Origin of the sequence: Rhizobium quercicola (genome assembly GCF_021168455.1) — a bacterium.
In the GTDB taxonomy this organism is placed as follows: Bacteria; Pseudomonadota; Alphaproteobacteria; order Rhizobiales; family Rhizobiaceae; genus Ferranicluibacter; species Ferranicluibacter quercicola.
Map to the genome: position 1 here is coordinate 1 of NZ_JAJOZR010000003.1, position 55,551 is coordinate 55,551.

Sequence of the window (55,551 nt, forward strand, 5' to 3'; positions counted from 1 at the left end):
GACCGCCGAACGATCGAGGAGGCTTGGCGCGAGGTCGGAAGCCTCCTCACTCACTTCAGCCCAACAGAATGCGCCGCGTACCTGCGACACGCAGGGTATGGTGCAATAACAGCCTGACAGACTCTAGTGTCTGGGATGCAATCGAGGATAACCCGGCGGAAGCTGAGAACCTGAAGCTCCGGTCAAAACTGATGGGGGCCCTTGAGCAGCATATCCGCACGGAAGGCTGGACAGAGGCCGAGGCTGCGGACCGATTGGCCATTCCCCGCCCAAGCATCTCCGATCTTATGCATGGGAGAATTACCTTGTTCTCGATCGACATGATGGTAACCCTGCTGTCAAGAGCCGGTCTACACGTCGATATTCTGGTTCGAGAGGCTGCTTAAAAGCGACATCTCGACGGAGAACTCGTTCCGTTCATGCCAAAGAGCGCGCCGACATCATCGGCGCGCTCTTTTGTCTCTTATGCCAGGAACTCGAGGAGATCCTTGTTCAGCCGGTCCGGCACCGTGGCGAACAGGCCGTGGGGCTCGCCGTCATATTCGATCAACCGTGCACCGGCGATGCCGTTCGCGGCCGCACGGCCGGAGGGATCGATGGGGACGGTCTTGTCGGCGGTGCCGTGGATGACGAGTGTGGGGATGGTGAAGGACGCGAGATCCGGGCGGAAGTCGGTCGTTCCGAAGGCGGTCACGCAGTCGATCGTCGCCTTGGGGCTGGCCATGACGCCGAGCACGAAGGACCAGTCGAGCACCCCCTGGCTCACCGGACGGCTGACCAGCCCGACACCGTAGAAGGTCTTTGCAAAGCTCTGGAGAAATGCGAAACGATCCTCGCGGATCTGCGTCTTCATATCCTCGAACACGCTCGCATCCACGCCGTCCGGGTTGCTCTCATCCTTGAGGAGATACGGCGCGACGGACGCCACGAGGACGGCCTTGGCGATGCGCGATGCGCCGTGCCGGGAGAGATAGCGCGCGATCTCGCCGCCGCCCATGGAGAAACCGACCAGCGAGACATCCTGCAGGTCGAGCCCTTCAATGACGCTTGCGAGGTCGTCGGCGAAGGTGTCGTACGTGTAGCCGGTCGCGGGATGGCCCGACTGGCCGAAGCCGCGGCGGTCATAGGTGATGACGCGGTAGCCTGCCTCAAGCAGGGCGACGGTCTGATATTCGAACATGTCGCCGGTCAGAGGCCAGCCGTGGATGAGGACGACGGGACGGCCTTGCCCCATATCCTTGACGTGAAGTTTCGTGCCGTCCTTAGCGTCGATATATGCCATGCGAAGCTCCTTTGCTTTCTCGCCCCACCCAATTCGCAGAGAGCAGGTTTGGTTCCGGGAGAAGCTTGGGAGATCCGGTGTCGCCGGTGATCAGCGCCGATACGTCTTCCCCTCCCCGTCAAACAGGTGGAGCTTCGCCCGGTCTGCGGTGAAGCGGACGCGCTCTCCGCGCTTGATCGGCTGGATGCCGGCAAGTTTGGCGATGATGGGTTCGTCGGGAACGAGACCTTCGATGTAGAGGAGAGTGACTTCGCCCAGGGCCTCGACGATGGAGACGGTACCTTCGAAGAGGAAGCTGTCGCCGGTGGTGATCTGCAGGTCCTCGGGGCGGACGCCGAAGCTCGCCTGACGGCCGCTTTCGGTATCGGGCGTCGGGATGTCGAGGATGTCGCGCTTGCCGCCGACGAGTTCGACCGTCGTCTGGGCGCCGGTGGCGACGATCCGCGCGGGAATGATGTTCATGGCCGGCGAGCCGATGAACTGGGCGACGAAGAGATTGGCGGGGCGCTCGTAGAGTTCGAGCGGCGGGCCGACCTGCTCGATATGCCCGCCTGAGAGGACGACGATGCGGTCCGCAAGCGTCATCGCCTCCACCTGATCGTGGGTGACGTAGATCATGGTCGTGTCGGCCATCTGCTCGTTCAACCGGGCGATCTCGATGCGGGTGGCGACGCGCAGTGCCGCATCGAGGTTGGACAGCGGCTCGTCGAACAGGAAGACCTTGGGATCGCGGCAGATGGCGCGGCCGATGGCGACGCGCTGGCGCTGGCCGCCGGAGAGCGCCTTCGGCAGGCGATCGAGATATTGCGTCAGCTGCAGGATATCGGCGGCGGCGCGGACGCGGCGGTCGATCTCCTCCTTGCTTTCCTTGGCGATGCGCATGCCGAAGGCCATGTTGTCGTAGACCGTCATATGCGGGTAGAGCGCATAGGACTGGAACACCATGGCGATGCCACGCTTGGAGGGCGGGGTGTCGTTGACCTTCTCGCCCTCGATGAACATCTCGCCGCCGGTGATCTCCTCGAGCCCGGCGATCATGCGCAGCAGCGTCGATTTTCCGCAGCCGGACGGGCCGACGAAGACGATGAACTCGCCCTTTTCGATCGTGAGATCGATGCCGTGGATGACGTCCACGGCACCATAGGATTTGCGGATCTTGCGTAGTTCCAGTCCGGACATGGGTCCCTCCCCGTTCACTTCAATCGTGATCGTCAGACGATCCGCGCGAAAAATCCGCTCCAGGCGGGCAGTGTAATGCTGTTGTCGCCGAGTTCCGAGGCAAAGCCGTGGACGGTCAGAACCTCGAGCCGCTCGGCCGGCCGCTCCACCGATGCCGTTTCGCCGCTCATATTGAAGAGGCACAGCAGCGTCTCGTTGCCATGGCTCCGCTCGAAGCCGAGGATCGGCGCGGCATAGGGCTTGAAGGCGATCTCGCCCTTGGCCAGCGCCGCGTGTTGACGGCGGAAGGCGAGGAAGCGGCGGTAGTGGTGGAGAACGGAGCGCATGTCCTGCTCCTGCACCGAAACGGCGCGGGGCAGATGCTCGGGCGGCACCGGCAGCCAGGGCCTGCCATCGCCGAAGCCGCCATTCTGCGCATCCGCCTCCCAGACCATCGGCGTGCGGCAGCCGTCACGACCCTTGAAGTCGGGCCAGAACTGGATGCCGTACGGATCCTGCAGATCCTCATAGGCGAGATCGGCCTCGGTCAGCGCCAGTTCCTCGCCCTGATAGATGCAGACGGAGCCGCGCAGCGACATCAGCATGCTGGCGAGAAACTTCGCATGCGCGTCATGATCCGCGATGCCCTGTCCCCAGCGGGAGACATGACGCACGACGTCGTGGTTGGAAAACGCCCAGCAAGCCCAGCCTTCGGGTGCCGCCCGCTCGAAGGCATGCTGGACCTCGGCCACGCGCGCCGGCGTCAGCGGATCGGGCGCCAGGAACTCGAAGGCGTAGCACATATGCATCTTGTCGCCGCCCGAGGTGTACTGCCCGGCGATTTCGAGGCCGATCTGGCTGTCGCCCACCTCGCCGACCGCGGCAATCGCCGGAAACTCGTCCATGACGGCGCGGAAGCGCTGGAGGAAGGCGATGTTCTCGGGCCGGTTCTTGTCGTAGAGGTGCTCCTGGTAATTGTAGGGGTTCACGGCCGGTGCCGTATTGGCATTGCGGCGCTCGGGCGCCAGCGCCGGGTTGTCGCGCAGTTGCAGGTCGTGGAAGTAGAAGTTGATCGTGTCGAGCCGGAAGCCGTCGACGCCGCGCTCCAGCCAGAAGCGCTCGACGGCGATCAGCGCGTCCTGCACCTCGGTGTTGTGCAGGTTCAGGTCCGGCTGCGACGTCAGGAAGTTGTGCATGTAATATTGCAGGCGCGTCGGGTCCCAAGCCCAAGCCGAGCCGCCGAAGATCGACATCCAGTTGTTGGGCGGCGTGCCGTCGGGTTTGGAGTCCGACCAGACGTACCAGTCCGCCTTGGGGTTGAAGCGGCTGGAGCGGCTTTCGGCAAACCAGGGGTGCTGGTCCGATGTGTGGGAGAGGACGAGGTCGATCATGACCCGGATTCCGAGGCGATGCGCCTCCGCGATCAGGTCGTCGAAATCCGACAACAGCCCGAAGATCGGATCGACGCCGTTATAGTTCGAGACGTCGTAGCCGAAATCCTTCATCGGCGATGTGAAGAACGGCGAGATCCAGATGGCGTCGACATTCAGCGAGGCGATGTAGGGCAGTCGTCGCGTGATCCCCTTGAGATCCCCGATGCCGTCGTCGTTGCTGTCCTGATAGGATCGCGGATAGATCTGGTAGATCACGGCGCCACGCCACCAGTCGCGATCGGCGGGAAGCATCGTGGAGGTCTGTTCGGTCTGGCTCTTGGAAAGGGGCAGGCTCATGGAAGGGGGCAGGTCCTTGGACGGATGAGTTCGGGGACGGATGGGTTCGGAAAAGAGGTTCGGTTTGCGCGATGCGGATCAACCGCCCTTGACGGATCCCGCCAGCAGGCCGCGCACGAGATAGCGTTGCAGGCTGAAGAAGACGATCAGCGGAATGATGATGGTGATGAAGGCGGAGGCCGTCAGGATTTCCCAGTTGCCGCCGCGCGAGCCGAGCAGGTTGACGAGGCGGCCGGTGAGCACCAGCTCGTTGTTGCCGGTGCCGAGGAAGACCATGGCGACGAGCAGATCGTTCCAGGTCCAGAGGAACTGGAAGATGGCGAAGGAGGCAAGTGCGGGGAAGGACAGCGGCAGGATGATCTTGACGAAGATGTCGAAATCGCTGGCGCCATCGACCCGGGCGGATTCCATGATCTCGCGCGGCAGGCCGGCCATGTAGTTGCGCAACAGATAGATGGCGAGCGGCAGGCCGAAGCCCATATGCGCCAGCCAGATGCCGACATAGGTCTTGGCGGGCACGCCCAGAAACGCGCCGACGCCGTTATAGAGCTTGAGCAGCGGGATCAGCGACATTTGCAGTGGCACGACCAAGAGGCCGACGACGATGGCGATGAGGAGCGTGCGGCCGGGAAAGGGCATCCAGGCAAGCGCATAGGCGGCAAAGGCCGCGACGAGAATGGGGATGATGGTGGAGGGAATGGAGACGGTGAGCGAGTTGATGAAGGACGCGCCGATGCCTTCCGCATTCAAGACTTCGCGGTAATTGTCGAAGGTGAAGCGCGAGGGCACGGCGGCCTGAACGAAGATGCGCTGGCCACGCGAGCCTTCCATGGCGACATCGGAGACGATCTCGTAGCTGCCATCCTCCTGCACGGTCAGGCGCTCGCCGTCGTTGAGCGTCGCGGTCTGGCCGGGCGCGAAGGCGGCCGGCTCCTGCGTGCGGAAGCCGAAGGCGGAGACGCTGGCGCCGGGATTGTCGAGCGCATTGCCGGTGATGACGAACTTGCCGTCGCGCTGCTGCTGCGCCTCGGGGCCGGGTGCGCGCACCGTCAGGTTCTGGCTGGAGGTGGACAGCGCCGTCCACCAGCCGGAGACGGCCAGCTGGTCCTTGTCGCGCAGCGACGAGATGAGCAGGCCGGCCGTCGGGATCGTCCAGAGGATGACCAGCAGCAGCACCGAGAGGTGGACGAAGAGACCGAGCGGGGAGCGTTTCGATGCGATCATCTCAGTGTCCCTTCATCTCTTTGGCGGCATTGCGAATGTTCCAGATCATGATCGGCACGACGAGGAGCATGATGACCACGGCGATCGCCGCGCCGCGTCCGAAATCGCCGCCGCCGCGGAACATCCAGTCGAACATGAGATTGGCCAGAACCTGCGTCTGCCATTGCCCGTTGGTCATCGCCAGCACGATGTCGAACACCTTGAGGACGAGGATGGTGATCGTGGTCCAGACGACGGCAATGGTGCCCCAGATCTGCGGGATCATGATCTTGAAGAAGATCTGGAAGCCATTCGCGCCATCGATGACGGCGGCCTCGACCGTTTCCTCGGGAATGCCGCGCAGCGCTGCCGACAGGATGACCATGGCAAAGCCGGTCTGGATCCAGACGAGGATCGCCATCAGGAAGAAGTTGTTCCAGAGCGGAATGGTGACCCAGGCCTGAGGCTCGAAGCCGAGCGCCGTGACGATGGCGTTCAGCAGGCCGATCTGCTCGGTGCCGGCAGCGCGATAGTCGTAGATGAACTTCCAGATGACCGAGGCGCCGACGAAGGAGATCGCCATGGGCATGAAGATCAGCGTCTTGGCGATATTGCCCCACCAGATGCGGTCGGTCAGGGCCGCGATGATCAGGCCGAAGAAGGTGGCAAGCGCCGGGACGACGAGCAGCCAGAGGAAATTGTTGAAGATCGACTGGCGGAATTCGCCGTCATTGATCATCCAGACATAATTGGCGCCGCCGACGAAAGTCTGCCCGGCGCGATCGTGGAAGGAGAGCCAGACGGATTCGATGACCGGATAGACCAGGTAGATCGTCATGGCGAAAAGCGCGGGAAACAGGAAAAGCCAGGGGCGGATGGCATTGCTGATGCGCAGATTGCGCGATGCCTTGGCGCCCGATCGACCCTTCGACGGGAAGATCAGGTCGAGGATCAGGTTCGTCCCGTAGAAATAGGCAGCGCAGGCGAGAACGCCGGCCACCATCGTTACCACAGCCATCAACAATTGCTGCATGTTCCCCCCTCAGGCCGCGGCGCGGCCGACCGTCGTCCACCCACAAGATCGAACCCGCGCGCGCCACTTGCCATGGTGACAAGTGGCGCGCGATGTTTCGAAACGGTCGTTACTTGATGCTGTCCCAGGACTTCTGGATGTCGGTCGCCACATCGGCGGCCGGCTTGCCGCCGACATAGTCGATCATGCCGGTCCAGAAGGCGCCGGCGCCGATCTTGCCGGGCATCAGGTCGGAGCCGTCGAAGCGGAAGGTGGTCGCGTTGAGGAGAATGTCCCCCTGCTTCTTCATCGGCGCATTGGCATACGTGTCGAGGTTCACGCCTTTGTAGGGGGTGAGGAAGCTCGACTGGGCCATCCAGACCTCATGCGCGATCGGCGTCTTCAGGAAGTCGAGGAAGGCGCGCGAGGCCGGCGTGTCCTTCGTGATCATGGCGAGCGTACCGGCACCGAGGACCGGATTGCCGAGTTCCGGCTTGCTGGCATAAGGCGGCATGTAGAAGAAATCCGCGTCTTCACCGACCTTCGTGCCTTCCGGGAAGAAGGACGGAATGAAGGAGGCCTGGTGATGCAGGTAGCACTTCGGCGGCGAGGCGAAGAGGCCCTTCGGGCTGTCGCGGAAGTCGGTGGAGGAAACCGCCTGCGTGCCGCCATCGACATATTTCGGGTTCTTGGCAAAGAAGCCGAATTCGCCGATCGCGCCGACGACGGCGGGGTCGTTGAACGGAATGGCGTTGGAGACCCATTTGTCATAGGTATCGGCCGGCTGCGTGCGCAGCATCATGTCCTCGACCCAGTCGGTCGCCGGCCAGCCCGTCGCGCCGCCCGAACCGAGACCGATGCACCACGGCGTGCCGCCATCGGCGACGATCTTGTCGGTCAGCGCCTTCAGCTCTTCCATGGTCTTGGGCACTTCGTAGCCCGCATCCTCGAAGTTCTCGGGCACGTACCAGACGAGCGACTTGACGTCGATCTTGTAGGGGAACGCGTAGAGCGCCTTCTGGCCGTCCTTGCCGGCATAGGTCGACAGATCGACCCAGGACTGGCCGGCCGCGTAATTGTCGAGCAGCCACTTGTCCGTGCCTTCGCCAAGCGGCGTCAGGTAGCCCTTGGAGGCGAGGTCGGCGATGAGGCCCGGCTGGGGCAGGATCGCGACATCCGGCGGCGAACCTGCCTGCGTGTCGATGACGATCTGCTGCTCGTAGTTCTCGGACGACGAATATTTCACATCGGCGCCGGTGACGTCGCGGAAGTAGTCGAGCACGCTCTCGAACAGGACCTGGTCCTCGCCGCGCCAGGGGCCGAAAATGGTCAGCGACTGACCCTTGAGGTCGTGCCCGGACTTGAAGTCCTCGTAGCTCTTCCAGTTGAACTTGGCGTCGTCGCCCGGCTTGAACTTCAGCTCCGCCGCTGAGGCGGTTCCTGCGATGAGAGCAAGCGCAGCTGCGCCCAGGATCAGTTTGGTCTTCACGTGTTTCCTCCCGAAAAACCGCTGCACCTTGCCGTGCATCTTTCAGCGATGCCCGCTTTCAAAGCGCTTTGAGAAGCGTAAGAAATCATTGGTCGAGGCGGCAAGTCAAGAGGTTTTGCATCTCCGTCCATCGCACGTTGTTAAATTGCGGTGCAGCAAAGGTTTGCGCTGCGGCAAGGCGAGAACCATTTTGCGCAGCCATGGCTTTGGTGATAATGAGCCATCATACCGCTTTGAAGAGGCATCGAAGCGCTTTGGCGGGGGTTTTGGAGGATGGTCGTCAATCTCAGACAGTTGGCCGAGATGCTCGGCCTGTCACAGACGACCGTCAGCCGGGCGCTGAACGGCTATCCGGAGGTGAATGCGGAAACGCGCGAGCGCGTGCTGCAGGCGGTGCGTGACACAGGGTATCGTCCGAACCGCGCGGCGCAGCGCCTGGCGACCGGCCGCGCCGCCTCCATCGGCCTCGTGATGACGGTCGCGCCCGACATCGATGCGGACGTGCATTTCAGCGCCTTCCTGACCGGACTTGGGGAAGCCGCCGTTCGTCACGACTTTCACTTCGTGATCAATCCGAGCGCGCCGGAAGAGGAAGAGACGACCTTCCGCCGGCTCGCGGCCAGCGGCAATGTCGATGCGCTGTTCATCGCCTCCGTGCGGCGCGACGATCCGCGGATCGAGATGCTGCGCTCTTTGCCGATCCCCTATCTGGTGCATGGCCGGGCGATCGGCCAGGGCGAGGACTATCCCTTCCTCGACATCGACAACGAGGGTGCCTTTCACGCGGCGACGCAGCTGCTGATCGCGCTCGGGCATCGCCGGATCGCGCTCATCAACGGGCAGGAGCACCTGACCTTCGCCATGCGCCGCAAGGCCGGCATGCTGGCGGCCTTGAAGGAGGCCGGGCTGGAAACGCAAGATGTTTTGATCGCGCATGATTTCATGACCGACGAATACGGATTTCGGGCGACGACGGCATTTCTGGCGGATGCCCGGCCCCCGACGGCCATTCTCTGCTCCAGCACGGTCATGGCGCTGGGGGTTGTCCGGGCGCTGAACCGCGCCGGGCTGAAGGTCGGCGACGACGTGTCGCTGATCGCGCATGACGACGTGCTGCCGCTGTTGAAGCCGGAGCATTTCAACGTGCCGCTGACGACGACGCAATCCTCGCTGCGGGCAGCCGGTGCCCGCGTCGCCGAACGGCTGATCACCCATGTGCTGAGCCCGGAAGACGCGCTGGAGCAGGAGGTGTGGCAGGCGGAGCTGATCATCCGGGACTCGACCAAGCCGGCACCGCGGAGTTGACGCTCAAACGCCAAAGCCTGTCCGGCCGAAGCGGAAGCGCTTCGGCGTCGGCGAATGCGGCAGAACAATCGATGAGAGCTGTGCCGGCGAACCCGTGTTCACCGGAACGACTCTAGAAGCTCGGCGCTTCCACGCCGGCCGCGCGGTGGGCGGCGATGACGGTGTTGGCCATCAGCATGGCGATGGTCATCGGCCCGACGCCTCCGGGGACCGGCGTGATGGTCGCGGCGACCTCCTTGCATTCGGCAAAGGCGACATCGCCGACGAGGCGGGTCTTGCCCTCCCCGCGCTCGGGGGCTGCGATGCGGTTGATGCCGACATCGATGACCGTCGCGCCCGGTTTCACCCAGACCGCCTTCACCATTTCCGGCCGGCCGACGGCGGCGACGAGGATATCCGCGTTGCGGCAGACGCCGGGCAGGTCGCGGGTCCGCGAGTGTGCGACCGTCACGGTCGCGTTGGCCGCGAGCAGTAGCGCTGCCATCGGCTTGCCGAACAGGTTGGAGCGGCCGATGACGACGGCGTTCAGGCCCGAGAGATCGGCGCCGTGGGTCTGGCGAACGAAGACCATGGCCCCGGCCGGCGTGCAGGAAACGAGACCGCCCTTGAGGTCGCCGGTCGCGAGCTTTCCGGCATTGACGACATTCAGTCCGTCCACGTCCTTGTCCGGACGGATCGACTGGATGATCGGGTCGGCCTCGAAATGCGGCGGCAGGGGAAGCTGCACGAGGATGCCGTGGATGGCGGGGTCGGCATTGAGGCGATCGACGATGGCGGCGAGGTCTTCCTGCGTCGTTTCCTCCGGCAGCGTGTGCTGCACGGATACGAAACCGCACTCCTTGGCCATCCGGCTCTTGGAAGAGACATAGGTGTGGCTGGCCGGATCATTGCCGACGATAACGACGGCAAGCCCGGTCTTGACGCCGTGGCTCTCTTCCAGCGTGCGGGCCGCGGTCTTGACGCGGTCGAGAACGGCGGCGGCTACGGTCTTTCCATCGATAACGGTGCTCATCAGGCCCTCGCGGATGTGGTTCGTCCAGAGGGACATACGGGACGCGAACGCCGGAAGATCGCCTCAATGCGTCCTAAGCTATTCTTCGCGGGGATTTCAAGGCCGACAGGGTCCCGCACCGGAAGATCGCTCTCCGGTGCACCGTTTTCGCTGGAACAGACTGTCCAGCGCGCCTTACAGCGACGAGAGACGCCGGACCGGATGGGTGCGGGCGGTGCGCGGTCCGGTCAGCTTGCGCCAGAGGACGAAGCGCAGGAAAACCGGAATGCCGATGACGTATCGCTTCCAGAGACGGTGCGGCTCGATGGTCATGCGATAGAGCCATTCCAGGCGCATGCGACGGATGGATTCGGGAGCGCGTGGCACTTCGCCGGCGATGAAATCGAACAGGGCGCCGACGCCGAGCACGAGCCGGGCATGTCCGGGGCCGACATAGCGGTCGATCCATTTTTCCTGGCGCGGCGTGCCCATGGCGATCAGCAGGATATCGGCGTTGGCCCTGCGGACCTTCGCCATGACGGCATCGGATTCGGAGGGATCGAAATAGCCGTCCGAGACCGGAATGAACGTGTGCCAGGGCGTATGCTTGGCGAAATTCTCGGCCGCCCGCTGCAGGACGTCGGCGCGCGCGCCGACCATGGCGACGCGGCGGGGCGTGCGCATATAGGTCAGCATGGCCGGCACGAAATCGGTGCCGTTCAGATTGGCGGGAAACGGCTTGCCGTGAAAGATCTTGGAGGCGATATCGACGCCATGGCCATCCGGCAGCACCACATGCCGCTCGAGGATCGACCGGTAGTCCGGGTCTTCCATCATGTAGTTGGCATTGTTGGCATTCAGGAAGGAAACGATCGTCTGCCCGATCGGCAGCGAGGCGACCTCGTCCACGAAGGTGAAGGCTTCCTCCCATTCGAAATCGCAGACCGCGAGGTCGAGGATATCGCGGTGGGACGGCTGGATCGACACGGGCGGAAAATATTTCATGCGGGCACTCCTCCATCAAGGAGCATCACGCCGCACGAACATCGTCCTCATTCGCCTGTCCCTGCTCTCGCGCGCCTTTGCCGCTGCGCGGCACGGGAGCGGGCTGGAACGAGAACGGATATTCCCGAATGCCTGTGCGGTCACGATCCTCGGATCAATTGACGGCACACTAGCAAAGCGATCTGAAATCGCATTTAAACCATTCAATCAAAAGCCTTTTCGGGAATTCAGGATCCGTTTACGACGATCCGGCGAAAAGGCGAGCAAGAGCAGGCATCGGGGCGCGGGAAACGACGTATCCTGCGCGGCGGTGGTCGCGCGATCGTTTCAAGGCGATACAGGCACGCGACGATCGCGCCTGCCCGGAAGCCGACTCATGCCACGTGTCAGTGGCCGGCGGCGGCCTTCTCGGCTGCACCGGGGATGACGTCGTGTGCGGTATTACCGTTGCGATCGACGATGGCGACCGGCTCCGGCTGCTTGCGGCTTTCGCGGTTTGCGACGCGCGCGACATCGGCCTTGGAGAGATATTCGAGCTGTTCGACCAGCACCTCGAAGATCACCTCTTCCTTCATCTGCTCGTTCAGGCCCGCCTTCACGACGGACTTGAAGTTGGCGAGATCGAAGGATGTGCTGTCCTCGATGTTGATCAGCTGCTTGCCGACGAGGATGTCGAACAGCGCGTTGGTGACGGTCTCCTTCAAGGGAACCGGCAGCGTCTTCAGCTTCGTCTTGTCCACGGCGAAGGAGAGCTTCGTCAGGAAATATCCCTGTACGCCGCCATCGCGCAGAACGGGGACCGTGATCAGCTCGCCGGGAACGTATTCCTGCACGGCGAGCCGGGCCTGCTCCTCACTGGATTCCACCGGTGCGGAGGCGTGACGCATCGAGACGTAGACCGATCCGAGCGTGATGCCTGCGACCCAGACTCCGGTCAGAAGAAGCTTGATCATACCATCGCGCCGTAACGGAACTGTTCTTCGGAGTAGATGCCATCGGCATCGGCATCCTGCGCGGCGGTCTTCAGCAGCTCGACCACCGAGCGGCAGGCCTCAAGATGCGCCTCGACCTTTTCGGAATTGGTCGCCAGCTTGTTGCGAATATGCTTGGCCTGCGACAGGTAGGACGGGGACACGTCCGTCGGCGGCGCCTGCCGGCGGTTGAGCATGGTCAGTTCGTAGAGGCACCGGCTCTTGCGCAGGTTGGACGCCTTGAGGTCGAAGGTGGGATCGACGCCGATGCGGGCGTTCTCATTGTCGAGGATCATCTCGAGCCGACCCAGAATGTTGCGGACCCGCACATCGCCCGAAGCCTGAATTTCCATAGAACGTCTCCCGTCTTGGCACAGTGCCCGGGTGGATTTCGCCGCTCACCCTGCGCCTGCATTCCTGATTTCCCGCACGTCTCGCCGTCAGGGCCCGCCCGATGACGCCGCGTGCGAAACATGAACCTCTGCCGGCGGCCGGAGCATCGCGACGATGCCGGCAGCCGGTTCGTGTCGCTGCGCCGGCCCGCTCAGGGCCGGGCATCCTCTCATTCCGTGCTGTCGGTCGAGGACAGCGCGTCGCTCGCCCGGAAGCCGTCCAACGCCTTGCGCTGATATTCCTGCACCATGCTCTGGGCGATGTTGGCGCTGTTGCCATCGAGCTGCGCGCTGACGCGATTCGTCATGTTCGCGCCGCCGGCACCATCGGCCACCATGCTTGCGGCAATGCCGACGCCGTTGCCCTTGGCCATGACGTTGCCGATCTGCTCGGCCATCATGCTCTTCCAGATATCGCCGGCCGTGCCCTTGCCGTAGACGTCTTCGCTGTTGCTCGGCATCATCGACTTGACGAAGTTCTGGAGAACCATGGCCTCGAACTTGCGATAGGTTTCCGGCACCTTCTTGGGCTCGGCGCGATTTTCGATACTCCCGAGGCCGGACCCGGCCTGGTTCTGATTGAGGATCGCGACCGTGTTGGCAAAGCCGTTGCCGGTCTCCGCCAGGCTCGACGCGCGGAAGGCCGCCCGGTTGGACTGCAGACGCGCCTGGGCTTCCTTGACCTGCGTCGGATCGGCCGCCCGCAGGACATCCATCACCAGATCGGTCGGAGGAGAAATGGCCATCCGGGTGCTTCCTTCGTCATGCGGCCTGCAGCCCGCTGAGGAGAGGCTGTAAATCCGCAATGAAAATCAGATATTTGACGAAACGAGACGAGATCGCCGCATTCTGTCGACCGGGGCCACTATGAGTGGTGAAGCTTACCGGAAGCTGGCGCGCCATTCATGACGTGCTGGTCGATGAGATCGTAGATGGCATCGTCGGCCTCGGCACGCTCTTCGAGCGCGCGGGCGTCCTTCATATGCTCGGCCAGCCGGTCGCCCTTGGCACGCTCCTTGAGCACGCGCGCTTCGTGCACCTGCTGGATGCCTTCGAGCATCTGGTCCTTCTGGGCGAGACGGCCGAGCTGGGATGCATAGTGGCCGGAGAACATGGCGTGAAGGGGCTTGGCCGAGCCCATGGCGTCCGCGACGACATCGATCGTGGTCGCAAGCTCCCGGCGCTGGCGGGCGGTTTCGGAAAGCTCGTTCTCCGCCATCTGTTCGAGATGGCGCTGGACGGCGACGAGGCGCTTCAGCTTGTCGGAGCGGTTTCCGGCCATGTCTATATTCCCTGCATAACGACCGCGAAGCCATCGGCAAAGAGCCGCAGCATGGCGGCGATGCCCAGATAGAGAAGGAACAGCCCGCCCATGATGAGGTAGGGCGCGGAGATGAAGTAGAGCGGCATCTGCGGCGCCAGCTTGTTGACCATGCCGAGCGCGACGTTGAAGAGCAGGCCGTAGATGATGAACGGGCTCGACAGGCGCAGCATGATCATGAAGGTCATTTCCAGCGCATTGGTCATCGTGATCAGGATGCCCTGCGGATCGAATCCGACGCCGAGCGGCATGGCCTTGTAGCTGTCGAAGATCGACTCGAAGATCACGTGATGGAAATCGAGCATGAAGAGGACCATGAGCCCGGCAAAGGAGATCATGTTCGTCACCTGGTTTTCCGAGGAGTCTTCGAGCACGTCGCTGGCGGGCGGCGCGGTGAAGCCGATCATCATGGTGAGCACGGTGCCGACGAACTGGAGACCGAGCGTGTAGAAGCGGGCGATGAGGCCGATCACGCTGCCGATGACGATTTCGGTGGTGATGATGTAGATATAGGTGTGACCCTTGCCGGAGATCTGCGGATAGATGTCGTTCCACATCAGCGGCAGGATCGCCATCGAGATCGCGACCGCCGCGAAAAGGCGGATCTGGACCGAAACGCGCGCCGACGAGAACCCCGGCATGACCATGATGCAGGCGCCGATACGGCAGAACGCCGCAAACAGCGCCAGCACCGTGCCTTCCGGGTCCGTTATCATGAAATGGAGCCGATGATCTTGATCTCGAGCCCCTTTGCGAGCTCGACATGGCTGAGGACCGGCAGCGTGGCAAACAGGCGTTCGATGATCATGCGCACATAAGAGCGGGATTCGGGCGAAGATACCAGCACGAACGGCATGCCGCGATCCAGATGCTCGCGGATGACGCGCGTCGCCTCCTCGCTGAACTCCTCGAGGTGGCGCGGGTCGATGTCGAACTCGACGATATCGCCCTTGGCGTCGCGCTTCAGCGCCTGGTGGAACACCATGTCCCATTTGTTGCCGAGCCGCAGGACGCGCAGCGTGCCGTTGTCGGAGAGATCGCCGCAGAGCTGCTGCGACATGCGGACGCGGACGTGCTCGACGATATGCTCGGTCTTGCGGACATGCGGGGCGAGTTCGGCGACGGCTTCGAGAATGAGGTGCAGGTTGCGGATGGAGACGCGCTCGGCGAGCAGCAGCTTCAGCACGGCCTGCAGGCCCGAATAGGACATATGCGAGGTGCAGATCTCGTCCGCGAGTTTGCGGTATTCCGGATCGAGACGCTCGATGAGGATCTTGACGTCCTTGTAGGACAGCAGCTGCGGCAGGTTGTTGCGGATGACTTCCGACAGGTGCGTCAGCACGACGGAGACGTTGTCGATCGGATGGAAGCCTTCGCGCTTCAGGTCCTCGGTGAAGGTTTCGAGGATCGAGACGGCGGGCATGCCGAAGGCGGGCTCGCGGATGTCGTCGCCCGGAACCGTCGGCCGCCGGCCGCCGCCCGTGACGACGATGACTTCGCCGACGCGCACCGTGTTCGACGCGATCGTCGTGCCGTGGACGCGGATATGGTAGGCCTTGTCCGGCACGGCGATGTCGTCGGAGACCTTGATCTCGGGGACGATGAGCCCGTACTGGCTCGCGAATTTGCGGCGCATCTTGCCGACGCGGAAGGCGAGCTCCTGATGGGCGCCGAGCAGTCGGGTCGAGACCTGCTTGCCGAGCAGCAGCTCGATTTCCGCGGTCTTGAGGACGGACTTGACGCTGTCCTTCTCGCTGTCCTTGACCTGGGCCGCCGTCTGCAGATCCTGCTCGCGCTTCAGCTGGCTTGCGGCAGCGGCACGACGCGGGATGATGTAGGCCATGGCGGCCATGCCGACACCGAGCGTGGCGAAGGGTATGAAGGGCAGACCGGGGATGATGGAGAGCATGGCCAGAAGGCCGGCCGCGACCATCAGCGCGCGGGGATAGTTGCTGAGCTGGCCGACGACCGCCTGGTCGGTGGAGCCGGAGGTGCCGCCGCGCGACACGAGAAGGCCGGCGGCCAGAGAGACGATCAGTGCCGGGATCTGCGACACCAGACCGTCGCCGACAGAGAGCTTGACGAACACGTCCGCGGCTTCGCCGATCGACATTCCATGGCGGAAATAGCCGATGATGATGCCGCCGAACACATTGATGCCAGTGATGAGAAGGCCGGCGACCGCATCGCCGCGCACGAACTTCGAGGCACCGTCCATGGAGCCGAAGAAGGAGCTTTCCTCTTCCAGCTCGCGCCGGCGATGCTGCGCCTCCTTCTCGTTGATCAGGCCGGCCGACAAATCGGCGTCGATCGACATCTGCTTGCCGGGAATGGCATCGAGGGTGAAGCGGGCGCCGACTTCCGCGATACGCGTGGCACCCTTGGTGATGACGATGAAGTTCACTGTGATCAGGATGAGGAAGACGATCAGACCGATGACGAAGTCGCCGGACATGACAAGGCTGGCAAAACCCGCAATGACGCTGCCGGCTGCGTCGTGTCCCTGGTGTCCGTGCGAGAGAATGACGCGCGTCGTCGCGATGTTCAGCGCGAGGCGGATCATGGTCGAGATCAGCAGGATGACCGGGAAGGACGAGAAATCGAGCGGTCGCTGGATCCAGAGCGACACCATCAGAATGAGGATGGAGAAGGCGATGGAGAAGGCCAGCCCCATGTCGATCAGGAAAGGGGGGATCGGCAGGAAGAGGATCGACAGGATCGCGACGATGCCGAGCGCGAAGCCGACATCGCGCCCGTTCGGGGCGATCTTGGGGATTACAATTGCAGGAGGTTGTGCCATCGGAATGTCCGTCTCGTCATGAGAGGCGGGCGACATTCATACCTGTCGCCCCATATGCCGACAGTTCTAGAGGTCCAAGCTTGCGCGGGGATGGCTGGCGCGGCGAGACGGACGGCGCCCCGCGAGACCTGCGGGATCGGGAAGAATGATCAGAAGCCGGTCTGGATGCGGGAAAAGACGATGTCTGTGAAGATCGACACCTGCGAACCGATGAACGGCGCCGCGATGGCAACGGTCACGAGGACCGCCAGGATCTTCGGAACGAAGGTCAGCGTCATTTCCTGAACCTGCGTCAGCGCCTGGATCAGGGCGACGACGAGGCCGACGATCATGGCGGCGAGAACGGGCGGGCCGGAGGCCACGACCACCGTCCACATTGCCGTCTGAACCATGTCGAGTGCGTCGGCCTCGTTCATTGCAGTATCACTTCACCACGGAGGATCGGACCCATTCCCGGACCGAGACCGCTACTTTACCGAAACCCCAGGACCGATGGGGAGCTTGGTGCCGTTTTCGAGAAGCGCAACGATTCCGTCGGAGTATAGCGTGACCTCCTTGACCACGCCAGTCGTCTTGCCGTCCGCGCTCGTCACCGTCTTGCCGATCACGGCATTGGCTTCCGAAAGCGAGGTGCGCTGCAGCAGGCTTTCCAGATTGGTGTTCGTCTGGATGGTCTGCTCGACTTGGGAGAAGGTCGCGAGCTGGGCGATCTGCTGGGTCGAGTCCATCGGCTGCGTCGGATCCTGATTCTTCATCTGGGCGACGAGCAGCTTGAGGAAGCTGTCATAGTTGAGATTGGCCTTGGTGGACGCGGTTGCAGCATCCTTGGCCGTGGTGTTCGTCGTGGTGTTGGTCGCCGCCGCGGCGCCAACCGGCATAGCTACCGCCATGGTGCGATCTCCTTGCGGATGTGTTCGATCATGGCCGGGGCCATTTCCTGGGCGTTGAGGATCTTGTCCTCGATCGGGTAGAGGCCGCGGATCGCCTTCAGGGCGTCGAAGGCACGACCCTGCATGACGAGGCCGTCGACGCGCTTCAGTTCCGACAGGATCTCGTCGTTCTTGAAGCAATTCAGCAGCATGACGATCGACTTTCGGAACATGATGGTCGACTGCTCGGCCCCTTCCGGATTGATCAGGATCATCTGGGCGATGAAATAGAGCTGACGCAGCGGAGTGGTCGCGTCCTCCGGCTGGAGAACGTGGTTTTCGAGCAGGAAGGTGACATCGTTCAGGAATTCGACCGCCACCTTGCGATCGACCCGCAGAACGGCGCCATTCACAAAGATCCGTTCGCCCGACTTCAGCGAGATGCGCAGTGTGCTTTTCATTTCAGTCCATCCCTGATGATGGTTGTGATGTCGATGATGCCCTGGAAGTTCGAGGATTCGCGTTTGCGGATCTTCTCGGTTTCGCTCAGAATCCAGATGGCGATGGAGATCAGATTGGCGCGCAGCTCTTCATTCAGCTGATTGTCCGGGGCGCGCAGATCCTCGATGAAACGGATCCAGAGACGCCGCGTATAGTAGACTGCTTCGATGGCCTCGCGGGAATAGCCCTTCTGCCGGCTGGCAGATGCGAGAAGCGCGATCGAACGGTCGAGGACTTGCCGCTCACGATCCTTGGAGTCGGCAACGCCGTCCTCCATGATCTCGGCATACGAAAACTGATACATTCAGACATCCCTCATGTTTGTCTAAGGCCTCTTCGCATCAGAGGAAATTGATCAAGCTCAGCTGCTGCATCCGCGATGTGAGCGTGTAGGACGTCTCGATCTGCGTCATCAGCGACTTCATGCGCGTGCTCGCCTCGTAGGGATCGACACCTTCGAGATCGCCGACGTGGGTGGTGAGCAGTTTCGTCTGGGAGTCCAGAAGCGTGTTGGCCTTGTTGACGCGTCCTTCGGACGTGCCGAGATCGCTTCCCATGCTGATCATGCCGGAAATCGCCTGCTGGGTGTAATTCTGGGCCGTTTCGTTGACGACCGTCCGTGCCTGGCTGGAAAGATCCTCGGTCAGCAACTGGCTGGCGATCACGGAGGCGAGCACCATCTTGCGGACGCCCGCCTCGTTGGCGTTCGTCGTCGTCGAGACGACCTCGGATCCGGAAATCCGGCTCTGGACGTTCTTGTCCGACGCCTTCGACCAGTCCGTCATCCACTGCGTGGGAACCGCATTCTCGCCGGCGCTCGTATCGCCCACATAGAGCGGCACGATCTTGCGGTCGATGAAGTCCTTCATCTGCTCGGCCGACAGGTCCCGATAGGTCGCGATGGTCGCGTTGGCAGGATTGCTGTTGTTCTCCTGCTTGAAGCTCGTGAACGCATCGGCGAAGGTCTGCTTGGCGGCCGCATTCTCGGCGTAAGGCGTCAGCGGCCTGGCGTCGGAATTGAGACCGGAGAGAAGGTATTCTCCGTTGGACTGGGAGTTCGCCGCCACGAAGAACGCGTTGAACGTCGAATCGAGCGCCGTCTTCGTGTTGGCAAGCCGCGAGGCGTCGTCGACGCCCATGGACCCGACCAGCGTCGTGTTCATTTCCTCGCCCGCCTTGCGCATCGATTCGATGGCGAGCTGCGACGTCGAGAGACGCTGGGTCACGAGCGCGTTCGTGTCCTTGATGTTGGTCAGGCGCTGCAGCTCGTCCTTGAGGCTGACGAGCCGCGCGGCACTGGAACCGAGCGCCGCACCCGGATCGGCATGAACGCCGGTCGTGACTTCCTGCTGGAGCTTCACGACTTCGGACTGGCCGCGCTGGACGCTGAGCCGCATGGCGTTCTGAACCGCCAGATTGGAAATGAATGACGTCTTCATCTTATCTCACCATGTCCAGCAAGGATTTGAGCATTTCGTCCACGGTGGTCATCAGTTTTGCCGATGCCTTGTAGGACTGCTCGAGATCGAGCATCAGCGACAATTCCTCATCGAGGCTGACGCCGGTTTCGTTGCTCAGCGTCTGCTGCATCTGGGCCAGCATGGCCCCCTTGGTCTCGTCGGCCGAGGTTGCCGCCTTGCGCAGCTGCTCGATCCAGCCGATCGAGCTGGAGGCGTAGCCTATGACGTTCGCGCTTTCGCCGATATCCGCCTTGGCGTCGAATGTCTGCTGCGTGCCCATCTCCTCGATGAGGCCATCGAGGCGACCGGTATAGGCCGCGACACCATCCGTGTTGTAGGTGTAGTTCGTCGCGGTGGACGTGTTGTTGAAACCACCATCCCGCAGCAGCATGGGATTGTCATCGACGGCGGCATTGATCCGGATGCGTCCGGCAAGGCCCGAGGAGATCTTGCCCGACGCCGGCATGTCCGTGCTGTTCGCCTCGACGAACAGACCCGGCAATCCCGGCTCGCGGCTGTCCTTGGGAAGGGACTGGTCGGTCTCGCGGAAGGCGACGATCAGACCGCGGGCGATTTCGTCCAGCTGGTTCTGCATCATCGGTGCGATATCGTCGCGCAGCTGGAAGAGCGCCGCCAGCGATCCCTGTGCCGAGGTGTTGCCACCGGAACCGGGCTTCAGCTCCTCATTGTCGATTTCCACATGAAACGGCGGAGACGAGGAGCCGTCCTTGCCGGCCAGCTCGACCTTGCGCGCCGACGTTTCGAAGAGCACGCTGCCATCGCTCGTATAGATGACGGTATCCATGCTCTGGCGGATGGTGGTCGAAATTCCGACGATGCCGGCGATCGACTTCAGGAGCGAGTCCCGCTTGTCGAGCGCATCGCTTGCATCCTTGCCGTTGGCCAGCATGCCGATGACGGTGTAGTTCACCTTCTCAAAGGCCGAGAGATACTCGTTGAGCTGCACGACCTGCTCGCCGATTTCCTTGTCCGTCGTCGCCTTGACCTCGTCGAGGACGGTGGAGGCGGAGTTCAAGGCATTCGCCACATCTCGCGCTTCCGCCACGGCGGAGCGGGCGATCGTGATGCTGCTGGGCGACGCGGCAAACGTCTGGAGGCTGCTGCGGAACGAGGCCATATAGGTCGACGGCGCCGTCGGATAATCCGCGCCGCCGAAGGCCGACTGTATCTGCTGGAGACCGAACAGCAGTCTCGACTGTCCGGCATTGTCCGAGATGCTGGAAACGGTCTGCTTGAACAGCGCGTCGTTCTGGGCGCGCTGCACCTTGAGATAGGGCTGTCCGTCGTTGTCTACGCCCATCATGGCGAGACGACGCGAGTAGTCGGCATTGCCGACATTCGCGATGTTCTGCGATACGACGGCCGTCTGCTTGCCGGTATTGCTGAAGATCGTCTGAGCCGTGGTAATGGCAGAAGCGAGAGACATGACGGAGCCCGTCCTTTTCTAGATCAGCGCTTGAGGTTGACCAGGACGTCCAGAAGGTCGGCGCCTGTCTGGAAGACCTTGGAGTTGGCCGTGTAGCTGCGCTGGGATTCGATCATCGCCGTCAGTTCGTCAGCGATATCGACGTTGGAGCCTTCCAGAGCGTTGTCCTGGACCCCGCCGAACTGGCCGGTGCCGGCGTAACCGACGGAGACTTCGCCGGAGGAAGACCCTGCCAGATAGACGTTGCCGGCCTGCGGCTCGAGATTGTTGACGCTCTGGACCGTTGCAAGCGCCAGGCGGTAACGGGGATCCAGATCGTTGTTGGCGTATCGGACGTAGACAACGCCTTCCTTGTCGATCTCGAAGCCCGCGACGGCGCTCGGTGCGTTGCCGTCCTTGTCTCCGGGAACCGGCGTGAAGGCGGAACCCAGCTGGGTCGTCTTGGACAGGTCGATCGTGATCTCGTTCAGCTTGGCGCCGGCATAGGTCTTCTCGGCCGTCGTCACCGTGACCGGAGACGTCGTCAGGCTGCCGTCCTCGCCGAACGCCATCGTGGTCCTGCCGAGCTCTTCGCCGCTGGCACGATCCTTCACGGAAACGCTCCAGGCGTTGGTTTCGGTCTTGGCGTAGGAGATATCGAGAACGCGCGCATTGCCCTGCGTGTCGTAGACGCTCATCGAGGTCGTGGAGGCCGGATCACCGGCAGTCGTCCGCGAGTCGAGGTTCGCACCGAAGGCCGCGACCTTCGTGCCGGTTGCCGTGAGGCCTCCCGATGACAGATTGATGTTCGTCAGGCCATCGAAGCTGTTGGCGACCGCCGTCGGGGCCTTGCCATCGACATAGGCATAGCCCTGAAGGGCGTAGCCGCCCGAGTTGATCAGGTTGCCGGCTTCATTCTTGGTGAAGGCGCCGGCGCGGGTCATGTAGGACGCGCCCGTCGCATCGGATACCACGAAGAAGCCTTCGCCGTTGATCCGCAGGTCGGAACCGGAGGTCGTCGTGACCGTCGCGCCTTCATCGTCGACGCTGCGGCGAACCTTGGTATCGACGCCGCCCGAATTGTAGCTTCCGCCCGTCGCGGGCAGGATCAACGAAGAGAATTCCGTCGATGAGCGCTTGTAGCCGGTGGTGCTGGCATTCGCGATGTTCTCCGCGACGGTGCTCAGGCGGTTGGCCTGTGCGTTCATGCCGGATCCGCCGGTCCGCATCATTCCGTAGAGACTCATGTCCAATCCTCGTTTCGTTCGTCCTGGTGACACTAGGAAGCAAGCCTTGCGTGAACCTGTTCAGCCTGCCCGTCCCGAGGGAGGAGACGAAAGGACGATCGCAATTTCTTGAAGAAATTCAGCTGCATGAAACGGAAGAGAGCCATGGCGTCTCCCGATTGCGAACCCTCGTCGTTCGCTTTCGAAAGACCCCATGGCTCCCATAGAAACCGGGGTGGCAGAAGGAGGCTCAGCTCCAGTCGATGCAGTAGCCCAGGAAGCGCTTGCTATCGATCGGGTCGAAGCCCAACTTCTTGCGCAGCTTCTTGCGCAGCTTGCTGATGTGGCTTTCGACGACGTTCTCTTCGACGTCTTCATCGAAGATGCCGTAGATCGCGTTGAAGATCTGCGACTTGGAGACGCGACGGCCGCGGTTGGCGACCAGATATTCCAGGATGCGGCGTTCGCGCCGCGGCAGGGCGAAGGTCTGGCCTTCGATCTCGGGATCGCGGCCGTCCGAGAAGACGCGGATCGCACCGATGTCGGTGTAGTTGGACAGGGACTTGAGGCGGCGGCGGATGGCCGCTGCACGGGCGAGGATCTCGCGGGGATGAACCGGCTTGCGCACGACGTCATCGACTCCGCAGTCGAAGAAGGCGAGCGTGGCTTCCAGCGACGGCGTGTCGCTGATGGCGATGACCGGTGCCGCGGAACGATCCCGGATGGCGCGGGGAAGGGTCATGGCCCGTTCGCCCTGGCCGATCAGGAACACCTCGACAGCATCGATATCGCTGTCTGCAGCGGTCGAGACCCAGTCGCCGAATTCCTTGGGATCAAACCCGGTGGAGGGTACGCCTTCCCTTCCGAAGAGAGAGGTGTATCCATCTTTTACAAGTTCACGTTCATCAACCACTACGATCATTCGTCCGCTCCGAATCAGTATGGTGTTTTCCAATACGTCATTGGTACGAATCGTAGCGCCTCGTCACAATTAGAGGCTTTTGGTGGGTAGAAATGGTACTAGCTCAGGGTCCCCGGACCGATTTGATCAAGATGTAGTGGCTCATTTCGGCACACCGACTATTAATTCTGTGGAAAGGTTAACACGTGTTAATGATCGCCATTGCACGCGCCTCATTTCCGCAACGATGGACATATGCGTGCATTGCAACAAATCATCGATTTAAAATCGTAAAGGTTGTGATGAACGAACCGTTAACGGCAGAAGGACGCGGCGTTCGGCGTCCACTTACCGTAACCTGTCGCTACCAGATTTGCGATCACGCGGCAGACATATTGCTTCTGGGCGGGATCGTTGTTCGGACCGGCGTGATACCGGGCGACCGCCATGGTCCAGGTCTCGTGGCGGGCATGGAGATTTGCGAGAAATTGTGCGGCGTATTCGACATTCGTGCGCGGATCGAGCATTGCTTCCGGTGATGCGAAATTCTCTCCGTGGTAGCGATAATTGATCTGCATGCAACCGAGGTCGATGAGCCTGGCGCCCCCTGCCCGGGCCGCCTCGAATAGCTGCAGCACCTCCGCCGCGCTCGAAGCAAACACGGCCTTGCCATCGATGTTCATGGCATAGGGCTGCAGCGAGCCCTTGCGGCCCGTCTCCGTGAGGCCGACCGAATAGAGGATGCCTTCGGGGATATCGTATTTGGCGGCCGCAGCGACGATCTGGCGCTCGCACAGACCGGCATCCGAACCGGACGCAGCCTCTGCGATCAGGGGAGCACTAGAAATAAAGCTCGTCAGACACAGCAGGCTGAGGTGCCGCAGGCGTTTCGCGAAGGGTGTCGTGTCTGGTCCGCCCGTCATCTGCACTCCGCTGTCCCGCACCGCCGTTCCGGCCTTCTCCGCCATTGCCCGCCGCAAGGCCGCCCTGGCTGTCCCGTCCGTTCTGCGACGACGGCTGCTGCTGGTTGCTCTGGGGTTGCCCCGAGCCGTCATTTCCACCGGCGCTGTCCGATGGCGTGAAGATCACGTTGACCTGATCGACCTGGAAACCCTGCGCGCGAAGCGCCTTGATCATCGCATCCTGGTCGTTGGTCAGCTGCCGGTAGGCATCGCCCGTCTGGACGCGAAGATCGATCTGCAGCTCGTCGTCGCGCAGACGCAGCGTGGCCGTGACGAGACCGAGGTCGATCGGATGCATCTGGATCTTGAGCGTGTTGACCACCTTGCCGGTGGCGCCCTGCGGACCCGCGATGCCGGTGTTCGCCTGAAGCGCCTGCGTCGGGTCGCCATTGCCGGTGATGGCCGCGGCAACCGCCTGGGCGTTGGCCGTCATCGGCAGCTGGTTGCCGAGCGTCGGTGCGATGCCGAGGTAGCGCCGCGCATCCAGCACGGTAACCGTCTCGGCCTTGGCGCTGGCCGGATCGTTCGGCGCCTTGGACGCGGGCCGTTCGGCCTCCGCGCGCAGCGAGATCGGGCTGACCTTGCCATCCGCCCGCGCGAAGCGGAAGACCGGGTCGGCGCCATCGGTCGATGTCGGCAAGGCCGGGCCATCGGCCGCTGCCATTTCGGCCACCGGCAGGCGCGCCCTGTCGCCCGCGACCTTCGGAGTCGGGGTCTCCATCTCGGCCGCGATGCTTCCATCTCTCGCAGACACAGCCACCGCCGGCTGCGGCGGGACCGGCCCGAGAATGGCCATGAGGCTGCGAATATCCGCGGCCGCCGCTGGCGCCGGCTCTGCCGCGGACGCCTCCGCAGGTTCCGGCGTCATCTCGATTGTTTCCTGCTTTGCCTGGCGCAGAAGAGGCCGTGCCGCGACCTGCGGAGAGGGGGTGTCAGCCTCAGGCTCGACCACGTCCGATGCCGGTGCGGCGGCGATCTTTCCAGGCGCAACCGCTTGAAGCTGCGGTGGCATCTTCGGCAAAGAAGGAGACGCCGTGTCGGGCGTTGCCGAACGCGCGTCCTCGGCCATGCCACGTGTATCCGCCGATTTCGGACCGGAGGGCGTCCTTGCCACGCGCACAGCGGCAGACGCGTGCACATCCGGCTCCTGCGGCGGTTCGGATGCGATCGCTGGCATTGTGGCCTCAAGCGTCGGCGCGACTGGAGCCGCCGCCATCCGTGGCGGCGTCGCAGGGCGAGGCGGGGCGGCCACATCGCGGCTCTTGGTCGCTGGGATCTCTGTCGTATCATCCGCCGCCACTGTCGCAGGGTCGGCCTTGATGGCTTTCAATGCGAGGGTGGCGGAAAGCGTTGACGTCGCGGCTGTCTGTGTCGTCTTGGGAAGCGCCGGCCGGCTCTCGCTTGCGGCATCGTCCGACGGTGACGCAGGCACGGCGGCTTCGCCATCCGTATCTTCTGGCTGCGCTGCGGTCACGAGGGACAGGAGCGCCAGCGCGTCGGTTTTTTCGTCAGGAGCCTCGGGAGATGCAGGGAAATCGGTCTTTGTCGATGGGCTTTCGCCACGGGTGACGGAAGCCTGCGACGTCAGGTCCGGCTCTCCCTCACGCGACACGGAGCCGGCCGCCTCGCGCAAGCGCAGCGGTGCCGCCCCCACCTTGTCGATCTGTCGGGTGTGGACAGACGGACCGGTTGTCGTGATATCCGCAGGCTCGTCCGGCTGGGCGTTGGCACCGCCGGCCGGCGTCTTCGCCGTCGTGTCACGAGCCTGCCCGAGATCGGCGAAGGTCTTGCGAAAGGCTGCGCCGCCTTCGGCGTCGCCGTGCCGATTCTTGACGGCAGAAACGCTTGCGCGGGCCGTCTTGGCTGCCGGCAGCGCGTCATCGAGGGATCTCATATCTACATATCCTCCCGCAGCAGGGCATCGATCTCGCCCAGCTTGCTCTTCCCACTCGTGAGAAACGTCGCCAGCGCCGGATCGATATCCGCCGAGGCCGATGTCTCGGGCTTGGCGGGCGCAGCTTCGGACGTCGTCGGCGTCGCAGGGGCTGCAAAAGGGCTGTCGCTGCTGCCGGCGCCCGACATGGCGTCAGGGGACGGCGTTTGTGAAGCCAGTATGTCGGCGCTGGCTTGTGCTGAACTGTCGGCATCGGCCGGCACATCCGCAACCGGCGCCCGCAGCACCTCCCGTGCGACGGCCTGGGCTGCCGCCCTCAAGCTGCGGTCACGCGCAGACAGTTCGGCGTCCGGAATGGCCTCGATATCCTTGACGGCTTCGAGGATGCCGGTCGACGGCACATCCACGAGACCGGAATAGAATGTCGCCAGCGCGTTCGGCTCGGTATCCGCCGTCGCGGACAGGGCCGCCGCGCGTTCGGAGGCAAGCTTCGTCAGCGGCTTCAGCCCCGCAATGGCGGCATTCCGCGCGATCCGCAGAAAGACCTCGCGCTGGCGCGGCTTGTCCATGAAGGACAGGATCTCCTCGATTTTCTGGCGCTTGGCATCGCCATAGTTGGCGACCGCAAGCTCCACGAAGATATCCGCGAACTGGCCCGCATAGGGCGAGGTCATGAAGCGGCGGGTATAGGCGAGCGCATAAGCCAGCGCCCGGTCGACCTTGCCGGCTCGCGTGGTCAGCGTGAGGGAGCGGCGCAGGGCTGCCTCCTCGATATTGGTGCCGGGCGCGACAAGCCTTGCCCAGTCATAGGCCTTCACAGCCTTGCCGGGATCCTGCTGGGCGACCGCATTGCCGTAAACCAGATAGAGATAGGGGCCGATCGGCGCATTCTTGTACTCGTCGATCGTCTTCGACATGGTCTCCACGATCAGCCCACCCTTGCCGTTCAGGTAGTGGCCAAGGGCATCGGTGACGCGATTGTCGAAATTGCCGTCGATGTCGCGGCTTGCAAGATAGGCGAGCGTCTTGGGGTTTCCGCCGCTCATGGCGTAGATCAGGGCCGCATCCACATTGCGCGGATCGGCAAAGACGCTGCGATCGGCCGTCATCAGGCGCTTCTCGATGGCGCCGAGCATGAACTGCTGCATATCGGCCGAGGAGAGATCGCCATGCACGATGCTGTCCTGAACGTGCTGCAGCGAGCGGATCATCTTGTAAGGCGGCAGGTTGTCGTCTTCGCTGCCTGCGGCCTGAACGGCCGACAGCGAGGCGAGCGATACGCAGGCGCCGAGCAGAACGGAGCGGAAAGCCTTCTTCATGGCCTAGCCCTGGTTCGTCTGGACGAGGATCTCGATGCGCCGGTTGGCAGCCGCGTTCGGATCCGTCGGAACCTGCAGGCGCCGGTCGGCAAAACCGCTGATCTGGCTGACGCGGCTCTCGGCAAGCCCACCGTGGACGAGCATGTAATAGGCGCTCTGGGCACGGTCGGCCGACAAACGCCAGTTGTCATAGCCGCCCGACTTGAACGGCCGTCCGTCGGTATGGCCGCGAATGGCGATGGCGCCGCTGCGGGTGGAGAGCAGCTTGCCGATCTTTTCCATGGCGAGAACCGTGGCGCGTTCCGGAACGGCCGAACCCAGGCCGAACATCGGGGTATCGCTCTGCTCGCTGATCGAGACCAGCAGCCCGCCTTCGGTCGGGGTGACGATGAGGCCTTCGGCAAGCTTGCCGGCGGCGCCGCCGATCTCCTTCTCGATGGCCTGCTTCAGCTCCGTTGCAGCCTTGGTCTCGGCGACCGATGGCGCGGCCTTCGGCGTTGCGGGATCGTTCGCAGCTGCCATGGCATCGGCCTTGCCGTCGCCGATGTTCTCCGCAGCACCATTGCCCGCCTTGTCGGCTGTACCCGAACCGGCGTCGGCGATCTTCTTCAGTTCGACCTGCTTCGTCCAGAAATCCGGATCGAAGGGATCGCGATAGGCTTCGCCGCCTTCGGCACCGGTCGCAGGGCCGGAGGTCGAGGCCCCGCCCTCCCCTTTCGAACTGATATTGGCCTCGCGGCCCACCTCGTTGGCGATCTCGGAGAGGACCGAATAGGGGTTCTCGAAGAAATCGGCGTCGGAATACTTCGTTTCCTCGCCCGAGGTCGCGGCTTCATCCTCACCGGTCTTGGCGGAGCCACCGCTTTTCGGCTGGTCGCCATCGACCTTGGAGCGCGACTGCGTCTCCTCGCCCTTGGCGTCCTTTGCCGGCGCCTTGACGCCCTTCTCCGCCGGTTCCTGCTGCGTCAGCTGGACCGGGTTGAAGTAGGAGGCGATGGCGGCCTTGGTCTTCGGGTTGGAGGCGTTGATCAGCCACATGACCAGAAAGAAGGCCATCATGGCGGTCATGAAGTCGGCATAGGCGATCTTCCAGGCGCCGCCATGGCTGCCGCCATGGGCAGGGGCGTGCCGCTTGATGATGATGATCTCATTCTTGCCGTGATGGCTGTTGCTCTCGCTCATGCTATCACTTTCCGCACAGTATCAGCCCAGGCCGATAGCCGGGTCATCAAAATGGAATCGCCGAACTCGGCAGAGAGGTCGATCTCGTCCGTCTCGACGTGACGGAAGGTCACCTCCGTGTCGGCGAGCCGCGCCTCGAGCGCCCGGAACATCCGGGACGGGCCACGTACGGTGATCTTCACGGCATCGCCATCGACGGAATGCCGGATCGCGACGGCCAGCGACTCGACGGCCTTTTCGGTGAGCTGTTCCTGCAGGATCGGCGCGAGAACCTGGGCCGTCTGCTCGGAGATCATGTCGGCGAGCAGCGAGCCGATCTCGCTGAAGCGCTGATGGATCATCGCGGCGGCCTCGTTTTCCAGTCGCTCGCGAATCGCCTCGCACTCGGCTTCGTGTTCGGCACGCAGTGCGGCGATCTCGGCCTGATGGCGGGCGCGCATTTCCATTTCGGCATGCTCGCGCCCGCGCCCGTAGGCGCTCTGGCGTTCGGCCTCGATATCGATGACCGGCTCGGGCGGCAGCTTTGCGACCGGGCGCGTGTCGCGAGAGACGGGCTCTTCGATGTCGGGAAAATAGGTCTTGGGCACGCGCGTCAGGTCTACCTTGGGCGCGCTGAAATCCTTGAGATATCGGGAGAGCGGCGCCGTCATCGTTGCATCTCCGGCATCGGACGCCGCGCAGGAGCGCGCGCGGACGTGGTGCAGGCTGTGGACAACAGGCTTTCGGGGCCGAAACAACGGGTCATGGGCACGTCCGACCGTCTCCTTCTGGGCCCGTGCCGTGTCGGCAGAGCCCGGACATCTCGTTGAGCAGACAGGCGGAACGGGATCCGGAAGGCTGCAAGCGGCAGTGCAAGGACAGGATGCACCGGCGACCCCTTCCCGCGACCTGCGGGATCTTCGGTCTGGACCGCACTCCCGGAAAAGGAGCGCCTGCCAGAGACGGGGCTGCGAGAGGAGACTAGCGGGTCAAACTTGTGCGAGGGTTGAAGGGTGTTGGACCGCGCTCGGGCAATAGCGCGGTCCAACCGATCCACCGGAGCCGATGACCGCGGCTCCGGCGAATGACGACCGCGCCGAAGGGCGCGGCCTTGTCCCGGCTTACTGCTGGAAGAGACGCAGGATGTTTTCGGAATTGGTGTTGGCGATCGAGAGCGACTGGATGCCGAGCTGCTGCTGCGTCTGCAGAGCCTTCAGGCGAGTTGATTCCTCATTCATATCGGCATCCACCAGGCGACCGACACCCTTGTCGATCACGTCGATCAGGTTGGCGACGAAGCCCTCCTGCAGATCGATGCGCTTGGTGATGGCACCGAGCGTGGAGGCTGCATCCGTGAGGCCGGACAGAATCTCGTTCACGGCCGACAGCATGCCGGCAATTTCCTGGGGTGTCGTCGAGGTCTTCAGTTCGATCGCCGCTCCAGACGCGGGAGTGCCGCCCTGCGCGTTGATCAGGTGGTAGGCCGTCGGTACCGTGCCGCCGAGACCAGTGGGCTGGTCGACCGTGATGTCCTTGGTCAGCTGGCCACGGGAAGGATCCTGCAGATCGATCATGATCGACGACGCCGTATCGTAGTCGAGCGTCGTGACGGAAACGGACCCGTCCGACGAGCGGTTGAAGGAGCCGACGATCGACTTGACGCCGACAGCGGTCGTGCCTGCGTTGTAGAGCCAGTTTTCGCCGGAGAAGGAAGCGGACTGGGCGGCGGCAGCGAGCTGGTTCTTCAGCTCGGTCAGTTCCTTGTTGATCTTGGACTTGTCGACGCCCGGCTCGCTGGCTGCGACGAGCTTCGACTGGATCTCGCTGATGACGTCGATCGAGGAGCTCATGGCCGAATAGGAGGTATCGACCTTGGCGGCGCCGAGGCCCAGCGCGTCCTGCACGGTCGAAAGCGCCATGTTGTCCGAGCGCATGGTCGTTGCGATGGACCAGTAGGCGGCATTGTCGGCTGCGGTTTCGACGCGATAGCCCGAGGAGACACGCGCCTGCGTTTCTTCCATCGAGGTATTGATCGTCCGCAGTGTCTGCAGGGCCGCCATTGCGGCGCCGTTGGTCATGATGCTGGTCATTGGGGTTTGCCCTTTTGTCAAACGTCGGGAACATGCGGCTGAGAAGCCTGCAGCGACGGAGCGGCGTCATGCACACTGCCCAATTTACCCGATCGGCAGTTCGTCGTCTTAAGAATGATTTAATCCCGTTATGGTTAACAAAGGTTTAAATGGCGGGTCGGCTCGTCAATCTTCATGAACAGATTTAAACGAAGATGACGAAATCGTTAAGCCGTTGTTTAACAACGAAAAAGGCCGCTCTCTTGCGAGAGCGGCCTTTTTCTTGGTCGGACCGAACGGCGCCGGAGCGACGTTTCCCCGTCTCTTAACGGAAGAGCGAGAGGATGTTTTCCGAGTTGGAGTTGGCGATCGAGAGCGACTGGACGCCGAGCTGCTGCTGGGTCTGCAGAGCCTTGAGGCGGGTCGATTCCTCGTTCATGTCGGCGTCGACCAGACGGCCGATGCCCTTTTCGAAGGAAGAGCTGAGATCGTTGACGAAATCGGCCTGCATGTCGATACGCTTGTTGAGAGCGCCGAGGTCGGCGCCGGCATCGGTCATCGACTGAAGTACGGAGTCAACGCCGGAGAGTGCCTTTGCGAGGTCGGCAGGCGCCATCGTCTTGATATCGAGGGAGAGAACGCTGTAGTTCAGATTAACGTCCGTCGTGCCATCGACATCTTTGTAGGTGATATCCGACGACAGCTTGCCGCCTGTGGTATCCACGGCCCCCGCGGCATCGACCTTGATCAACAGGCTGTTGCTCGTGTCGAAGGCAAGTGTCGTGAGGCTCACATTGTTGTTGCCGTCACGGTTGAAGCCGCCAACAACATTCTTCGTTGCGCCCGCAGTACCCTGGACCCAGTTCTCGCCGGAGAAGGCGGCCGACTTCGCGATCGACTTGAGCTGGTTCTGGAGTTCCGTGATTTCCTTCTGAACCTTGGCCTTGTCGACGCCCGGCTCGCTGGCCGCGACCAGCTTGGCCTTGATCTCATCGACAACCTTGATGGAGGAGTCCATGGCGGTGTAGGCGACGTCCGTCTTTGCAGCGCCGAGGCCGAGTGCGTCCTGGACGGTTCCGAGGGACTTGTTGTCGGACTTCATGGTCGTTGCGATCGACCAGTATGCGGCGTTATCGGCGGCAGCGCCGACCTTGAGGCCGGAGGAAACGCGGCCCTGCGTCGTCTCCATGTCGGAGCCGATCTGGCGCAGCGTGGAGAGTGCTGCCATTGCGGAAGAATTCGTCAGAATGCTCGTCATTGTAATCTGCCCCTCTTGAACAGGAAAAAATGGAAGGGACATTCCGGCCTTTACCGGGAAACAGCAGCCAGCGTCATGCCTGCTAACGTGTTAAATCTCTTGGTTAACCCGCTGTTTCGATGAAGACAGAAAACACCATCAGGGTTAAAGAACAGCTAAAGCGGAAAAAATTTCGATTAAGGCAAAAGAAAAGGCCGCGTCTCCTGGGAGACGCGGCCTTTGGTACATTTCACGCTGTCGCGCGCTATCGGGCGCCCGATGCGATTAACGGAAGAGCGACAGGATGTTCTGCGATTCCGAGTTGGCGATCGAGAGCGACTGGATGCCGAGCTGCTGCTGCGTCTGCAGGGCCTTCAGGCGGGTCGATTCTTCGTTCATGTCAGCGTCCACGAGACGGCCGATGCCCTTGTCGAAGGACGACGTCAGGTCGCTGACGAAATCCGACTGCATGTCGATGCGCTTGTTGAGGGCACCGAGGTCAGCGCCGGTATCCGTCATCTTTTGAAGAACAGAATCGACGCCGGAAATTGCCTTTCCGAGGTCAGCAGGCGTCATCGTCTTGATGTCCATGGACAGGACGCTGAAGCCCAGAGTAATGTCCGTCGTGCCGTCAACGTCCTTGTACGTGATGTTTTCAGACAGCTTGCCACCCGAGTTATCGACTGCGCCCGAGGCATCGACCTTGACCAACAGGCTGTTGCTCGTGTCGAAGGAGAGTGTCGTAAGGCTCACATTGTTGTTGTTGTCGCGGTTGAAGCCGCCAACAACGTTCTTCGTGGAGCCGCCAGTCCCCTGGACCCAGTTCTCGCCAGAGAAAGCGGCCGACTTCGCGATCGACTTCAGCTGGTTCTGGAGTTCAGTGATGTCCTTCTGAACCTTAGCCTTGTCCACACCCGGTTCGCTAGCAGCGACCAGCTTGGCCTTGATGTCATCGACGACCTTGATGGAAGAATCGATCGCGGTGTAGGCGACGTCGGTCTTTGCAGCACCCAGGCCGAGGGCGTCCTGTACGGTTGCCAGCGCCTTGTTGTCCGACTTCATGGTCGTGGAGATCGACCAGTAAGCGGCATTGTCGGAAGCCGAGCCGACCTTGAGGCCGGAGGAAATGCGCGACTGCGTCGTTTCCATGTCGTTGTTGATCGTGCGCAGCGTGGAGAGCGCTGCCATTGCGGAAACGTTGGTGTTGATGCTTGACATTTAGACTGTCCCTCTAAGGTACAAAAAACAAAAACTTAGGGACATACCGGACTAACTTACCGGTGATAACGGTTCGGCATCATGCCACTCGGTACCTGTTATTCCTCAGGAGAACCAAACCCGTCATGTAGAGTGAATATCGCAGTCAAAGCTTGCGATTTGCTTAAATTGGTCTTTTGAGGGTTACGGTTAGACTGGCCGCAAAGCGACATGGCCTGAAAAAAATAATCAATAGAAACAGTTACTTGCGAAAGAAATTAAGACTAAATACACCGTGCCGCGCAATACTTGGTTAACCACGCCACGAAGGTCAGTTGAAGGAGCGCACCAAACTGCCCACGAGCAGGTTCCAGCCGTCGATCAGCACGAAGAAAAGAATCTTGAAGGGCAGCGAAATGGAGGTGGGCGGCAGCATCATCATGCCCATCGCCATCGTGATGGTCGCCACGATCAGATCAATGACGAGGAAGGGCAGCATGATCAGGAAGCCGATCTCGAAGCCACGCCGGATCTCGGAGATCATAAAGGCGGGGATGACGGCCCGCAGATCGACGCGGCCGTCCACGACCACGGTCTGGTTCTTCTCCTGGGCGATCTCGACGAAGAGCTGAAGATCCCGGTCGCGGGTATTGGCGAGCATGAACTCGCGGAAGGGCTCGCTGATGCGGGTGAGCGCTTCGGTTTCGGTGATCTGGTTCTGGATCAGCGGATCGACACCCTCGCGCCAGGCGCGGTCGAAGGTGGGTGCCATGACGTAGAACGTCATGAACAGCGCGAGGCTGACCATGATCATGTTCGACGGCGTGGTCGCAAGCCCCATGCCGGTACGCAGGATCGCAAAGGCGATGACGAAGCGCGGGAAGCTGGTGACCATGATGAGGATGCCGGGCGCGACCGACAAAATCGTCAGAAGCCCGAACGTGCGGATGATCCACGAGGCCGCGGAGCCGTCGATCGGCTGGTTGAAAATCTGCGAGGGAAACCCTTGAGCCCCTGCGATCCCCGTCATGGCAACCATGGCGGCTATGAATGCGACCAAACGAATCATTGGACCACGAATGTTCTGAAGATCACATTCGTTACGCGCCCTTCCGAGCGCAGGTCAACCCGTTCCTGGATATCGTCCTTCAGATACTGGAAACCACGAGGACCCTCGATCTGCTGGAGGGAGACGGTGCGCAGATAGGCGGCGATGTCCTCGTGGATCTGCTGCGCCATGGTGACGTCCGGCGCGCCCTTGAAGAGCAGAGCCAGCTCCAGCCGGATCCAGTTTTCCGTCGGATACGACAAATTGGTGGTGATCGGATCGAGCTGGAGAACGCCATTGGCCTCCGTCGAGGCCTTCGGGAGGCCTCCCTCGTCCTCCTTCTTGGCCTTGCCATGCTCGCCGCCGGCCGGGGCCGGCTCGTTGGCCGCCTCCGCCGCTTCCCTGGCCTTGATGGTGGCCTTCGCCTCCTCCAGAACCCGCGCCTCGTCCGAGGTCAGCGGTTCGGGCGCGAGCATGCCGCCGAGGAACCAGCCCCCGCCGGCGCCGAGCACCGAGACGATCGCGATCGCCGCGATGGTCATGACCATGCCGCTTTTCTTTTTCGGCGGTGCGCCGCCTTCGATCTCGTCCATCAGAGCCTCGCTTGTGCCTTCCAGATGCCCGTCCGATCCGCGTCCTGCCGACCCTTGCGGGTCCGCGAAGCGGCGATCAGAGCGGGGATATGATGTCCATGACCTGCTGCCCCCAGGGCGGCTGCTGCACTTCGGTCAGGCGGCCGCGGCCGCCATAGGAGATGCGGGCTTCGGCGATCTTGTCGTAGGAGATCATGTTCTTCGCATCGACATCCTGCGGCCGGACGATGCCGGCGACATTGAGGATGCGCAGTTCGTGATTGACGCGGACCTCCTGCGAACCGCTGATCAGCAGGTTGCCGTTCTCCAGAACCCCGGTGACGACCGCGGCCACGAGAAGGACGAGCTTTTCGGAACGCTCCGTCGTCCCCTCCCCCTTCGTCGAGGTATTGGAACCGTAATCGAGATTGCCCTTCCAGGCGAAATCGCTCGTCTGGGAATTGCCGGCGGCGCCGACATTGTAGCCGCTGTCATTCGTGCGCTTGCGGTCCGTCTTGTTGTCGAAGCTCGCCTTGTCGTCGATGCGGATATCGACGGTGATGATGTCGCCGATCTTCATGGCGCGGGCGTCCTTGAAGAGCGCCGATTGCTGGTCGCTCCACAGGGAATATCCGCTCGCCACCTGGTGCGGCTCCTTGGGATACATGGCCAGCTGCGGTGTCTGCGTATATTGCAGGCCGCTGCCGATCGGGCTCATGGCCGGGGCGCGGCCGACGTCGTGCAGCGACGACTGGCAACCGGTCAGAAGACTTGCGGCCAGGGCGGCCGAAAGGCGAATGTTCATGACGGTTCCTTCGATGTGTTCGGATCGGCGGCACTGGAAATGATGTTGGTGAGAACCGCCGCCTTCTCGTCGCCCATCTCGCTGAGGATAAGGCTCGACTGGCGGGGCGGCAGCTTCATGATGACGGCGGCCGCGATTTCGGAGCGCACGAGCGTGAGCTTCGCCGCTGCCGCATCCGGCTTCATCGTCTTGTAGATATCGACGAGATTGAGCTCGGCCTGCTTCAGGAATTCGTCGCGACGCTTGCGCCAGTCCTCGTATTCCGCACGCTTCTTCTCCAGAAGCGCGATGCGTTCGTCCACGCCGGCCTGCAACTGCTCGATCTGCTGCTTCTGCAGAAGGTAGCGCTGGTCGCGGGCGGCATCGGCGATGTTGGTGCAGAACTGCTGGATCTCGCCGCCCTGGGGCGCGCCCGCTCCGGCCGGTGCGGCGACCTCCTGGGCGAAAGCGCCCGGGATCGTCAGGACAAACGTCGCGGCGGCGCCGATGAGCAGCTGGCGCAGGCGTGGGGAAAGCGTGTGTGTCGCGGTCATTGCAGAACGAGCTCCGCCTGGAGGGCACCGGCCGATTTGATGCCCTGGAGAATGGAAATGATGCCGTCCGGCTTCACGCCGATCGAATTCAGGCCCGACACGAGCGTGCGCAGATTGGATCCGTTGAGGATGGCCACCTTGCCGCCGGCCTCTGTGGCGTCGATCCGCGTGTTCGGCTCGACGGCGGTCTCGCCGCGCGAGAAAGGTTCCGGCTGGACGACCGTCGGCGTTTCCGTGACCTGCACCGTCAGCGTGCCGAAGCTCACCGCCACGGGCGAGATCTGCACATCCTGCCCGATGACGATCGTGCCGGTGCGCTCGTTGACGACGACCCGGGCGGGAACGTCGGTTTCGATGACGAGGTTTTCGATATCGGCCATCAGGCGCGCGAGGTCGGCCATCTTCGGCTTGTCGATGACAACGGCCTGGCTGTCGCGGGCTTCGGCGATCTGGCCGCCGAACTGTTCGCGACCGTAGCGATTGATGGCCGCGGCCATGCCGACGGCGGTGGAGAAGTCGGGATTGCGGAGTTGGAGGACGAGATTGACCGCATCCTTGAACTTCGCCGGCAGCTCGCGCTCGATGATGGCACCGTTCGGTACCCGTCCGGCCGTGGTGATGCCCTGCTGCAAGGTTGCGGCATCGCCTTCGGCGCTGAAGCCGGTGACGACGATCGACCCCTGGGCCACTGCGTAGATCTGCCCGTCGGCACCCGACAGAGAGGTCATGACCAGCGTGCCGCCGCGCAGCGACGTGCTGTCGCCAAGCGATCCGACGGTCACGTCGATGCGGCTGCCGGGGCTTGCAAACGGCGGAAGGTTGGCGGTGACGAGCACGGCCGCGATGTTCTTGGAGCGTGACTCGCCGCCCTGCGTGGAGATGCCGAGGTTCTGCAGCATGGCGCGCAGCGACTGCTCGGTGAAGGGCGAGGAGCGCAGGCTGTCGCCCGTGCCCTGAAGGCCGACCACGAGACCGTAGCCGATCAGCTGGTTGTCGCGGCCCGACTGCAGCGAGGCCACATCCTTGATTCGGGCCGCAGCGGAGGCGACGTCGACGCCGAGGGTGAGGTTGAGTGGCAGGCTGAGAGCCAGCGCCGCAACGATCGCGATGACGCGCCGTGCCATGGAAACGATCATTTTGCCACCACGTGTACTGTGCCGTCTGCCATGACGGTGCCCGAGACGATCATGCCGGAATCGGTGTTGCGGATACGGATGAGGTCGCCGACCGAGGCATTGTCGAGCGGCGAGCCGCCGGCCGTGATCGTCAGCGAGCCGTTCGAATAGACGATCCGCACGGCCTTGCCGCGTTCCACGGCATAGGGCTCGCGCAGCCCGGCGACGAAGATGACGCGCCCGGCGAGAAGGGTGCGGTTGGTGACCTTGCCGACGACCTGATCGAGCCCCGAGGCGTAGTCGCCCGACAGGTCCGGATTGGTGACGGCGACCACTTCCAGATGCGTCTCCTCGATGGTCTGACCGGGATAGATGGTTTCCGTCGGAATGACGGCGGTCTTGGAGGCCGTGCGCGCACCGCTCTGGCTGCTGCTCTGGGTTCCGGCCTGACCGCTCGCGCCGGTCATCGTCATCGTGGAAAAGGCGGCAGCACACAGCATCGTGGCAAGCAGGCGCCGGGTGGCGTGCTGCGCGAAGCGCGCCGCCAACCTTTCCTTCCCCAGCCTGTTCATCGGGCGAAACATCATGTCTGCCGCTCCTTCCGCGTTTTCGCCGCTTATCTCAGGTTCTTGCTGACCGTGGAGGCCATCTCGTCGGCGGCCTGGATGATCTTCGAGTTCATCTCGTAGGCGCGCTGCGCGGAGATGAGGTCGGTGATTTCCTTGACCGGATCGACGTTCGACGCCTCGAGATATTTCTGCTTGATCTGGGCGTAGCCGGGATCGGCCGGAGAGCCGACGACGGCGGCACCCGAAGCCGGCGTTTCCTTGAAGAGATTGTCGCCCTGCGGCGCGAGGCCGGCCTCGTTGATGAAGTTGGCGATCGTCAGCTGGCCGATCTGGGTGGGGATCGAGGACCCGTTCACCCGGGCCATGATCTGGCCGGATGTCGAAACGGTGACGTCGGTCGAACCCTGCGGAAGCGTGATGCCGGGAACGACGGTGTAGCCGTCGATGGTGACGAGCTGGCCCGTATCGTTGGTGTTGAAAGCGCCGGCACGGGTATAGGCCGTCTCGCCGTCAGGCGTTTCCACCTGGAACCAGCCGCGACCGATGAGCGCCATGTCGAGATCGTTGCCCGTCTGAACAAGGCTGCCCTGGATGTGCAGGTTGCGCACGGCCGAGGTCTGGACGCCGAGGCCGACATTGGCGCCTTCCGGAACGACCGCCTGGTTCGCCCGGTTGGGCACGCCGGCGGCGCGCTCGGTCTGGTAGAGAAGATCCGAGAACTCGGCACGCGCCCGCTTGTAGCCCGTCGTATTGATGTTCGCGATGTTGTTCGCGATGACCTCGAGGTTGAGCTGCTGCGCATTCATGCCGGTGGCGGCGATGGAGAGAGCCTTCATGGTACTATTCCTTTAGATCCGCGCCTCAGATCGGTGTACGGGCGATTTCGAGATAGGCGGTGACGATCTTGTCGCGGATGGCGATGGCCGTCTGAAGCGACTGTTCGGCGCTCATAACCGCATCGATGACTTCGCGGGTATTGGCCTTGCCGCTGATCCCCGCGATGGACGAGGTTTCGGCGGAGCGCAGCGAATTGGTCATCTCCGATGCCATGCCGCTGAAGACCTCCGAGAAGCTCTGCCCGGCCGGTGCGGTGCTGCCGAGCGCCTGCGAGGCCATGGATGCGGCCGAACTCGTGGCGTTCGTGGTGCTTTCGGTGGCGGAAGAGAGCGCGGCACCGATGGTCTTGATTGCGTCGATCATTATTGCGAAGCCCTCAGGAGGTCGATTGTCTGGGAGATGAGGTCGCGTGCCTGCTTCGTCGTCTGCAGGTTGGCCTCGTAGGAACGGTTGGCTTCGCGCATGTCGGCCATTTCGATCAGCACGTTGACGTTGGGCAGCTTGACCATGCCCTTGGCGTCGGCGGCCGGGTTGCCCGGGTCGAATTCGACGCTGAAATCGGATTGATCGACGCCGAGCTTCTGCACCTCGACGCTTGCAGCACCGCTGACGCGGTCCACCTCTGCGGCAAAGCTGACCGTCTTGCGACGGTAGGGATCGGCACCGGCGGTGTCGCCGGTCGAGCGGGCGTTGGCGATGTTTTCGGACACGATGCGCAGGCGCGTGGACTCGGCTTCGAGACCGGAGGCTGCGACTTTGAGGGCGGAGACGAGTGGATCCATGGCCATTACTTCCTGACGACCATCAGCATCATGCGATGGAAGGACTTCACGAGACCGGTGTTGAGCTCGTAATCCCGCTTCACTTCGCCGGATTTCATGAGCTCCTTCTCGATCTCGACGCTGTTGCCCGACTGCTGGACTTCGCCATCGTCGATCAGCGACGTCTCGGTGATCTGGTTGCTCATGGGACCGCTGGAAAAATGCGCGGGATTGGTGGCCGCCAGCTGAAAGCCGGTTTCCTTCATGACGCTGTCGAAAGGCTTGATGTCCTTCGATGCGTAGTGCGGCGTATTGGCGTTGGCGATGTTGCCTGCGACGACATTCTGGCGGACGGCGAGCCACTGCGCTTGCCTCGATGCCAGTTCGAACAGCTGAATAGGTTGCATCATGCGACTCCATGCTTGTTGCTGGAGACACTAGGCTCGTAAACTTGCGTGGGACTGGCGCGGTTTTGCAGGCTTTCGGCGCGTGGGAGCGCAGAAAACGGCCTTCGACCAAAACTGTAAAAAGGCCGTCATGGCGGGGGCTCGCGGCGAGCGCCGGGCGTTTTTGAGAACGCAAAGGGCGCTGCAGCCATCGAGGGTGATGGCCGAGCCTGCGCAAGCATCATGCAAGCGGATGCAGGGAAGAGCGGAACGCGTCATTCCGCCTTGAAGACGTCTCCCCGGGACGTGATCATCACCCAGTTGCCATCGCGCTCCTCGAGCGTGGCAAGCCGGCTGTTGTCCGGCAGGGGTGAGCCCACCCGGACGATATACATGCCGCTGACATCCTCGATCAGGGCGCGACCGCCGGCGACGTGGACGAGCTTGAAGGTGATCGATCCGGGCAAGGGCTGGTCGAGCATCGGCTCGGCAGGCTCTCCTGCGGTCGCCGCAGGCGCGGGCACCGTCGCCGTGACGAGCCGATCGACGGCGGCCTGCGTTTCCGCGGCCAGTGTCTGCGCAGGCTCGGACGGAGACGCCTCCGGGGCGGACGCCATGCCCGGCGTGCCGATCTTTTCGGGAAGATCCTGCGTGGCGCCGTTCCAGAGGGCGGGAAGCGCGAATTTCTCCTGATTGAGGAAGGCATACCACGGGAAGAACATGGCGAGGCCCGCAAGGGCGATGCCCGTGCCGACAAGCGCCTTGTCGAAGATGGGCATGCGATCGCTCTGCTTGCGCTGCCTGACGATTTCGTCTGCGTCCATATCGTTCATGCCGGCCTCCTCCCCGTCGTCAGCGCCGCGCCTGCTGTCCGCCCGCTCCGGCCTTCAGCGCATTGGCGAGGTCGGTGAAAGCGTCGAAAGCAGGGCGTTCGCCCGGTGTCTGCTTCAAGATGTCGTAGATGACCGGCACCTGTTTGATGGCCATGTCGAGATCGGGATCCGAACCCGCGCGGTAGCCGCCGATCAGACGGAGGTCGCGGGTTTCCTCGTAGCGGTGGATCAGCGACTTCAGCCGCGAGACCAGCATTTCCTGATCGGGCGTCCAGGCCTTGCGTGCGAGACGCGAGACGGAGGACAGCGGGTTGATCGGGGGATAGCGGCCCTCTTCGGCCAGGCTGCGGTCCATGACGATATGGCCGTCGAGAATACCGCGGGTGGAGTCGGCGATCGGGTCGTTGTGGTTGTCGCCGTCGACGAGGATCGAGATGATCGCGGTGATGGTGCCCGTGCCTTCCGGGCCGGGGCCGGCCCGCTCGAGAAGGCGCGGAAGCTCCGTGAAGACGGAGGCGGGATAACCGCGCGCGATCGGCGGCTCGCCGGAGGCCGTCGCCACTTCGCGGATCGCGTGGGCGAAGCGGGTCACGCTGTCGATGATGAGGAGGACGTTATCGCCCTGGTCGCGGAAATGCTCGGCGATGGTGATGGCCGTCAGCGGCGCCATCTTGCGCAGCATCGGGCTCTCGTCGCTGGTGGCGACCACGGCGACCGACTTCTTCAGATTGTCGCCGAGCGTGTCCTCGATGAATTCGCGCACTTCGCGGCCACGTTCGCCGACCAGCGCGATGACGACGCGGTCGAAGGCATCGGCGCGGGCGAGCATGGAGAGAAGCGTCGACTTGCCGACGCCGGAGCCGGCGAAGACGCCAAGGCGCTGGCCGAGGCAGAGCGGCGAGAAGATATCGACGGCGCGAACGCCGGTGCGGAAGCCGTGCTCGACGCGCTGGCGCGTCATGGACGGCGGCGCAGAGGTGGAAATGGCGCGGCGGACGTCGCCCTGCATCATCGGCCCGCGACCGTCGATCGGCTCGCCGAGCGAATTGATGGTGCGGCCGCACCAGCTGGCGGCGGGAGCGACACGGAAGGCGCCCTTGCGGATGACCGTGTCGTGGATGCCGATCGGCTCGCCCGGCTCGATCGGGCAGACGACGACCGTTTCCGGCTCGACCTTGACGACTTCGCCGAGGTGGATGCCGGTCGCGCTCTTGTGGGCGACGAATTCGCCGAGGCGAACATGGCGGGACAGGCCGCTGACGGTGTAGTGACCGGGTGAAATGGTCTGGACATGGCCGCCGGGCGCGACGGCATGCTCGGCCCTGGAGTACCGATCGACCAGACCGGCGAGCGCCGACAAGGCGGTCGATGCCTGCCGAACCTCCAGCGGCTGGTCGCTGATGACGGTCACTTGCTGCCACCGAGCGTCTTGATCGCCTCATCCAGCGATGTTTCGCTGTCGCGCAGCAGCGAGGCGATGCTCTCGAAGGCGCGCGAGACGGTGATCAGCTGCGACATCTCCTGCACGGGATTGACGTTGGATTCCTCGACATAGCCCTGCATCACGCCGACATCCATGCGATCGACGACCGGCTCGGGAGCCATCGCCGGAATGACTGCGGAGTTGTCGTAGCGCGTGAAGCCGTTGGCGAAGTTGGCCTCGGAGAGGCCGAGGGCCGCCACCTGGGTGCCGTTCTGGCGAATGACGCCGTCATTGCCGATGACGACCTCGCCGGCATTGCCGTTCAGCTGGATGGGGGCGCCGCCCGCATCGAGCACCGGGTAGCCCCGCATGGTGACGAGATCGCCGGTTTCGGTCAGGGAAAACCGTCCGTCGCGCGTCAGCGCCGGGCCGGCGGGCGTCTCGATGGACAGCCAGGCATCGCCCTTGATGGCGACATCGAGCGTGTTGCCGGTGTGCGACAGACCGCCCGACGAGGTGTTGAGGAACTCCGCACCTTCGCCGACGAAGGCGACCTTGGTCGGACGGGTATCGCCGAGCACGGTGTTGAACTTCACCTCCGTGGCGCGAAAGCCGACGGTGGTGGCATTGGCGACGTTGTCGGCCAGGGTGTTCATGCGCTTTTCGAGCGCAATCTGCGAGGAAACGCCGACATACAGACCGGTTTGCATGCTCATCGACCTCCGAGCTTCAACGTGTTGATGGACAGGAGGAGATCGGACGAAATGCCGAAGCCGCTCTGCTTGCCGAAAAGCGCCAGGGGATCGTAACTGCTCGTGGCATGGTCGAGCTCCCAGAGCGCCGTGAAACGCTCCATCAGCTTCGACATCTTCTGCGGATCCTGCAGATCCTTGAGGTCAATCGCCTTGGAAACGGCGTCGGCCTGCTTGTCGATATCGGCCGCTGAAAAGGCCTCGGGGACCTGCATGATCGTGCGCACGACCTGCGCCAGCGCCTCGTCGGCCAGAAGGCCGAAGGCATTGGTGACGCCGGGCGCCATGCGTTCGAAATAGAGGGCTAGGCGCACGCCGGCATTGTCCTCGCCCGCATCCTGCTCCAGCGTCTGGCGGGCATATTTTTCCGTGACACCCTTGCGGGCCTTGTCGGAGGCGGTGGCGGCAGCGCCATCCGCAGCGAAGTTCAGCGACTTCACGAGATCGGTGTAGCGGCTGTCGGAGAGCTTGTTGGCGAAGGCATCGTCACTGGCGACGCCTTCGGTCAGCACCTTGCGCATGAAGGCCTTGGCATAGCCCATGTCTTCGAGGCCGTGGGCCTTCAGGGCATAATCGTAAAGGCGGCTGTCGGCGAAGAAGTCGTCGATCGATTTCACATTGCCGATATGGGCGAGATAATACTCCGTTTCCCGCGCCACGTCGGGCTTCTCCGTGACGCGCTTGAGCGACGTCGTGAGGTCGGCCGTTATCTGCCGGTAGCTGGTGAAGGTGGTGGTCACGGCATGTCCCCGAAGGCGAAGCGCAGGGCTTGGGCCCGGCTTCTGTTCGCGGCCAAGCTGAACCACGCTCCTTGCGCGAACCTGTCGACCTTTCCACAGGTTGCAATCAGCCTCACGCAAGCATCGGACCCTAGGGATGGACCCCACAATCCACCACTGCGGCAGGTAGAGACATGAACATCATCATCGGACTCGTCATGACAATGGGCTGTATTCTCGGCGGCTTCATTGCGATGGGCGGGCACATGGCCGTTCTCAACCAGCCGTTCGAGCTCGTCATCATCGGCGGTGCCGGTATCGGCGGTTTCATCATGGGCAACTCCATGAAGACGGTGAAGGACGCCGGCAAGGCGCTCGTGGAAGCCTTCAAGCACAAGGTGCCCAAGCAGCGCGAATATCTCGATACGCTCGGCGTGCTCTACAGCCTCATGCGCGACCTGCGCACCAAGTCGCGCAACGAGATCGAAAGCCACATCGACAATCCCGACGAATCCGCGATCTTCCAGTCGGCGCCGACCGTGCTGAAGAACAAGGACCTGACGGCCTTCATCTGCGACTACGTCCGCCTTATCATCATCGGCAATGCCCGCAGCCACGAGATCGAGGCGCTGATGGACGAGGAAATCAACACCATCACCCACGACAAGATGCACTCGTACAACTCGCTGGCAACGATGGGCGACGCCTTCCCCGCCATCGGCATCGTCGCGGCCGTTCTCGGCGTCATCAAGGCCATGGGCGCCATCACCGAGAGCCCGGAAGTTCTCGGCGGCAAGATCGCGGCCGCCCTCGTCGGCACCATGCTCGGCATCTTTCTGTCCTACTGCATCGTGAGCCCGCTGATCGCCAACGTGAAGCATGTGCGCGAAAAGCAGAACCGCCTCTACATCATCGTCAAGCAGACGCTGCTCGCCTACATGAACGGCTCCGTGCCGCAGGTGGCGCTCGAATACGGCCGCAAGACGATCTCCTCCTACGAGCGTCCGTCGATCGATGCCGTTGAGCAGGAGATGATGAATCCCGGTGGCGGCGGCGAGAGCAAGGCGGCCTGATCCATGAGCAGCGAGAACATCTACTCCTTCGATCGCCGACTTCTGGCCCGCATGACCGGGGCGCTCGGCGACGACAAGACCATCGGCAAGATCTGCGCCGATCTCGGCCAGGTCTTCGGCGAGTTCCTGCCGGACCTGCTGCACAGCGAAACCGGGCTCGACCTGACCATCGGCTATGCCGGGTTCGACACGGGCCTGAAGAGCGAGCTGATCCGCAAGCTCGGCGACGGTGTTGCCCTCTCGGATTGCCTGTTGCGCAACTGGTGCAGCGACTTCACGATCAGCTGCGACAGCCCGGCCATCATCGCCATGATGGAAATGCTGCTCGGCTCGCCGGCCGACTCCATCGAGGAGCCGAGGCCGCGCAATCTCTCGGGCATCGAGCTCGACGTGGCGGCGATCGTCTTCGAAAAGGTGGCGGGCGTGCTGAAGTCCGCGGTGAACGCGGCCGGCGGCTTCGAGCCGATCGTCGGCAAGGCCTACAATGCCGAAGGCCGGGCGGCGGCCGACAAGGATGCCGAGGACGTCTATGCGGCCTGCGTCAACATCACCCTCGGCGTCGGGCCGGTCCTGTCGACCTTCTCGATCCTCGTGCCGCAGCAGACGCTCCTGAAAACCACGATCGTGTTTCCCAAGGGCATCGGACAGGCGCGCCGCCAGAAGACCGCCTGGGCCGAACAGGTCGAGCAACAGGTGCGCCGCTCCATGGTCGAGCTGCAGGCGCATATCAAGCTGGAGGCGCTAACGCTCGCGGCGATCACCCAGCTCAAGCCCGGCGACGTCATTCCCTTCCACGATCCGAAGGATGTCCGCGTCGATGTGAAGGCGAACGGTCGCGACCTCTATGTCTGTGAATTCGGACGCTCGGGCGCGCGCTATACCGTGCGGGTCAAGGACACGCACGGCACGGAAGACGAGCTTCTCCAGCATCTCACGCGCTAATCCACGGGTCCCCGCGCCACGACAGGCTTGGGGCAAGTTTCAACTGGAATACTCTCGACATGGCAATCAAGAAAGCACCTCTGACAGAAGACCTGAGCGCGGTCACCGGCGATGCCGAGCTCGACCAGGCGATCGACGACCTGCGCGGCGTTCTGAAGACCGATGCCGAGGGCGGCCTGCCGGAAACCGATTTCGACATGGACTTCGGCGCGGCCCCGGCGGCGGCTCCCGACTTCATGAGCGATTTCGGCGCGATCGGCGAGGACGAGGACCCGTTTGCCGGCAGCTTCGCCGAGCCCGCACCGAGTGTCGCTTCGGCCTTCGGCGAGACGGCGTTCGACGACAGTTTCGCCACGCCCTCCGCGACGGCCGGCGCCACCATGCATGGCAATCTCGATCTGATCATGGACATCCCGATCGATGTGCAGATCGTGCTCGGATCCAGCCGGATGCAGGTTTCCGGCCTGATGGGTCTGACGGAGGGCGCGACGATCGCGCTCGACCGCAAGATCGGCGAGCCGGTCGAGATCATGGTCAACGGCCGGGTCATCGGCCGCGGCGAGATCACGGTTCTCGAGGAAGACGATACCCGGTTCGGCGTGAAGCTGATCGAGATCAACAGCGGCAAGAAGGCCTGAAGGCCTGAGGGCCGGATGAGACGGGTGGAAGGCGGTCATGATGTCCGGCTTTCACCTCCCGCAAGGGCACTGCATTCCTTCCGGCCCATCAGGACCCGGAAGACCACCGCAGCCGAGTAAGAGCGTTTCGGCGTCGTGACTGAGAGCGACGCCGTCCAGGAAGGATCCATGATGGATTACGACGATTTCGAAGCATCGGCGCTCACGCGCCCCCTGACCCAGATGGACAAGGCCGCGGCCGTGCTGTTGAGCATGGGCAAGCCGGTTGCCGGGAAATTGTTGAAATTCTTCACGCAGAGCGAGCTGCAGGGCATCATCGCCTCCGCGCAGACGCTGCGATCCATCGAGCCGCACGAACTTGAAATCCTCGTCAACGAATTCGAAGACCTGTTTACCGAAGGTGCAGGCCTGATGGACAATGCCAAGGCGATCGAGGCCATCCTCGAAGAGGGCCTGACGCCCGACGAGGTCGATGGCCTGCTCGGCCGCCGCACCGCGTTCCAGTCCTACGAGACCAGCATCTGGGACCGGCTGCAGGATGCCGATCCGATCTTCGTCTCGCAGCATCTTGCCAAGGAACATCCCCAGACGATCGCCTACATCCTCTCGATGATGCCCTCCACCTTCGGTGCCAAGGTGCTGCTGCAGCTGCCGGAATCCGGGCGCGGCGACATCATCAACCGGACCGTCAACATGAAGAACGTGGCGCCGAAGGCGGCCGCGATCATCGAGACGCGCGTCATCGAGCTCCTCCGCGAGATGGATTCGGAGCGCAACTCGGTCGGCTCGGTCAAGATCGCCGAAGTCATGAACGAGATGGAAAAGAGCGACGTCGATACCCTGCTCGCCTCGCTCGAAACGATCAGCACGGATTCGGTCAAGAAGGTTCGCCCGAAGATCTTCCTGTTCGACGACATTCTTCTCATGCCGCAGAAGAGCCGCGTGGCCCTGTTCAACGATATCGCCGGCGACATCATCACCATGGCACTGCGCGGTTCGAGCATGGAGATGCGCGAATCCGTTCTCGCCTCGATCGGCGCCCGCCAGCGCCGCATGATCGAGTCGGATCTGAGCTCGGGCGATGCGGGCATCAACCCGCGCGACATCGCGGTTGCGCGCCGCTCGGTCACGCAGGAAGCCATCCGTCTGGCGGCCAGCGGTCAGATCGAGCTGAAGCCGAAGGAAGCCGTCGCCGCCTGAACCGGTCGATAGGCAGAGATCGAAGCCCGCCTGCAACACGCGTTGCGGCGGGCTTTCGCGTTTCGCAATGCGCCTGCCTGCCGACGAGAACCGAGCCTTGCGCGACGGGCCCGCATCGACGGGGCTCTTGCCAGACGGCGCCCTTCAGCCCACAACATCGGCAACACTGCCAGCCGGCCACGACGATCGGCCCCGGCACAGATGCGAGATCGTGAAGGGCCGTTTTCATGTCGGACGATCAGGATAAAGACAGCAAAACCGAATCGCCGTCCGAGAAAAAGATCAGCGATGCCGTCGAGAAGGGGAACGTGCCGTTTTCCCGCGAGGTCACGATGTTCGCCTCGACGCTCGCCATCTACATCTATGTGGTCTTCTTTCTGCCGGACGGGTTCCGCAGCATGTCCGAAGCGCTGAAGGATGTGTTCGAGCAGCCGGACGCCTGGCGAATCACCACGTCAAACGACGCGTCCGCCCTGATTTCAAAACTTCTCTGGGCCTCCGGCGCACTGGTCGTGCCGGTCTTCGTGCTGATGATCGCCTTCGGGGTGGGATCGTCGATCCTGCAGAACCTGCCGAGCCCCGTCTTCGACCGGATCGCTCCGAAGCTCAACCGGATCTCGCCGATGGCCGGCGTAGGCCGGATCTACAGCCTGCCGGGCCTCGTGGAATTTGCGAAGTCCTTCTTCAAGATCGCCGTCATCTCCGGCATCGTCGCGCTGACGCTGTGGGACGATTTCTACGCGACGCTCGATGCGATGTTCTCGGACCCGATCACGATCTTCGAGATCATGGGTCGCGACTTCAACAAGATTATGAACGTCGTTCTCTTTTCGACGGCGGCTATCGCCATCGCCGACTTTTTCTGGACGCGGCATCACTGGCACAGCGAACTGCGCATGACGAAGCAGGAGGTGAAGGAGGAAATGAAGCAGACACAGGGCGATCCAATCGTAAAGGCTCGCTTACGTTCGATCGCACGCGACCGTGCGCGGCGTCGCATGATTTCCTCCGTTCCGCGCGCAACTCTGGTGATCGCGAACCCGACCCACTTTGCCGTGGCGCTACGCTATGTCCGGGAAGAAGGGGACGCTCCGGTCGTCGTTGCCAAGGGGCAGGACCTCGTGGCGCTGCGCATTCGCGCGCTTGCGGAGGAAAACAACATCCCCGTCTTCGAGGACCCGCCTCTCGCACGCTCAATGTTTGCGCAAGTCTCGGTGGATAGTGTCATCCCACCGGTGTTTTACAAGGCGGTCGCCGAACTCATCCACCGGGTCTACGCAACGAAATCGAACCCGACACGGATGAACTGATTGCGATGAAAAAATGCGAATATTCCGAACAGCGCGAAAAGATCGTTGCGGATGCCATCCGTCCGGTCGCGACCGAACTTCGTCTCATCGATGCCGCCGACTTCATCGCGCTGCTGCGCTATGAATCGCATGGCAGTCTCGCCGACCTCGTGTCGTCGGCAGCCGAGCTGTATTTCGTTCCGGGCACGGTCAATTTCGGTATCGGCGGCAATTACATGCTCGACTGGAATCGCAATCCGGAAATCGTGCTCGATCTCGAGCTGAAGCCCGACGGCGTCACGGTCTATGCGCAACTCGCGCTGCGCGACAACTCGGCCGCCATCGAGATCAACCACATCGCCTTCAAGAAGCCGTCCGTCGATCCGGACGAGAACACGGCGTTCCTCGCCCGCAGTCTGGATGCGGCCAAGTTCATCAAATCCTATCCCACCGCGATGGCCAGCTGAACGGGCAGCTCAGCTGATATAGCCGAGGCGGATCGCCTTGGCGATCGCCTGGATACGGTTGACGGAATCGAGCTTGGCGGTGGCCGCCCCCAGATAGGCGTTCACGGTGTGCACCGACAGGCCCATCTTTTCCGCGATCTCTTCGCTGATATAACCGTCACCGGCCATCTGCAGGCAGCCGATCTCGCGTTCGCTCAGCGCCTCGGCCGGCTGAAGGCGGCGCTCGTCGGCGGCAAACAGATCGGTCATCACGTGGCAGCTGCGGCCGTGGAGATCGAGAATGACCTCGCTCGTCAGATCGAGCGACGGCGCCATGAAGGCGACGTAGCCATTGCCCTGCGCGCCGAGGCGAACGGGAAAGGCGATGCCGGCATAGGGCAGCGTTCGCGGCTTCATGCGCAGGACGAAACGGTCGAAATCGATCGTCTCCGCCGTCTGCCGATTGTCGGCACCGTTCCACAGAAGCGGCAGAAGCGAGATGTCGAGATGCTGTTTCATCTCGTCGCCATAGGTCGAGACGACATCGTGCGTCATCTCTTCCGCCGCCGTGCCCCAGTTGTCGAGAACGCAGGTCAGCTTGCGCGAGGCCGGCAAGCCGTTTCCGTTCATTCGGAACACGGCGAAGTTGCGGGCTTCGATATCCTTCTGCATCACCTGCAGACGGGCCACCAGGGTGGCTGCGCGCGAGGCCCGGGTCTGGCGGCCGTTGCGGCTGTCATCGCCGCTTCGACCTCCTGGGATGTAGATGACCATCGGCGTTCCTATACCAGGTTGTTTCGGACCGCGCAGGCAATCGCTTCCGAGCGCGTCTTGGTCGCCGTCTTACGCATGACACTGGTGATGTAGTTGTTGATGGTATTGCGCGAGATGCCGAGAATGAGGGCGATCTCCTCGCTGGTCTTGCCTTCCGCAATCCAGGACAGGCATTCGAGCTCGCGTTCCGTCAGATCGAAATCGCGGTCCGAGCGCAGCGAGGTGTCGCGCGCGAGGCTGGCGAAATAGCCGGTGAGCAGGCCGATATCGCGCAGACCCTCCCGCGACAGGATCAGGTCCTGCGGGAAAAGCAGCATGAGCGACAGCCGCAACCGGCCGATGGAAAAGGTGATGGCGCAATATTCGCGACTGATGCCGCGACCAAGGACGGCCTCTTCGGGAAGCCGCATGAAGACGGGATGCAGCAGCGACAGGCACTTTTCCTGCTCGTTGGTCTTGGCGTGAAGCCCCTGCATCACCTGGCCAAGCCGCTTCACCACATCGAAGGGCCAGTCCGAGACCATGACGAAGTCGAGGCCGCTGTCCTGCGACAGGTCGTACCGCGCGAGAAGATAATGGCTGGCGCCGACATAATCCGTCAGGGCCGCAAGCGCCTTGTTCAGCTGGCCGCGTGCCGCGTAATCGCCGAGCTTTTCGAGAAGCTGGCGCTTTGCAGCGGGATGGGCGGCCGTACCGAGGCAAGCCGGGCCTGCCGGCGACGGCTGGCCCGTGTGAACGGCCGGGCTTGATCCGCCCATCGCCGCTCGCATCGAGGCGACCGGTACCGGTCGACCCGCAATCTCCGTCTGAAGAGCTTCCATGATATTTTCCCCGTGACGGATCCGGTCATGCGATCTGCGCACGCGCACTGCCGGGGCAGCCACACGGCCGGGGATCCGCATTCCCCGGCGAGCACACATCATCATGCGAATCACTGTTAAAACTATACAGGCCCGAACTCAAAAAACTACTGCCAGCTTATCGGGATTTACTTTTTGTTAATAACCTGAAGTGATTCGGAAACGAAGCAGCGCGCCAACGACGGCGACCGTGAACAAACGAGAACACTCACAATATAACATTGTTAACGTTGAATTTTTTTGCTTGCGGTACAGACCCTCGAGGCCGGAGCGGTCGCGAAATCGCATTTTCCAGGGCCTTCGGCAGGCTGAAAATGCGCGCTCAGTGAATCAGGTGTCGAATCGGATTTGTATTTGACGGGATCATGTTGCGCAATTGCACCAAAACGATTTCGAGCACAATAGGGCTCATTCGTAAGCACACACCTAGCAACTTTGACAACTATACCAGTTTTAGAAAGTTATTTTCTTGACGTGACACAATCGATTTCCCCAGGCCCGGAGTCGAGGCGCATTCGCAAGCAAGCAAAGTCGCCTTTCCACATAAAAAAATAACCAAATGGTTAAATAGAGGAATCCCTCATGCGCCGGGGCGACTCCGGCGACACCGGCGGGACACTGGGGAAACGACGGGAAGACTCCGGTCGTCGTCCTCCGTGACCTTTCCAGGCCTATCGACAGCGAGACGAGCCACCACTGTTTCTTTGTCATGCAACTGTCAGGCTCGAACGAAAAAAATCCGCCGAAGGGGCGGATTTTTTCGTCTGGTCCGTTTTTTGGTCTCAGGCTGCTTTTTCTGCGACCCATTTGCGCAGGATCTTGGCAGCGCGCTCCTCGTTGATTTCGACCATGCGGGCCAACCGCCGCTCCGGGCCTTCCTTGACGCGGCGATTGAAGTCGCCGCCGTCTTCGCCGAGGCTGAGCAGGTCGTCGGTGCTGTCGAAGCCGAAATCCGAACCGAAGCCTTCCATAAGGGCCCCGCCTGCAGCACCGCTGGGGGCCGGCGAGAAGTCGGGCAGTTCCAGTCCGACGGCCTCGGTTTCCGTGAGGGTGCCCGGTCCGCCGAAGCCCATGGAGCGGGCCAGAGGGCGCAGGCCCATCCAGACCACGAGCACGGCGACCGTGATGAAGGCGAGTGCGTTGATGATGCCGCCGAGGTTGCGCGTCAGCGTTTCCATGATGCCCGGCCCTTCGATCGGCGTGTCGAGCAGCTGGTTGTTGACGAAGTCCATGGCGGTCAGCGTCACCACGTCGCCGCGGGCCGCGTCGATGCCGACGGCGGAGGCGACGATCTTCTGCATGTCCGCGAGATAGGTGTCGATCTTCGCCTGGTCCGCACCTTCGCCGACCATGGCGGCGATGCGGCCGCGGTTGACGACGACGGCGACGGAGAGCTTTTCGACCTTGTAGCTGTTCTTGGTGGTGGCGACCGTCTTGGAGTTGATCTCGTAGTTGGTCTGCTCTTCCTTCTTCTCGGCCTGATCGTTCGACTGCGGGCCGGCGCCACCGCTCTTGGGGGCTGCCTGCGGCACGTTCTGCTGAACGGTCGTCGCGTTGTCGGCCTGCTGCTGGCTCGATTTCTGCTCTTCCTTGGTCACCCGTGTGGACCGCTCGACGCGGGATTCCGGATCGAACGTGGTTTCCTGAACCTGCTGCGTATCGGTGTTGAGCTGCGCGGTGACGCTGGAGCGGAAGTTGTCGACGCCGAGGAAGGGCGAAAGGGCCTTGTCGATGTTCTTCTCGATCTCGCCCTGGACGGACTGGACGATGGAGAGCGACTGGCTCATCGCACCGTTCTGCGGATCGTCGCCGGAGGCGAGCAGCTGGCCGGCGCTATCGAGAATGGTGACGTCGTCGATCGAGAGGCCGGGGACCGACGAGCCCACGAGATGGCGGATGGAGGCTGCGGCGTTGCGGCCGATGGTGGAGCTTGCGCGGATCATGACGGAGGCGGTCGGCTTCTGCTCGGTCTTGCGGAAGCTGCCGCGGTCGGCCATCACGATGTGGACGCGGGCCGAGGCGATGCCGGAGATCTGCTGGATGGTCCGGGCGATTTCGCCTTCCAGGGCGCGGACCCGGGTGACTTCCTGCATGAACGAGGTCAGGCCAAGCGAGCCGACATTGTCGAAAAGTTCGTAACCGGCATTGGCGCTGTTGGGGAGGCCGCGCTCGGCGAGAAAGAGGCGGGCCTTGCCCGTGGTGCCTACCGGAACCTGGACGCTCTTGCCATCGGAGCCGACATCGAAGGGGATACCGCCTTCGGACAGCGCCATGGTGACCTGGTTCAGGTCTCCCGATTCAAGGTTGACGTAGAGCGTCTCGAAGGCCGGCTTGTTGACATAGAGCCCGGCTGCCAGAACGAGCCCGACCGTGACGAGAGCGGCTGCCGCCAATGCGATCAGCTTGCCCTGCCCCAGGCTCTTCAAATTTTTCGTGACCGACGAAAGTTGTTCTAACAGATTCATTCTGTTTCGCACCCAGTAGCGCACTTCACCGTGCGAGATTGCACGGACGAAGCTTCATTGCGCAGTCCCAACATTGAGGTCCGATCCGGCCGCATCCGGCGAAAACTCTCGCAAATGCGGGCATAGATCCATCTGACCCGTTTGGAGAATAGGATGCGAAGCTTGCGCGAACTTGTCGCTCGCCCTCACGCGTCGCGGTCTTTCGAGAGATTCTAAAATGAAAAAACGCACCTCGGGCCGGAGCCGGAGGTGCGTTTTGCTGCTGTTTTCGGCCTGGAAAGGCCGTTTGGGCGATGGGAGACCGCGTCAGCGCGTCATCGGAAACGCGTGGCGCCCTAGAAGGCTTCGAAGTCGCCGGCGGCTTCCGTCAGCGGCTGCGAGTGGCCGTGGCGCAGGCCGTTTGCAAGCGACTTCTGCATGTCCGCAAGCTTCACGAGGTTCAGCGCCGTCGAGATATCGACCAGCCAGGATCCCGGGAGCGCCGCGGTGATGGTGTCGATGAACTCGGCCAGCCCGCGCGTTTTCTGGACCGCGAGGTCGATGCCCTGAAGCACCTGGATGCGGTGCGCCGCATTGGCCTGAGGGTCGCCGGCGATCTCGCCGAGCATCGGCTCGATCCGCTCGATGAGATAGGCGACGTCGTGCAGCTCCGAGACGACCCGCATCATCACGTCCGGCAGGGCCTCGTCCATGTCGCCGGGGTGCTCTTTTCGCTCGCTCTGCATATGATGTCCCCTGACCGCGCGCCGGTGGGCGCGGTTGCTGATTAAAAAAATTCGATCGAATTGTCGGCGGGCTTGGGAGCCGGAACCGGGCGCTGCTCCTGAGCCACGGTCTTCTGCGTCTCGACGCCGGTCAGGGCGTATTGACGGGCCCGGCCGGTCACTGGCCAGTATTCCAGCTTACGGCCATGCTCGCCGCCCGTGCTTTCGCCGACGATGGGAATGCCTTCGTCCTGCAGGAAGCGGCGGGCGAACAGGGCATTCTGCTCACCGACATTGGAAAAACGTGCAATGGTTTTGGCGCCGCCGAAGATCTTGGCCTCAAGACGGTCGCGCCGCGCGCCTTTCTTGAGAAGTCCGTTGATCAGCAATTCCATGAGATGGACGCCATATCGCGTGGCGTCTCCTCCCGATGACATCGCTTCGGCGGAACCGGGCAGCAGGAAATGGTTGATGCCGCCCACGCCTGCCACGGGATCACGCATGCAGGCCGCCACGCAGGAGCCGAGAATCGTCGAGAGAACCACGTCCGGGTCCGTGACGACCTTGTACTCGCCCTGGATGACATGCACGCGCTTAACCGCAGCGTCTAAGGTCATTTGAGTGCTCCGAATACGGCTTCGATCGCCGCCCGCATCTTTTCGATGGTGAAGGGTTTGGCCAGGACGTTGTTGGCGCCGAGCGCCGCCGCCTTGGTGACAAGCGCCCGGTCGCCCTGCGCCGTCAGCATGATGAAGGCGGCCTTCTTGGTTGCCGGATTGGTGCGCACGGCCTGCAGCAGGCCGAGACCGTCCATCTTCGGCATGTTGAAGTCCGAGATCACGAGATGATGCGGCTGTTGCGCCATGATCTTGGCCCCCTGCTCGCCATCGGCGGCAACGGTGATCTGCTTGAAGCCAAGCTGCTGGAGCGCTTCGCCCAGCAAAAGCCGGCTGGTAACCTGATCGTCGACGATCAGCACTTTGATTTTTTCGGCGATAGACATTTATTCAGTTCCTTCCCTTCGGGTCGCGGCGCATTTCAGAACTTCCTCCCCGATGGAGTTGAGGGGCAGTTGCATTTCGACGGCACCTATCTCGTAGGCCACCCTCGGCATTCCATAGACCACACAGGTCTTTTCATTCTGGCCGAACGTCCGGGCGCCGGCCTGGCGCATCCGCAGGAGGCCGGAGGCGCCATCGCGCCCCATGCCCGTGAGGATGACGCCGATGCCGTTGCGACCGACGAGGTCCGCCACAGAATCGAACAGAACGTCCACGGACGGGCGATGTCCGTTGACGGGCTCCCGGTCGAGCAGCCGGCAGGTCGGTGCCGACGGATTGACCACCTGGAGGTGACGATCGCCTCCCGGAGCGAGGTAGATCTTGCCGATCTCCAGCCTGGCGCCGTCGAAAGCCTCTTCGACCGTCGGGGCGCAAAGCCGGTTGAGACGTTCCGAAAAGCTCTTCGTGAAGGTGACCGGCATATGCTGCGTGATCACCGTCGGCGGGCAGTTCTTCGGGAACTTCTGCAAGACGTTGATCAGGGCCTCCACCCCCCCGGTGGAGGACCCGATGGCGATGATCCGGCGAGCGGCCCGGTAGTCGACCGCCGTGGCATTGGTGTTCGCGGCACTGGGTGCTGCGACCTTGTTGCCGGAGATGATGAACTTGCGTTGCGAGCGCGCCGCCGCCTTCACCTTTTCGGCAAGGTCGGCGAAGGGGTGCAGATCGCCTGGCAGGGGCTTGCCGACGCAGTCGAAGGCGCCGATCTCGAGTGCCGCGACGGAGGCTTCCGCGCCCTTGTGCGTCAGCGTGGAGACCATGATGACGGGCATGGGGCGCAGCCGCATGATCTTCTCGAGGAATTCGAGACCGTTCATGTTCGGCATCTCGATGTCGAGCGTGACGACGTCGGGATTCAGATCCT

At 62.7% G+C, this 55,551-nt stretch carries 59 protein-coding genes (1 of these 59 only partly in view); 8 read left to right on the plus strand and 51 right to left on the minus strand.

Annotation, left to right across the window (positions count from 1 at the left end; all coding sequences use genetic code 11):
- Positions 1 to 68 precede the first annotated feature (68 nt).
- Positions 69 to 386: a helix-turn-helix domain-containing protein gene (locus LRX75_RS23250; protein ID WP_269456087.1), complete on the plus strand. Its 318-nt coding sequence runs from the start codon at positions 69 to 71 to the stop codon at positions 384 to 386.
- 77 nt (positions 387 to 463) lie between these two features.
- Here the strand turns inward: LRX75_RS23250 and LRX75_RS05170 are convergent, their stop codons facing one another.
- The 6 genes from LRX75_RS05170 to LRX75_RS05195 form a co-directional block, all read right to left on the minus strand.
- A complete protein-coding gene (locus tag LRX75_RS05170; protein WP_231812500.1) occupies positions 464 to 1,282 on the minus strand; it encodes an alpha/beta fold hydrolase in 819 nt (272 codons plus the stop codon).
- A 90-nt stretch (positions 1,283 to 1,372) separates the two neighbouring features.
- Positions 1,373 to 2,461 (minus strand): ABC transporter ATP-binding protein, encoded by a 1,089-nt coding sequence (locus tag LRX75_RS05175; protein WP_110726938.1) that lies wholly within the window; start codon positions 2,459 to 2,461, stop codon positions 1,373 to 1,375.
- 32 nt (positions 2,462 to 2,493) lie between these two features.
- A complete protein-coding gene (bglA, locus tag LRX75_RS05180) occupies positions 2,494 to 4,170 on the minus strand; it encodes a beta-galactosidase BglA (RefSeq protein ID WP_231812501.1) in 1,677 nt (558 codons plus the stop codon).
- A gap of 78 nt (positions 4,171 to 4,248) precedes the next feature.
- Positions 4,249 to 5,394 (minus strand): carbohydrate ABC transporter permease, encoded by a 1,146-nt coding sequence (locus LRX75_RS05185; RefSeq protein WP_231812503.1) that lies wholly within the window; start codon positions 5,392 to 5,394, stop codon positions 4,249 to 4,251.
- A gap of 1 nt (position 5,395) precedes the next feature.
- On the minus strand, positions 5,396 to 6,406 hold the full coding sequence (locus tag LRX75_RS05190) for a carbohydrate ABC transporter permease (protein ID WP_231812505.1): 1,011 nt from the start codon (positions 6,404 to 6,406) through the stop codon (positions 5,396 to 5,398).
- A 109-nt stretch (positions 6,407 to 6,515) separates the two neighbouring features.
- Positions 6,516 to 7,874: an ABC transporter substrate-binding protein gene (locus LRX75_RS05195; protein ID WP_231812507.1), complete on the minus strand. Its 1,359-nt coding sequence runs from the start codon at positions 7,872 to 7,874 to the stop codon at positions 6,516 to 6,518.
- A 273-nt stretch (positions 7,875 to 8,147) separates the two neighbouring features.
- Here LRX75_RS05195 and LRX75_RS05200 point away from each other — a divergent pair, with 273 nt between their 5' ends.
- On the plus strand, positions 8,148 to 9,179 hold the full coding sequence (locus tag LRX75_RS05200) for a LacI family DNA-binding transcriptional regulator (RefSeq protein ID WP_231812508.1): 1,032 nt from the start codon (positions 8,148 to 8,150) through the stop codon (positions 9,177 to 9,179).
- A 112-nt stretch (positions 9,180 to 9,291) separates the two neighbouring features.
- Here the strand turns inward: LRX75_RS05200 and folD are convergent, their stop codons facing one another.
- From folD to LRX75_RS05390, 38 genes are all read right to left on the minus strand, one after another.
- A complete protein-coding gene (gene folD, locus LRX75_RS05205; RefSeq protein ID WP_231812509.1) occupies positions 9,292 to 10,191 on the minus strand; it encodes a bifunctional methylenetetrahydrofolate dehydrogenase/methenyltetrahydrofolate cyclohydrolase FolD in 900 nt (299 codons plus the stop codon).
- Between the two features lie 174 nt (positions 10,192 to 10,365).
- Complete coding sequence (locus tag LRX75_RS05210) at positions 10,366 to 11,175, minus strand: WecB/TagA/CpsF family glycosyltransferase (protein WP_231812511.1); 810 nt, start codon at positions 11,173 to 11,175, stop codon at positions 10,366 to 10,368.
- A gap of 386 nt (positions 11,176 to 11,561) precedes the next feature.
- Entirely contained in the window at positions 11,562 to 12,128 is a 567-nt protein-coding gene (locus LRX75_RS05215; protein WP_231812513.1) for a hypothetical protein, read from the minus strand.
- Complete coding sequence (locus tag LRX75_RS05220; protein WP_231812515.1) at positions 12,125 to 12,499, minus strand: hypothetical protein; 375 nt, start codon at positions 12,497 to 12,499, stop codon at positions 12,125 to 12,127. Before LRX75_RS05220 ends, LRX75_RS05215 begins: the two co-directional genes overlap by 4 nt.
- 209 nt (positions 12,500 to 12,708) lie before the next feature.
- Positions 12,709 to 13,284: a rod-binding protein gene (locus LRX75_RS05225; protein WP_231812516.1), complete on the minus strand. Its 576-nt coding sequence runs from the start codon at positions 13,282 to 13,284 to the stop codon at positions 12,709 to 12,711.
- A gap of 119 nt (positions 13,285 to 13,403) precedes the next feature.
- Positions 13,404 to 13,820, minus strand: coding sequence for a hypothetical protein (locus LRX75_RS05230; protein WP_231812518.1), 417 nt, complete (start codon positions 13,818 to 13,820; stop codon positions 13,404 to 13,406).
- Between the two features lie 2 nt (positions 13,821 to 13,822).
- Complete coding sequence (fliR, locus tag LRX75_RS05235; protein ID WP_231812520.1) at positions 13,823 to 14,575, minus strand: flagellar biosynthetic protein FliR; 753 nt, start codon at positions 14,573 to 14,575, stop codon at positions 13,823 to 13,825.
- The gene (gene flhA, locus LRX75_RS05240; protein ID WP_113149655.1) at positions 14,572 to 16,659 is read right to left on the minus strand and encodes a flagellar biosynthesis protein FlhA; all 2,088 of its coding nucleotides are present in this window, start codon (positions 16,657 to 16,659) and stop codon (positions 14,572 to 14,574) included. The genes fliR and flhA overlap by 4 nt, the downstream gene beginning before the upstream one ends.
- A gap of 149 nt (positions 16,660 to 16,808) precedes the next feature.
- The gene (gene fliQ, locus LRX75_RS05245) at positions 16,809 to 17,075 is read right to left on the minus strand and encodes a flagellar biosynthesis protein FliQ (protein ID WP_062595080.1); all 267 of its coding nucleotides are present in this window, start codon (positions 17,073 to 17,075) and stop codon (positions 16,809 to 16,811) included.
- 51 nt (positions 17,076 to 17,126) lie between these two features.
- On the minus strand, positions 17,127 to 17,549 hold the full coding sequence (gene flgD, locus LRX75_RS05250) for a flagellar hook assembly protein FlgD (RefSeq protein ID WP_231812522.1): 423 nt from the start codon (positions 17,547 to 17,549) through the stop codon (positions 17,127 to 17,129).
- On the minus strand, positions 17,540 to 17,989 hold the full coding sequence (gene flbT, locus LRX75_RS05255; protein WP_092932171.1) for a flagellar biosynthesis repressor FlbT: 450 nt from the start codon (positions 17,987 to 17,989) through the stop codon (positions 17,540 to 17,542). Before flbT ends, flgD begins: the two co-directional genes overlap by 10 nt.
- Positions 17,986 to 18,333: a flagellar biosynthesis regulator FlaF gene (flaF, locus tag LRX75_RS05260; protein ID WP_113149144.1), complete on the minus strand. Its 348-nt coding sequence runs from the start codon at positions 18,331 to 18,333 to the stop codon at positions 17,986 to 17,988. Before flaF ends, flbT begins: the two co-directional genes overlap by 4 nt.
- A 37-nt stretch (positions 18,334 to 18,370) precedes the next feature.
- Positions 18,371 to 19,468 carry a flagellar hook-associated family protein gene (locus LRX75_RS05265; RefSeq protein ID WP_231812524.1) on the minus strand — a complete coding sequence of 366 codons (1,098 nt, stop codon included), beginning with the start codon at positions 19,466 to 19,468 and terminating at the stop codon, positions 18,371 to 18,373.
- 1 nt (position 19,469) lies between these two features.
- On the minus strand, positions 19,470 to 20,936 hold the full coding sequence (flgK, locus tag LRX75_RS05270) for a flagellar hook-associated protein FlgK (protein ID WP_231812526.1): 1,467 nt from the start codon (positions 20,934 to 20,936) through the stop codon (positions 19,470 to 19,472).
- A gap of 23 nt (positions 20,937 to 20,959) precedes the next feature.
- Complete coding sequence (locus tag LRX75_RS05275; RefSeq protein WP_231812528.1) at positions 20,960 to 22,162, minus strand: flagellar hook protein FlgE; 1,203 nt, start codon at positions 22,160 to 22,162, stop codon at positions 20,960 to 20,962.
- Positions 22,163 to 22,391: 229 nt separating this feature from the next.
- On the minus strand, positions 22,392 to 23,063 hold the full coding sequence (gene rem / locus LRX75_RS05280) for a transcriptional activator Rem (RefSeq protein ID WP_231812530.1): 672 nt from the start codon (positions 23,061 to 23,063) through the stop codon (positions 22,392 to 22,394).
- A gap of 293 nt (positions 23,064 to 23,356) precedes the next feature.
- Complete coding sequence (locus LRX75_RS05285; RefSeq protein ID WP_231812977.1) at positions 23,357 to 23,965, minus strand: transglycosylase SLT domain-containing protein; 609 nt, start codon at positions 23,963 to 23,965, stop codon at positions 23,357 to 23,359.
- On the minus strand, positions 23,883 to 25,898 hold the full coding sequence (gene fliK / locus LRX75_RS05290; RefSeq protein WP_231812532.1) for a flagellar hook-length control protein FliK: 2,016 nt from the start codon (positions 25,896 to 25,898) through the stop codon (positions 23,883 to 23,885). Before fliK ends, LRX75_RS05285 begins: the two co-directional genes overlap by 83 nt.
- A gap of 2 nt (positions 25,899 to 25,900) precedes the next feature.
- Positions 25,901 to 27,217, minus strand: coding sequence for a chemotaxis protein MotC (gene motC, locus LRX75_RS05295; RefSeq protein WP_231812534.1), 1,317 nt, complete (start codon positions 27,215 to 27,217; stop codon positions 25,901 to 25,903).
- A 3-nt stretch (positions 27,218 to 27,220) separates the two neighbouring features.
- Positions 27,221 to 28,399 (minus strand): flagellar motor protein MotB, encoded by a 1,179-nt coding sequence (locus LRX75_RS05300; protein ID WP_231812536.1) that lies wholly within the window; start codon positions 28,397 to 28,399, stop codon positions 27,221 to 27,223.
- Positions 28,396 to 29,049 (minus strand): hypothetical protein, encoded by a 654-nt coding sequence (locus LRX75_RS05305; RefSeq protein ID WP_231812538.1) that lies wholly within the window; start codon positions 29,047 to 29,049, stop codon positions 28,396 to 28,398. The genes LRX75_RS05300 and LRX75_RS05305 overlap by 4 nt, the downstream gene beginning before the upstream one ends.
- A 450-nt stretch (positions 29,050 to 29,499) precedes the next feature.
- Positions 29,500 to 30,468, minus strand: coding sequence for a flagellin N-terminal helical domain-containing protein (locus LRX75_RS05310; protein ID WP_231812540.1), 969 nt, complete (start codon positions 30,466 to 30,468; stop codon positions 29,500 to 29,502).
- Positions 30,469 to 30,772: 304 nt separating this feature from the next.
- Entirely contained in the window at positions 30,773 to 31,705 is a 933-nt protein-coding gene (locus tag LRX75_RS05315) for a flagellin N-terminal helical domain-containing protein (protein WP_231812542.1), read from the minus strand.
- Between the two features lie 264 nt (positions 31,706 to 31,969).
- Positions 31,970 to 32,902, minus strand: coding sequence for a flagellin N-terminal helical domain-containing protein (locus LRX75_RS05320; RefSeq protein WP_231812544.1), 933 nt, complete (start codon positions 32,900 to 32,902; stop codon positions 31,970 to 31,972).
- A 310-nt stretch (positions 32,903 to 33,212) separates the two neighbouring features.
- Positions 33,213 to 33,950, minus strand: a complete 738-nt coding sequence (gene fliP / locus LRX75_RS05325) for a flagellar type III secretion system pore protein FliP (protein ID WP_062470289.1) — start codon at positions 33,948 to 33,950, stop codon at positions 33,213 to 33,215.
- Entirely contained in the window at positions 33,947 to 34,522 is a 576-nt protein-coding gene (locus LRX75_RS05330) for a flagellar basal body-associated FliL family protein (RefSeq protein WP_231812546.1), read from the minus strand. The genes fliP and LRX75_RS05330 overlap by 4 nt, the downstream gene beginning before the upstream one ends.
- A gap of 76 nt (positions 34,523 to 34,598) precedes the next feature.
- Positions 34,599 to 35,306, minus strand: a complete 708-nt coding sequence (gene flgH / locus LRX75_RS05335; protein ID WP_113149157.1) for a flagellar basal body L-ring protein FlgH — start codon at positions 35,304 to 35,306, stop codon at positions 34,599 to 34,601.
- Positions 35,303 to 35,839 (minus strand): MotE family protein, encoded by a 537-nt coding sequence (locus LRX75_RS05340; protein ID WP_231812548.1) that lies wholly within the window; start codon positions 35,837 to 35,839, stop codon positions 35,303 to 35,305. The genes flgH and LRX75_RS05340 overlap by 4 nt, the downstream gene beginning before the upstream one ends.
- Positions 35,836 to 36,963, minus strand: coding sequence for a flagellar basal body P-ring protein FlgI (locus LRX75_RS05345; protein WP_338110273.1), 1,128 nt, complete (start codon positions 36,961 to 36,963; stop codon positions 35,836 to 35,838). Before LRX75_RS05345 ends, LRX75_RS05340 begins: the two co-directional genes overlap by 4 nt.
- A gap of 8 nt (positions 36,964 to 36,971) precedes the next feature.
- Positions 36,972 to 37,541 carry a flagellar basal body P-ring formation chaperone FlgA gene (gene flgA, locus LRX75_RS05350; protein WP_231812550.1) on the minus strand — a complete coding sequence of 190 codons (570 nt, stop codon included), beginning with the start codon at positions 37,539 to 37,541 and terminating at the stop codon, positions 36,972 to 36,974.
- Positions 37,542 to 37,570: 29 nt separating this feature from the next.
- Positions 37,571 to 38,359, minus strand: coding sequence for a flagellar basal-body rod protein FlgG (gene flgG / locus LRX75_RS05355; protein ID WP_231812552.1), 789 nt, complete (start codon positions 38,357 to 38,359; stop codon positions 37,571 to 37,573).
- A gap of 25 nt (positions 38,360 to 38,384) precedes the next feature.
- On the minus strand, positions 38,385 to 38,723 hold the full coding sequence (gene fliE / locus LRX75_RS05360; protein WP_231812554.1) for a flagellar hook-basal body complex protein FliE: 339 nt from the start codon (positions 38,721 to 38,723) through the stop codon (positions 38,385 to 38,387).
- Entirely contained in the window at positions 38,723 to 39,142 is a 420-nt protein-coding gene (flgC, locus tag LRX75_RS05365; RefSeq protein WP_113149658.1) for a flagellar basal body rod protein FlgC, read from the minus strand. Before flgC ends, fliE begins: the two co-directional genes overlap by 1 nt.
- A 5-nt stretch (positions 39,143 to 39,147) precedes the next feature.
- Positions 39,148 to 39,528 carry a flagellar basal body rod protein FlgB gene (gene flgB, locus LRX75_RS05370; protein WP_092935977.1) on the minus strand — a complete coding sequence of 127 codons (381 nt, stop codon included), beginning with the start codon at positions 39,526 to 39,528 and terminating at the stop codon, positions 39,148 to 39,150.
- A gap of 254 nt (positions 39,529 to 39,782) precedes the next feature.
- Complete coding sequence (locus LRX75_RS05375; RefSeq protein ID WP_231812556.1) at positions 39,783 to 40,340, minus strand: flagellar protein; 558 nt, start codon at positions 40,338 to 40,340, stop codon at positions 39,783 to 39,785.
- A 19-nt stretch (positions 40,341 to 40,359) separates the two neighbouring features.
- A complete protein-coding gene (gene fliI, locus LRX75_RS05380; RefSeq protein WP_231812979.1) occupies positions 40,360 to 41,742 on the minus strand; it encodes a flagellar protein export ATPase FliI in 1,383 nt (460 codons plus the stop codon).
- A 5-nt stretch (positions 41,743 to 41,747) separates the two neighbouring features.
- Positions 41,748 to 42,473: a flagellar basal-body rod protein FlgF gene (flgF, locus tag LRX75_RS05385; protein ID WP_231812558.1), complete on the minus strand. Its 726-nt coding sequence runs from the start codon at positions 42,471 to 42,473 to the stop codon at positions 41,748 to 41,750.
- Between the two features lie 2 nt (positions 42,474 to 42,475).
- Positions 42,476 to 43,255, minus strand: a complete 780-nt coding sequence (locus tag LRX75_RS05390) for a DUF1217 domain-containing protein (RefSeq protein ID WP_231812559.1) — start codon at positions 43,253 to 43,255, stop codon at positions 42,476 to 42,478.
- Positions 43,256 to 43,428: 173 nt separating this feature from the next.
- On the opposite strand from LRX75_RS05390, the gene motA reads away from it, so the two are divergent.
- The 6 genes from motA (at position 43,429) to LRX75_RS05420 (ending at position 48,843) form a co-directional block, all read left to right on the plus strand.
- Positions 43,429 to 44,307, plus strand: coding sequence for a flagellar motor stator protein MotA (gene motA / locus LRX75_RS05395; protein WP_092932128.1), 879 nt, complete (start codon positions 43,429 to 43,431; stop codon positions 44,305 to 44,307).
- 3 nt (positions 44,308 to 44,310) lie between these two features.
- Positions 44,311 to 45,249: a FliM/FliN family flagellar motor switch protein gene (locus LRX75_RS05400; RefSeq protein WP_231812561.1), complete on the plus strand. Its 939-nt coding sequence runs from the start codon at positions 44,311 to 44,313 to the stop codon at positions 45,247 to 45,249.
- 59 nt (positions 45,250 to 45,308) lie between these two features.
- On the plus strand, positions 45,309 to 45,887 hold the full coding sequence (gene fliN / locus LRX75_RS05405) for a flagellar motor switch protein FliN (protein WP_231812563.1): 579 nt from the start codon (positions 45,309 to 45,311) through the stop codon (positions 45,885 to 45,887).
- A gap of 168 nt (positions 45,888 to 46,055) precedes the next feature.
- Positions 46,056 to 47,087: a flagellar motor switch protein FliG gene (fliG, locus tag LRX75_RS05410; protein WP_231812565.1), complete on the plus strand. Its 1,032-nt coding sequence runs from the start codon at positions 46,056 to 46,058 to the stop codon at positions 47,085 to 47,087.
- 227 nt (positions 47,088 to 47,314) lie between these two features.
- The gene (gene flhB, locus LRX75_RS05415; RefSeq protein ID WP_113149168.1) at positions 47,315 to 48,397 is read left to right on the plus strand and encodes a flagellar biosynthesis protein FlhB; all 1,083 of its coding nucleotides are present in this window, start codon (positions 47,315 to 47,317) and stop codon (positions 48,395 to 48,397) included.
- A 5-nt stretch (positions 48,398 to 48,402) separates the two neighbouring features.
- A complete protein-coding gene (locus LRX75_RS05420) occupies positions 48,403 to 48,843 on the plus strand; it encodes a hypothetical protein (RefSeq protein WP_113149169.1) in 441 nt (146 codons plus the stop codon).
- A 9-nt stretch (positions 48,844 to 48,852) separates the two neighbouring features.
- Here LRX75_RS05420 and visR read toward each other — a convergent pair whose 3' ends face one another.
- The 7 genes from visR to LRX75_RS05455 all read right to left on the minus strand — a co-directional run.
- Entirely contained in the window at positions 48,853 to 49,596 is a 744-nt protein-coding gene (gene visR, locus LRX75_RS05425; protein WP_113149170.1) for a transcriptional regulator VisR, read from the minus strand.
- Positions 49,597 to 49,604: 8 nt separating this feature from the next.
- Entirely contained in the window at positions 49,605 to 50,417 is an 813-nt protein-coding gene (gene visN / locus LRX75_RS05430) for a transcriptional regulator VisN (protein ID WP_231812567.1), read from the minus strand.
- A gap of 821 nt (positions 50,418 to 51,238) precedes the next feature.
- A complete protein-coding gene (gene fliF / locus LRX75_RS05435) occupies positions 51,239 to 52,921 on the minus strand; it encodes a flagellar basal-body MS-ring/collar protein FliF (RefSeq protein ID WP_231812569.1) in 1,683 nt (560 codons plus the stop codon).
- 335 nt (positions 52,922 to 53,256) lie between these two features.
- Complete coding sequence (cheT, locus tag LRX75_RS05440; RefSeq protein WP_231812571.1) at positions 53,257 to 53,646, minus strand: chemotaxis protein CheT; 390 nt, start codon at positions 53,644 to 53,646, stop codon at positions 53,257 to 53,259.
- A 41-nt stretch (positions 53,647 to 53,687) separates the two neighbouring features.
- Positions 53,688 to 54,242 carry a chemoreceptor glutamine deamidase CheD gene (gene cheD / locus LRX75_RS05445; RefSeq protein ID WP_062470351.1) on the minus strand — a complete coding sequence of 185 codons (555 nt, stop codon included), beginning with the start codon at positions 54,240 to 54,242 and terminating at the stop codon, positions 53,688 to 53,690.
- Positions 54,239 to 54,628: a response regulator gene (locus LRX75_RS05450; RefSeq protein WP_062470356.1), complete on the minus strand. Its 390-nt coding sequence runs from the start codon at positions 54,626 to 54,628 to the stop codon at positions 54,239 to 54,241. Before LRX75_RS05450 ends, cheD begins: the two co-directional genes overlap by 4 nt.
- On the minus strand, positions 54,629 to 55,551 hold the 3' portion of the coding sequence (locus LRX75_RS05455) for a protein-glutamate methylesterase/protein-glutamine glutaminase (RefSeq protein WP_113149173.1). It continues 139 nt past the right edge of the window; the window shows 923 of its 1,062 coding nt (coding positions 140–1,062); its start codon lies off the right edge, out of view; it ends in the stop codon at positions 54,629 to 54,631.

Excerpts from the sequence above, each read along its gene's own strand:
- LRX75_RS05320 (WP_231812544.1), bottom strand. The coding sequence starts at position 32,902 with ATGTCAAGCATCAACACCAACGTTTCCGCAATGGCAGCGCTCTCCACG.
- LRX75_RS05215 (WP_231812513.1), bottom strand. The coding sequence starts at position 12,128 with ATGATCAAGCTTCTTCTGACCGGAGTCTGGGTCGCAGGCATCACGCTC.
- bglA (WP_231812501.1), bottom strand. The coding sequence starts at position 4,170 with ATGAGCCTGCCCCTTTCCAAGAGCCAGACCGAACAGACCTCCACGATG.
- LRX75_RS05315 (WP_231812542.1), bottom strand. The coding sequence starts at position 31,705 with ATGACGAGCATTCTGACGAATTCTTCCGCAATGGCAGCACTCTCCACG.
- flgH (WP_113149157.1), bottom strand. The coding sequence starts at position 35,306 with ATGAACATTCGCCTTTCGGCCGCCCTGGCCGCAAGTCTTCTGACCGGT.
- flgA (WP_231812550.1), bottom strand. The coding sequence starts at position 37,541 with ATGATGTTTCGCCCGATGAACAGGCTGGGGAAGGAAAGGTTGGCGGCG.
- LRX75_RS05345 (WP_338110273.1), bottom strand. The coding sequence starts at position 36,963 with ATGGCACGGCGCGTCATCGCGATCGTTGCGGCGCTGGCTCTCAGCCTG.
- flaF (WP_113149144.1), bottom strand. The coding sequence starts at position 18,333 with ATGTATCAGTTTTCGTATGCCGAGATCATGGAGGACGGCGTTGCCGAC.
- flhA (WP_113149655.1), bottom strand. The coding sequence starts at position 16,659 with ATGGCACAACCTCCTGCAATTGTAATCCCCAAGATCGCCCCGAACGGG.
- flgK (WP_231812526.1), bottom strand. The coding sequence starts at position 20,936 with ATGTCTCTCGCTTCTGCCATTACCACGGCTCAGACGATCTTCAGCAAT.
- LRX75_RS05340 (WP_231812548.1), bottom strand. The coding sequence starts at position 35,839 with ATGACCGCGACACACACGCTTTCCCCACGCCTGCGCCAGCTGCTCATC.
- LRX75_RS05310 (WP_231812540.1), bottom strand. The coding sequence starts at position 30,468 with ATGACCAGCATCATGACCAACGGCGCCGCAATGGCGGCCCTGCAGACA.
- LRX75_RS05210 (WP_231812511.1), bottom strand. The coding sequence starts at position 11,175 with ATGAAATATTTTCCGCCCGTGTCGATCCAGCCGTCCCACCGCGATATC.
- LRX75_RS05220 (WP_231812515.1), bottom strand. The coding sequence starts at position 12,499 with ATGGAAATTCAGGCTTCGGGCGATGTGCGGGTCCGCAACATTCTGGGT.
- folD (WP_231812509.1), bottom strand. The coding sequence starts at position 10,191 with ATGAGCACCGTTATCGATGGAAAGACCGTAGCCGCCGCCGTTCTCGAC.
- LRX75_RS05190 (WP_231812505.1), bottom strand. The coding sequence starts at position 6,406 with ATGCAGCAATTGTTGATGGCTGTGGTAACGATGGTGGCCGGCGTTCTC.
- flgG (WP_231812552.1), bottom strand. The coding sequence starts at position 38,359 with ATGAAGGCTCTCTCCATCGCCGCCACCGGCATGAATGCGCAGCAGCTC.
- LRX75_RS05275 (WP_231812528.1), bottom strand. The coding sequence starts at position 22,162 with ATGAGTCTCTACGGAATGATGCGGACCGGCGGATCCGGCATGAACGCA.
- motC (WP_231812534.1), bottom strand. The coding sequence starts at position 27,217 with ATGAAGAAGGCTTTCCGCTCCGTTCTGCTCGGCGCCTGCGTATCGCTC.
- cheD (WP_062470351.1), bottom strand. The coding sequence starts at position 54,242 with ATGACCTTAGACGCTGCGGTTAAGCGCGTGCATGTCATCCAGGGCGAG.
- LRX75_RS05300 (WP_231812536.1), bottom strand. The coding sequence starts at position 28,399 with ATGAGCGAGAGCAACAGCCATCACGGCAAGAATGAGATCATCATCATC.
- rem (WP_231812530.1), bottom strand. The coding sequence starts at position 23,063 with ATGATCGTAGTGGTTGATGAACGTGAACTTGTAAAAGATGGATACACC.
- LRX75_RS05450 (WP_062470356.1), bottom strand. The coding sequence starts at position 54,628 with ATGTCTATCGCCGAAAAAATCAAAGTGCTGATCGTCGACGATCAGGTT.
- fliF (WP_231812569.1), bottom strand. The coding sequence starts at position 52,921 with ATGAATCTGTTAGAACAACTTTCGTCGGTCACGAAAAATTTGAAGAGC.
- LRX75_RS23250 (WP_269456087.1), top strand. The coding sequence starts at position 69 with ATGCGCCGCGTACCTGCGACACGCAGGGTATGGTGCAATAACAGCCTG.
- LRX75_RS05285 (WP_231812977.1), bottom strand. The coding sequence starts at position 23,965 with ATGACGGGCGGACCAGACACGACACCCTTCGCGAAACGCCTGCGGCAC.
- LRX75_RS05200 (WP_231812508.1), top strand. The coding sequence starts at position 8,148 with ATGGTCGTCAATCTCAGACAGTTGGCCGAGATGCTCGGCCTGTCACAG.
- cheT (WP_231812571.1), bottom strand. The coding sequence starts at position 53,646 with ATGCAGAGCGAGCGAAAAGAGCACCCCGGCGACATGGACGAGGCCCTG.
- LRX75_RS05375 (WP_231812556.1), bottom strand. The coding sequence starts at position 40,340 with ATGAACGATATGGACGCAGACGAAATCGTCAGGCAGCGCAAGCAGAGC.
- LRX75_RS05175 (WP_110726938.1), bottom strand. The coding sequence starts at position 2,461 with ATGTCCGGACTGGAACTACGCAAGATCCGCAAATCCTATGGTGCCGTG.
- LRX75_RS05185 (WP_231812503.1), bottom strand. The coding sequence starts at position 5,394 with ATGATCGCATCGAAACGCTCCCCGCTCGGTCTCTTCGTCCACCTCTCG.
- LRX75_RS05265 (WP_231812524.1), bottom strand. The coding sequence starts at position 19,468 with ATGAAGACGTCATTCATTTCCAATCTGGCGGTTCAGAACGCCATGCGG.
- flgB (WP_092935977.1), bottom strand. The coding sequence starts at position 39,528 with ATGCAACCTATTCAGCTGTTCGAACTGGCATCGAGGCAAGCGCAGTGG.
- LRX75_RS05420 (WP_113149169.1), top strand. The coding sequence starts at position 48,403 with ATGAAAAAATGCGAATATTCCGAACAGCGCGAAAAGATCGTTGCGGAT.
- motA (WP_092932128.1), top strand. The coding sequence starts at position 43,429 with ATGAACATCATCATCGGACTCGTCATGACAATGGGCTGTATTCTCGGC.
- LRX75_RS05230 (WP_231812518.1), bottom strand. The coding sequence starts at position 13,820 with ATGGCCGGAAACCGCTCCGACAAGCTGAAGCGCCTCGTCGCCGTCCAG.
- flbT (WP_092932171.1), bottom strand. The coding sequence starts at position 17,989 with ATGAAAAGCACACTGCGCATCTCGCTGAAGTCGGGCGAACGGATCTTT.
- LRX75_RS05330 (WP_231812546.1), bottom strand. The coding sequence starts at position 34,522 with ATGGACGAGATCGAAGGCGGCGCACCGCCGAAAAAGAAAAGCGGCATG.
- LRX75_RS05170 (WP_231812500.1), bottom strand. The coding sequence starts at position 1,282 with ATGGCATATATCGACGCTAAGGACGGCACGAAACTTCACGTCAAGGAT.
- flgF (WP_231812558.1), bottom strand. The coding sequence starts at position 42,473 with ATGCAAACCGGTCTGTATGTCGGCGTTTCCTCGCAGATTGCGCTCGAA.
- fliN (WP_231812563.1), top strand. The coding sequence starts at position 45,309 with ATGGCAATCAAGAAAGCACCTCTGACAGAAGACCTGAGCGCGGTCACC.
- visN (WP_231812567.1), bottom strand. The coding sequence starts at position 50,417 with ATGGAAGCTCTTCAGACGGAGATTGCGGGTCGACCGGTACCGGTCGCC.
- fliE (WP_231812554.1), bottom strand. The coding sequence starts at position 38,723 with ATGATCGACGCAATCAAGACCATCGGTGCCGCGCTCTCTTCCGCCACC.
- fliK (WP_231812532.1), bottom strand. The coding sequence starts at position 25,898 with ATGAGATCCCTCGATGACGCGCTGCCGGCAGCCAAGACGGCCCGCGCA.
- visR (WP_113149170.1), bottom strand. The coding sequence starts at position 49,596 with ATGGTCATCTACATCCCAGGAGGTCGAAGCGGCGATGACAGCCGCAAC.
- flgC (WP_113149658.1), bottom strand. The coding sequence starts at position 39,142 with ATGGATCCACTCGTCTCCGCCCTCAAAGTCGCAGCCTCCGGTCTCGAA.
- fliR (WP_231812520.1), bottom strand. The coding sequence starts at position 14,575 with ATGATAACGGACCCGGAAGGCACGGTGCTGGCGCTGTTTGCGGCGTTC.
- fliG (WP_231812565.1), top strand. The coding sequence starts at position 46,056 with ATGATGGATTACGACGATTTCGAAGCATCGGCGCTCACGCGCCCCCTG.
- flgD (WP_231812522.1), bottom strand. The coding sequence starts at position 17,549 with ATGGCGGTAGCTATGCCGGTTGGCGCCGCGGCGGCGACCAACACCACG.
- fliP (WP_062470289.1), bottom strand. The coding sequence starts at position 33,950 with ATGATTCGTTTGGTCGCATTCATAGCCGCCATGGTTGCCATGACGGGG.
- LRX75_RS05225 (WP_231812516.1), bottom strand. The coding sequence starts at position 13,284 with ATGGCCATTTCTCCTCCGACCGATCTGGTGATGGATGTCCTGCGGGCG.
- LRX75_RS05400 (WP_231812561.1), top strand. The coding sequence starts at position 44,311 with ATGAGCAGCGAGAACATCTACTCCTTCGATCGCCGACTTCTGGCCCGC.
- flhB (WP_113149168.1), top strand. The coding sequence starts at position 47,315 with ATGTCGGACGATCAGGATAAAGACAGCAAAACCGAATCGCCGTCCGAG.
- LRX75_RS05305 (WP_231812538.1), bottom strand. The coding sequence starts at position 29,049 with ATGACGGCGCCGCTCTCCCGATATCTCAAGGATTTCAGCGCGCCCAAG.
- fliQ (WP_062595080.1), bottom strand. The coding sequence starts at position 17,075 with ATGAACGAGGCCGACGCACTCGACATGGTTCAGACGGCAATGTGGACG.